Source organism: Brotaphodocola sp. (genome assembly GCF_050873365.1).
In the GTDB taxonomy this organism is placed as follows: Bacteria; Bacillota; Clostridia; order Lachnospirales; family Lachnospiraceae; genus Brotaphodocola.
The window spans coordinates 1-46,285 of record NZ_JBNMIQ010000024.1; the positions used below are offsets into that span (position 1 = coordinate 1).

At 49.2% G+C, this 46,285-nt stretch carries 37 protein-coding genes; 7 read left to right on the forward strand and 30 right to left on the reverse strand.

All coding sequences use genetic code 11. The features are described 5' to 3' along the window. Window positions 1–272 precede the first annotated feature (272 nt). From rplT to ACR0QT_RS10895, 6 genes are all read right to left on the reverse strand, one after another. Window positions 273–629 (reverse strand): 50S ribosomal protein L20, encoded by a 357-nt coding sequence (rplT, locus tag ACR0QT_RS10870; RefSeq protein WP_432630800.1) that lies wholly within the window; start codon window positions 627–629, stop codon window positions 273–275. A 33-nt stretch (window positions 630–662) separates the two neighbouring features. After that, on the reverse strand, window positions 663–860 hold the full coding sequence (gene rpmI / locus ACR0QT_RS10875) for a 50S ribosomal protein L35 (RefSeq protein WP_002603682.1): 198 nt from the start codon (window positions 858–860) through the stop codon (window positions 663–665). A 28-nt stretch (window positions 861–888) separates the two neighbouring features. Next, window positions 889–1,383: a translation initiation factor IF-3 gene (infC, locus tag ACR0QT_RS10880; protein WP_308451658.1), complete on the reverse strand. Its 495-nt coding sequence runs from the start codon at window positions 1,381–1,383 to the stop codon at window positions 889–891. 412 nt (window positions 1,384–1,795) lie between these two features. Next, the gene (locus tag ACR0QT_RS10885) at window positions 1,796–2,629 is read right to left on the reverse strand and encodes a formate/nitrite transporter family protein (RefSeq protein WP_177978652.1); all 834 of its coding nucleotides are present in this window, start codon (window positions 2,627–2,629) and stop codon (window positions 1,796–1,798) included. A gap of 181 nt (window positions 2,630–2,810) precedes the next feature. Further along, the gene (locus ACR0QT_RS10890) at window positions 2,811–4,208 is read right to left on the reverse strand and encodes an ABC transporter substrate-binding protein (protein ID WP_432630801.1); all 1,398 of its coding nucleotides are present in this window, start codon (window positions 4,206–4,208) and stop codon (window positions 2,811–2,813) included. 141 nt (window positions 4,209–4,349) lie between these two features. After that, on the reverse strand, window positions 4,350–6,629 hold the full coding sequence (locus ACR0QT_RS10895) for a hybrid sensor histidine kinase/response regulator (protein WP_432630802.1): 2,280 nt from the start codon (window positions 6,627–6,629) through the stop codon (window positions 4,350–4,352). A gap of 636 nt (window positions 6,630–7,265) precedes the next feature. Here ACR0QT_RS10895 and ACR0QT_RS10900 point away from each other — a divergent pair. The 4 genes from ACR0QT_RS10900 (at window position 7,266) to ACR0QT_RS10915 (ending at window position 9,181) form a co-directional block, all read left to right on the forward strand. Then, complete coding sequence (locus ACR0QT_RS10900) at window positions 7,266–7,685, forward strand: CBS domain-containing protein (protein ID WP_432630803.1); 420 nt, start codon at window positions 7,266–7,268, stop codon at window positions 7,683–7,685. 139 nt (window positions 7,686–7,824) lie between these two features. Further along, complete coding sequence (locus ACR0QT_RS10905; protein ID WP_432630804.1) at window positions 7,825–8,259, forward strand: spore coat associated protein CotJA; 435 nt, start codon at window positions 7,825–7,827, stop codon at window positions 8,257–8,259. Next, on the forward strand, window positions 8,259–8,561 hold the full coding sequence (locus ACR0QT_RS10910) for a spore coat protein CotJB (RefSeq protein WP_432630805.1): 303 nt from the start codon (window positions 8,259–8,261) through the stop codon (window positions 8,559–8,561). The genes ACR0QT_RS10905 and ACR0QT_RS10910 overlap by 1 nt, the downstream gene beginning before the upstream one ends. Then, complete coding sequence (locus ACR0QT_RS10915; protein ID WP_432630806.1) at window positions 8,561–9,181, forward strand: manganese catalase family protein; 621 nt, start codon at window positions 8,561–8,563, stop codon at window positions 9,179–9,181. Before ACR0QT_RS10910 ends, ACR0QT_RS10915 begins: the two co-directional genes overlap by 1 nt. 105 nt (window positions 9,182–9,286) lie before the next feature. Here the strand turns inward: ACR0QT_RS10915 and ACR0QT_RS10920 are convergent, their stop codons facing one another. The 4 genes from ACR0QT_RS10920 to ileS all read right to left on the reverse strand — a co-directional run bounded on the left by ACR0QT_RS10920 (window position 9,287) and on the right by ileS (window position 17,520). Further along, window positions 9,287–10,138: a murein hydrolase activator EnvC family protein gene (locus ACR0QT_RS10920; RefSeq protein WP_432630829.1), complete on the reverse strand. Its 852-nt coding sequence runs from the start codon at window positions 10,136–10,138 to the stop codon at window positions 9,287–9,289. Between the two features lie 122 nt (window positions 10,139–10,260). Continuing rightward, on the reverse strand, window positions 10,261–11,619 hold the full coding sequence (locus ACR0QT_RS10925) for a SpoIID/LytB domain-containing protein (protein ID WP_432630807.1): 1,359 nt from the start codon (window positions 11,617–11,619) through the stop codon (window positions 10,261–10,263). A 197-nt stretch (window positions 11,620–11,816) separates the two neighbouring features. Further along, window positions 11,817–14,270: a glycogen/starch/alpha-glucan phosphorylase gene (locus ACR0QT_RS10930; RefSeq protein ID WP_432630808.1), complete on the reverse strand. Its 2,454-nt coding sequence runs from the start codon at window positions 14,268–14,270 to the stop codon at window positions 11,817–11,819. A 31-nt stretch (window positions 14,271–14,301) separates the two neighbouring features. Continuing rightward, window positions 14,302–17,520 carry an isoleucine--tRNA ligase gene (gene ileS / locus ACR0QT_RS10935; RefSeq protein WP_432630830.1) on the reverse strand — a complete coding sequence of 1,073 codons (3,219 nt, stop codon included), beginning with the start codon at window positions 17,518–17,520 and terminating at the stop codon, window positions 14,302–14,304. A 517-nt stretch (window positions 17,521–18,037) separates the two neighbouring features. Here ileS and ACR0QT_RS10940 point away from each other — a divergent pair. Further along, window positions 18,038–19,516 (forward strand): nicotinate phosphoribosyltransferase, encoded by a 1,479-nt coding sequence (locus ACR0QT_RS10940; protein WP_432630809.1) that lies wholly within the window; start codon window positions 18,038–18,040, stop codon window positions 19,514–19,516. Window positions 19,517–19,917: 401 nt separating this feature from the next. On the opposite strand, the gene ACR0QT_RS10945 is transcribed toward ACR0QT_RS10940, so the two are convergent. The 15 genes from ACR0QT_RS10945 to ACR0QT_RS11015 form a co-directional block, all read right to left on the reverse strand. Beyond that, complete coding sequence (locus ACR0QT_RS10945) at window positions 19,918–20,082, reverse strand: hypothetical protein (protein WP_432630810.1); 165 nt, start codon at window positions 20,080–20,082, stop codon at window positions 19,918–19,920. A gap of 402 nt (window positions 20,083–20,484) precedes the next feature. Then, window positions 20,485–21,879 carry a DNA repair protein RadA gene (radA, locus tag ACR0QT_RS10950; protein ID WP_432630811.1) on the reverse strand — a complete coding sequence of 465 codons (1,395 nt, stop codon included), beginning with the start codon at window positions 21,877–21,879 and terminating at the stop codon, window positions 20,485–20,487. Between the two features lie 173 nt (window positions 21,880–22,052). Further along, complete coding sequence (locus tag ACR0QT_RS10955) at window positions 22,053–22,466, reverse strand: endosialidase (RefSeq protein WP_308451239.1); 414 nt, start codon at window positions 22,464–22,466, stop codon at window positions 22,053–22,055. A gap of 398 nt (window positions 22,467–22,864) precedes the next feature. Next, entirely contained in the window at window positions 22,865–25,360 is a 2,496-nt protein-coding gene (locus tag ACR0QT_RS10960) for an ATP-dependent Clp protease ATP-binding subunit (RefSeq protein WP_432630812.1), read from the reverse strand. 87 nt (window positions 25,361–25,447) lie between these two features. Then, complete coding sequence (locus ACR0QT_RS10965) at window positions 25,448–26,482, reverse strand: ATP--guanido phosphotransferase (protein ID WP_432630813.1); 1,035 nt, start codon at window positions 26,480–26,482, stop codon at window positions 25,448–25,450. After that, window positions 26,476–27,267, reverse strand: a complete 792-nt coding sequence (locus tag ACR0QT_RS10970) for a UvrB/UvrC motif-containing protein (protein WP_432630814.1) — start codon at window positions 27,265–27,267, stop codon at window positions 26,476–26,478. Before ACR0QT_RS10970 ends, ACR0QT_RS10965 begins: the two co-directional genes overlap by 7 nt. 38 nt (window positions 27,268–27,305) lie before the next feature. Further along, complete coding sequence (locus ACR0QT_RS10975; protein WP_432627206.1) at window positions 27,306–27,689, reverse strand: GntR family transcriptional regulator; 384 nt, start codon at window positions 27,687–27,689, stop codon at window positions 27,306–27,308. Between the two features lie 428 nt (window positions 27,690–28,117). Continuing rightward, entirely contained in the window at window positions 28,118–29,755 is a 1,638-nt protein-coding gene (locus ACR0QT_RS10980; RefSeq protein WP_432630815.1) for a cadherin-like beta sandwich domain-containing protein, read from the reverse strand. A gap of 68 nt (window positions 29,756–29,823) precedes the next feature. Next, window positions 29,824–32,325 carry an SH3 domain-containing protein gene (locus tag ACR0QT_RS10985; protein ID WP_432630816.1) on the reverse strand — a complete coding sequence of 834 codons (2,502 nt, stop codon included), beginning with the start codon at window positions 32,323–32,325 and terminating at the stop codon, window positions 29,824–29,826. Between the two features lie 262 nt (window positions 32,326–32,587). After that, window positions 32,588–34,000, reverse strand: a complete 1,413-nt coding sequence (locus tag ACR0QT_RS10990; RefSeq protein ID WP_432630817.1) for an oxaloacetate decarboxylase subunit alpha — start codon at window positions 33,998–34,000, stop codon at window positions 32,588–32,590. Window positions 34,001–34,105: 105 nt separating this feature from the next. Beyond that, window positions 34,106–35,254, reverse strand: coding sequence for a sodium ion-translocating decarboxylase subunit beta (locus tag ACR0QT_RS10995; RefSeq protein ID WP_177977449.1), 1,149 nt, complete (start codon window positions 35,252–35,254; stop codon window positions 34,106–34,108). A gap of 53 nt (window positions 35,255–35,307) precedes the next feature. Further along, window positions 35,308–35,673, reverse strand: a complete 366-nt coding sequence (locus ACR0QT_RS11000) for a biotin/lipoyl-containing protein (protein ID WP_432630818.1) — start codon at window positions 35,671–35,673, stop codon at window positions 35,308–35,310. A 71-nt stretch (window positions 35,674–35,744) separates the two neighbouring features. After that, window positions 35,745–36,539, reverse strand: coding sequence for an OadG family protein (locus ACR0QT_RS11005; protein WP_432630819.1), 795 nt, complete (start codon window positions 36,537–36,539; stop codon window positions 35,745–35,747). Between the two features lie 17 nt (window positions 36,540–36,556). Then, the gene (locus tag ACR0QT_RS11010; RefSeq protein ID WP_432630820.1) at window positions 36,557–38,011 is read right to left on the reverse strand and encodes an acyl-CoA carboxylase subunit beta; all 1,455 of its coding nucleotides are present in this window, start codon (window positions 38,009–38,011) and stop codon (window positions 36,557–36,559) included. Between the two features lie 166 nt (window positions 38,012–38,177). Further along, window positions 38,178–39,488 carry a D-alanyl-D-alanine carboxypeptidase family protein gene (locus ACR0QT_RS11015; RefSeq protein WP_432630821.1) on the reverse strand — a complete coding sequence of 437 codons (1,311 nt, stop codon included), beginning with the start codon at window positions 39,486–39,488 and terminating at the stop codon, window positions 38,178–38,180. A gap of 263 nt (window positions 39,489–39,751) precedes the next feature. Between ACR0QT_RS11015 and ACR0QT_RS11020 the strand changes: the two genes are divergently transcribed. Then, entirely contained in the window at window positions 39,752–40,843 is a 1,092-nt protein-coding gene (locus ACR0QT_RS11020) for an RluA family pseudouridine synthase (protein ID WP_432630822.1), read from the forward strand. Here the strand turns inward: ACR0QT_RS11020 and ACR0QT_RS11025 are convergent. The 4 genes from ACR0QT_RS11025 to ACR0QT_RS11040 all read right to left on the reverse strand — a co-directional run bounded on the left by ACR0QT_RS11025 (window position 40,838) and on the right by ACR0QT_RS11040 (window position 44,544). Beyond that, complete coding sequence (locus ACR0QT_RS11025; RefSeq protein WP_432630823.1) at window positions 40,838–42,454, reverse strand: RsmB/NOP family class I SAM-dependent RNA methyltransferase; 1,617 nt, start codon at window positions 42,452–42,454, stop codon at window positions 40,838–40,840. The two genes, ACR0QT_RS11020 and ACR0QT_RS11025, sit on opposite strands and share 6 nt — an antisense overlap. A gap of 108 nt (window positions 42,455–42,562) precedes the next feature. Further along, entirely contained in the window at window positions 42,563–43,252 is a 690-nt protein-coding gene (locus ACR0QT_RS11030) for a DUF6465 family protein (RefSeq protein WP_432630824.1), read from the reverse strand. Window positions 43,253–43,562: 310 nt separating this feature from the next. Continuing rightward, the gene (locus ACR0QT_RS11035) at window positions 43,563–43,868 is read right to left on the reverse strand and encodes an AzlD domain-containing protein (RefSeq protein WP_432630825.1); all 306 of its coding nucleotides are present in this window, start codon (window positions 43,866–43,868) and stop codon (window positions 43,563–43,565) included. Next, on the reverse strand, window positions 43,858–44,544 hold the full coding sequence (locus ACR0QT_RS11040) for an AzlC family ABC transporter permease (protein ID WP_432630826.1): 687 nt from the start codon (window positions 44,542–44,544) through the stop codon (window positions 43,858–43,860). Before ACR0QT_RS11040 ends, ACR0QT_RS11035 begins: the two co-directional genes overlap by 11 nt. Window positions 44,545–45,041: 497 nt before the next feature. On the opposite strand from ACR0QT_RS11040, the gene ACR0QT_RS11045 reads away from it, so the two are divergent. Next, the gene (locus ACR0QT_RS11045; protein WP_432630827.1) at window positions 45,042–45,977 is read left to right on the forward strand and encodes a LysR family transcriptional regulator; all 936 of its coding nucleotides are present in this window, start codon (window positions 45,042–45,044) and stop codon (window positions 45,975–45,977) included. Between the two features lie 75 nt (window positions 45,978–46,052). Here the strand turns inward: ACR0QT_RS11045 and ACR0QT_RS11050 are convergent. Next, window positions 46,053–46,285: hypothetical protein (locus ACR0QT_RS11050; RefSeq protein ID WP_432630828.1), on the reverse strand; the 233-nt coding region annotated here is incomplete at its 5' end.

Sequence of the window (46,285 nt, forward strand, 5' to 3'; positions counted from 1 at the left end):
ACTGCGCTTCTCCGTTCCACTGCGGTCGGTGCATAACAAGCGCCACTGGCGCTTTGCACCCTCGCGGAGCGTATAACTCAGAAGGGGATTGTCTCCCCTCCTGAGAAAGTTTGTGATACCCCCACCTATAGAGGAGGGGGGGACATCCACTCTGAGTTATACAAAAAATCTGCGGAAGAAACACATCGCTGTATTTCCCCGCAGATCAAAATCCATAAGAACGCACCAACCCAATACGAATCAATACGTCTTATCAGATAAATAAATTCTAATTAAGCCAGTTTGGACTTAGCCAGCTCAGCCAGCTTTGCAAATCCCTCAGCATCGTTGATTGCCATATCGGACAGGACCTTACGGTTCATCTCAACGTTAGCCAGCTTTAAGCCGTACATGAACTTGGAATAGGACAGACCATTGATTCTTGCTGCTGCGTTGATACGAGCGATCCACAGCTGACGGAACTGTCTCTTTCTCTGCTTACGACCTGCATAGGAGCTGGTAAGAGCTCTCATTACGGACTGCTTTGCTACTCTATACTGCTTAGAACGAGCGCCTCTGTAACCCTTTGCCATCTTCAGCACTCTGTTGTGTTTCTTCTTTGCGTTCATACTGCCTTTAATTCTTGCCATCGGTTATTCCTCCTTCTTACACGAATCAGTCTATTACAGATATGGTAAAATCTTCTTCATTACCTTTGCGTTGGTAGCATCGGTAACGATATCTTTTCTAAGATTTCTCTTTCTCTTGGTAGACTTCTTAGTTAAGATGTGAGACTTGTATGCTTTATTTCTTACCAGCTTACCGGTACCGGTCTTTTTGAAACGCTTTGCAGCTGCTCTGCTTGTTTTTAATTTAGGCATAATTTCTTCCTCCTTAATCGAACTTGCTTTACTTCTTTGCAGTCAAAAACATAACCAGGCTGCGGCCTTCTACTTTGGAAGGTTTATCAACAACCGCAATATCCTTCAGGCTCTCCGCAAAATCATCCAGAATGTATCTGGATTTGGACATGTGTGCCATCTCACGGCCACGGAAACGCAGAGTAACTTTTACTTTGTCGCCCTTCTCAAGGAACTTCCGTGCTGCGCCTGTTTTGGTGTTTAAGTCATTGGTATCAATATTCGGTGACAGCCGAACCTCTTTCACCTCGATTACTTTCTGCTTCTTTCTGGCTTCTTTCTCTTTTCTAGCCAGCTCGTAGCGGTACTTTCCGTAATCAATGATCTTGCAAACCGGTGGCTTTGCGGTCGGTGCAATCTTCACCAGATCCAGTTCTGCCTCCTGCGCAAGTTTGTATGCGTCCTTTGCGGACATGATTCCAAGCTGCTCTCCATTTTCTCCGATCAGACGAACTTCCTTATCTCTGATCTGCTCATTGATCATTAACTCGCTAATTGTCGTACACCTCCATCATGGAATTTCTTATTTTCTTCATTAAATAAGATCCATCTAGCCTGCCTGTTTCTCTGCATAAAAAAAGTAGATAGACAAACTTCTATCCACCCTCAAAAGTTACACAGGACGATTTCGCCGCTCATACGTGTCTCTTATCTATAAACCAAGGTCACTCGCTTGTGCCATGGTGAGGTGGATACCTACTTTCCTGCTGTTGTTCTCACAACTTTTGTTAGTATACTATTATCTTCCATAAAAGTCAAGCGGTTTTTTTGAAAAAAAGGAGATGCCATCTGCACCTCCTTGATTGCTTACTCGCTTGCCCCACTTGCCTCACACCGAAGCACTTCGAATTTTCACACCGGAGCACTTGAAATCTTTTCTTTTTTACTTTTCTTTTTTACTTTTCTTTCTTATAAATCAGATAGCACGGGATTCCGACGAGAAGCATTCCACCGATGATATTTCCGATCGTCACCGGAATGAAATTGTGAAGGCTCTGGATCGGAGTCAGGGACGCAAGCTGTTCTGCCGTGATCTGGTATGCCTCCTGTGCCTTTGCCACATAAGCCGGATTCTTCGCTGCCATCATTCCAACCGGAATATAAAACATGTTGGCAACGCAGTGCTCAAATCCACCCGTCACGAACGCAAGAATCGGGAAGAAAATCGCCCAGATCTTTCCGTCAATATCTGTCGCCGCACCTGCCATCAGAATTGCAATGCAAACAAGAATGTTGCAGAGAATTCCAGAAGTCACCGCTTTTACCGGAGTGATCGCCACTTTTCCAACTGCAACCTTGATCGCATACGCGCCGAGAAGTCCGCCCGAGTAATCCAGATTTCCGGAAAAATAAATCAACGTGTCAATCAAGAGCGCTCCGATCAGGTTTGAGAGATATACCACAAGAAGATTTCGCAGGCAGGCCTTCACCGTGATCTTTTTTCCGATCACATCCATCACCAGCAGACAGTTTCCGGTGAAAAGTTCTCCGCCCACAAACACAATCATCATCAGTCCTACCGGGAAAATCATACCCGCCATCGCTCTCGCCATTCCTACATTCTCGATCGCGTGCACGGCAGTACTGCTCGTTGCTCCTCCGAGAGCAATAAACGCACCTGCCACAATGCCGAGAAGGATCATCTTTCCAAGCGGAAGACTTGCCTTTCCCTCTCCGGCCTTCATGTTGGCATTGATCACCTCAAGAGGTGTGTTAAATTGTCTGTCCATCGTTTTCTTTTCTTCCTTTTTTCCTTTTTCTTTCGTTTTTTCTTTGCATTTCCTTGGTATCGCCTTATTTTTCGGCTTTTAAGTCTATCATAGGAAGAAAAAATTGACAATCCTGTTTTTGACTCTTTTTCTCAATTTGAAGGATTGAACGAAAAAGAATACAAGGGTACACAAAAATAAGCTACTGCTTGCAAGCCTGCACAAACGCCTCCGTTGCCTCCCGGGCATTTGCATAGACTCCCGCTCCCAATTCCGTCGCAACCTGCGTAAAGATCGGGCGAAGATACGGGTCCACGCTTCCATCGTTGACAAACTCTGATTCGATCTCCTGACTCTTTTCTTTTCCGAAAACTGCCGGATATCTCTCATTTTTCCCATTCTTCTGCACAGACGGCATCCCCTTGATCGAAGCCATCTGATCAAGTTCAGAGGTCTCCACGAGAAATCTCAGAAATTCCTCGGCATACTCCTTAGAATCACTGTTCTTGGAAATCGAAAATCCATACCATGGCTCGGTGTAAGCATAAGCTCCATTTTCGCCAAACGGAACATACTCAAACTCATATTCAAACGGTTCGGATTTAAAGTGCTCCGATTTTGACTCCCGCTTCTTCGCCCCGCTGAAACTTTCCGCCGTGCAGACCCAAAACGGCATCTTTCCCTCAAAAAATCCCAGAATCGAGGCATCGTAGTTGTCACTCGGGTAGGTTTTATTCTTCCCGTAATCGGTGTAGCCGTTCTCGATCATCGTCTGAATCTGCTCAAAAACCGGTTCTATCTTCTCCACTGCCGACGAATCTCCTGCCTTCAGCTTGGCAAGCAAATCTCTGTCCTCGGCCAAAAGATCCATCATCCGGTTAACTCCAAGTTCGGCATAAACATGATTCTCTGAGCCCTGAATCGGCAGATAGCCCTCCTGTTTCAAGCTCTCAAGCGTCTCAAGAAATTCCGGATAATTTTTCGGCACAGAGAGACCATTTTTCTCCAAAAGTGTCTTGTTCACTGCCATTCCACACGGATTCTGCATAATCGGCAGACGGAGAAGTTTTCCGTCAACCATACAATAAGAAAGCATTTCCGGTATGATCGAATCAAAATTGATATCCAGCTTTGAGAGATCCTCACAGTACGCTACCACATCGTTCTCCTCCGTCTCCGGATTTCTGACATTGGCATCTGCTGTCATAAAAATATCGACACTCTGGCTGTTTTTCATATAATCCGCAAGCATCTTGGAACCATTCTGCTCATAGAGCACAGTCACATTCGGATAAATCTCGTTAAATGCAACCACTGCCTGATCGAGAGCCTCAAAATTTGCCATAAATCCGGCGATCTCCAAGGTCTGAGCTTCTTTTGTGTCCAGTCTCGGCTCAAATGCTTCTGACTTATGACTCTGATCTTCCCTCTTCGCACATGCCGACAAAAGAAGGGCACATCCCACCATTGCAAGGATTCCCGCTCTTCTTCCACTCTGTCTCCACTTCCAATGTCCGCTCTGTCTCTCTTGTTTCTCTTGTCTCTCTGGTCTCTCCGGTTTCTCCGGTCTATTCGCCCTATTCTCTTCCTGCTTTCTCATCTTCTCCTCCGCAGTCTATGAAATCCACGATTTCTTTCCCAATTGATTCTGGATTGACCCTGGATTTCTTTCCTAATTAATCCTAATTAGTCCTGATTAATCCTGATTAATTCCGATCGTGAACTACCCCGACTTAAATGACTATATTTTATTTTTTATCTTTCTCAGCGCACTAAGTACTTGCTTCATGTTGATCGGTTTTGCGAGATGTCCATCCATTCCTGCCTCCCTGCACGCGCGAATATCTTCTGCGAATGCATCGGCGGTCATTGCAAGGATCGGGATTCTTCCCTCAAGCTCCCCTCGCATTTCCATATCGCGGATCACCCTCGTTGCCTCCCTGCCATTCATTTCCGGCATCTGGATATCCATCAAAATCAAATCATAAGTCCCCTTCGGAACCCGTGTCAACATCTCGACACAGATCTTTCCATTCTCTGCCCTCTCACACGAAACTCCGTACTCCTCCAAAATCGCCTGTATGATCTCCCAGTTTAAGTCATTGTCCTCTGCCACAAGAATGTGCATCGAGGAAATTCCACAGCGGTCGGCCTCCTCTCCCCAGTCAGAATCCTGACGCAGGGCATCACTCTCCTGCTCGGCCACCTCCAAATCCAGATAAACTGTAAATGTAGTTCCCTTTCCAAGTTCACTCTCACACATGATACTGCCATCCATCAGATCAACCAGCTGGTGAATGATCGCAAGTCCCAGACCCGTTCCCTGAATCTTGCTGATTCGGCTATCTTCCTCGCGCGTAAACGAGTGATACATCGTTTTCTGAAATTCCGGACTCATTCCCATTCCATTGTCGATGACTTTGCAGATTAAGCGAACCTTCTGAGAATTCTGAGCAGACTTCTGAGGAGAGTTCTGTCCGTTCTCAAGATCCGCTGAGCTCTCATCCGCCTTCGCCTTTGTTTTCTTCCCCTGCGCAATGCCCTCAATACCCGGTTCAACACTCTGCTCAATTCGCTCCTGTGAGATGTCCAGAACCACGCTTCCCCCATCTTCCGTATACTTCACCGCATTCGTCAGAAGATTCAGCAGAATCTGGTTGAGACGAAGCTGATCTGCGACCAGCACATCCCGGAAAATCTCATGCATCCGCACCTCAAAAGAGATTTTCTTTTGGTCTGCCTGCGGGCGCACCATACTTGCAATCTCCCCAACCGCTTCCTGCAAAGAAAACGGCTGAGCCTCAAGCTCCATCTTTCCACTCTCGATCTTGGAGATATCCAAAATGTCGTTGATCAAGGTGAGCAGATGATTTCCCGCCCAAGCGACCTTGCTCAAACACTCCCCCATATATTTTGGATCATTCAAATGCTTTCTCGCAAGATCCGTCATACCGATCACCGCATTCATCGGTGTCCGGATATCATGGGAAACCGTAGACAAAAAGTCCGTCTTTGCCTGATTTGCCTGTTCTGCCAAAAACAGTGCCTGCTTGAGTTTCTTGTTGATCGTGAGGATATAAATGCCATCAATCAATGTCAAAACAAGAAGGCTTCCGCAAACAATCCATACAATATTCCAGTCCACTTCAACCCGATTCATCTGATTAACCGGAATGTATCCGAGGATGTCAAGCTCCAAATCTTTTCCAAAGCTTGAATAATACCAGTAACAGTCTTCCCCGCGGAAATTCTTGTACTGCAAGAGTCCTTTGTCCGTCGTCCGAAGTCTCTCTGCAAGATTTTCCACCTGATTGTAGTCATCCTGAAAATTGTACCCACGGATATAATCCAGAAAACTTCTTGATTTCATAGATGCGGACTGCACCACATACTCGCCATCGCTCGTGATAATGCTGATCTCCGCGGACGGATACTCCGTCGGAAACACCCATGCACGCTGTAAATACTCCACCGGAATGACTCGAAGGAGAAGATACGGCTTTCGTCTTCCCTTTCCAACCTTGATCTCCACCTTCGTTCCCACACTGATTACAGACTGCTGGGTCTCTCCCACCCGATACTTTCCAAGAATCAAAACCTCATCCCCGGTGGAAGTAAACATCTTTTCCATTTTTCGGAGTGCGGTTCGGTTGGCGTTGTAAGTTCCCTCACGAAAGATCTCATAACAGCTTATCGCGTCATCTCCGTCCTTGATATACGTTGATCTCGCAGACAGATCATCCATATCCACAATGTGTGCATAGCGATCTTCCTGCGTGTTGGCTGTCCGGATATACTCAAGCGCCTCATCCATCGTCATGCTCTTGCGCGTGATGTATTGCGCCCAGTCGTCCACATATCCCTTCTCCGTATACAGATAACTCTCCGACAACTGTTTCATCGACTCGATTGCCGTACAGAAATTCTCCATCTGGAGTCGGCTGTTCTCTTTTCTGAAATTTTCAGAGTACAGGACAGCCGAAATCCCGGCGATCAGAATCATAACCAGATTGCAAATCAATAAAACAGCCCTCCTGAGACTGTCCTTTTGCATATCTTTTTTTGCTTGCTTCCGTTCTTCGTTCAACTTTTCTCCCTCAAATACACGTTCACACGCTTATCCCCATGTATGTTTCTCTCATTTTTCATCACCGTCTATGCGTCGCACAAACGGTAATGGATTTTGCCGATGTTTCGCTTTCCGCCCTCTTCTCCGTTCTATCTTTTTTCTTCTCTCAACACCATTATCTTTCATTATAAAACAAAAGTATAAAAATAGCAAACACGACTCACGACTACACTCCGCTCAGAATCAGAAAACTCTGAAGGATTGATTCAAATGACATGAAAGATCTAACTGTCTAAAGATCTAACTATTAAAAAAACATGAAGAATATGGGGAACCTAAATAACGTCAACCACAGCGCACAGCGATCCACAGATAGTGGCAAAAATACTGCGGATAAAATTTATAGGTTATTAAGAAATTATTCATTTTGTATTCTCATCTGTATGATAGAATAAAAAATAACAGAAAACAGAGCAGACGATACGCAAACTAGAACAGCAAACTAGAACAGCAAACTAGAACAAACCAGAAACACATGAAAATATGTGTAGCGAAAATCATCTGCATAAAAGGAGAAGCTATTTTATTATGAACATTTTATTTTTTCTTACGCCAAAGAGTGAAGTTGCTCATATCTATGAGGATGATTCCATCCGCCAGGCACTTGAGAAGATGGAATACCACAAGTATTCCGCAGTTCCGCTTCTGACGCGAAGTGGCAACTACGTGGGGACGATCACGGAGGGCGATCTGCTTTGGGGGATCAAGAATCAGTTCAACCTGAATCTGAAGGAAGCAGAATCCGTATCGATCACCTGCATCAAGAGACGAATGGACTACCGTCCGGTTAATGCCAAGTCCAACATGGAAGACTTGATCGACCGCGCGCTGAACCAGAATTTCGTTCCCGTTGTCGATGACCGTGGACTCTTCATCGGCATCATCACACGAAAGGACATCATCAACTACTATTACCAGAATGCTCTGAAACAGAAAAAACAAGACTGAGTTTCCTTTCACGAGCTCCATTTATTTCCTTTTCTTTTGTCGAACTGGGGACAGGGTTCATCCATATGATAGAGTATCGGAAAATCGCGAGACTCGCTCTCGTTCTCCGGTATGAAAAGCAATGGAGGCAGAACAGAACATGGACCATAACAGTCAACGATGCGCCTGTACCAGCCGACCGATGAGACCACAAAATACACAGCCTTTTGACACTTCCTGCGGGGAGTGGTGGATGGGAACTCTCTCATCTGGAGATTGTCCCACTTGTAGGAACGCTTCCTGCCGTGGAAATCAAATGAACATGAACTGGGATCAGAGCAACCGGGAGATGCCACCAGCATCAACTTCATCCTGCCAGAGAACCGATGGCACCATGGATTCCTCCATGGATTCCACAATAAATTTTCAGATGAATTCTAAAATGGATTCTTTTGGAAAATGTGGGATGATGCCCGGAATGACTTACGTTCCCTGGCAGGATTGGGGAAGAACCTATCCGCTCTCGCAGGCGTTCACTCGCGGTACGATTTTTCCGGATCTGGATTATCCGTTTGAGATGGGGAGGTGTCGCTGATGGCATGTGGATGTAATGGAAATGCGCAAAATCAACAGCCTCAACCATATCAACCTCAATCCTGCCAGCTTGCAAGACAGGTCTATGAGACGGGATTTGCAATCGATGACATCCTTCTCTATTTAGATACCCACCCGGAGGATACTCAGGCGATGGCATACTACCAGAGGCTTCGCCAGCTCTACCAGAGTGCCATTCAGATGTATGAACAGGCATACGGTCCTTTGAGTATCACTCAGGTGACCGGGGATACCTGGAACTGGATTCAGAATCCGTGGCCGTGGGAAGGGGGAGCAAACTGATGTGGAGATATGAAAAGCGTCTGCAATATCCGGTAAAAATCTCACAGACGAATCCAAAGATGGCACAGTTCATCATTAGCCAGTATGGTGGTCCCGACGGGGAGGCCGGAGCTGCGATGCGCTATTTGAGCCAGCGCTACGCGATGCCATACGAGAAGGGAAAAGCTGTACTCACAGATGTGGGAACGGAAGAACTCGGGCACTGGGAGATCATTGCCGCGATCATCCACCAGCTGACCCGCAATCTGACTCCGAGAGAAATCGAGGAATCGGGCTTTGGTCCGTACTATATCGATCACACGACAGGCATCTGGCCACAGTCCGCGGGCGGTGTCCCGTTCAATGCCTGCGAGTTTCAGTCAAAGGGCGACCCGATCACCGACCTGTGCGAGAACCTCTCCGCGGAACAGAAGGCGAGAAGCACCTACGACAACATCCTGCGTCTCGTCAAAGATCCGGAAGTCTGCGATCCGATCCGCTTCCTCAGAGAGCGCGAGATCGTCCACTTCCAAAGATTTGGAGAAGCACTTCGCGACGTTCAGGATCACTTAAACTGCCGAAACTTCTACGCGTTCAATCCAGCATTTGATCAAAACCGCGAAAATTCACTTGCAAAATAACGCGAAACGAACCCGTCCCCTCTTTTGAGGGGCGGATTCCCACTTTTGTTTATTCTGTTATCTTTATTTTATTGCTTTATTTTGTCTCTTTATTTCATTCCTTTATCATTCAAGATATCCCATCGGATCGATGGCTCTTCCATCCTGAGTCAGTTCAAAGAACACATTGCTTCCCTCAATCGTATAGTATTTCGTCGGTTCTGCGACATATCCGAGGATCTGTCCCTGCTCGAGATACTCTCCAGGAATCGCAGACACCTCACTCAGCTGTCCGCAGACTGCCTCATATCCATTTCCAAAATCCAGCGTCACATACGTTCCGATCTCCTCATTTGTCCCTGTCTCGAGAACTCTCGCATTTGCGGGCGCATAGACGGGTTCGCCGATTGAGCCCTGAATCACAATTCCGGGACTGCACCGGTACTGTTCCAGCGTCGGAAAGTAAATTGTTTTGTCCATACTGTAATCCAAGAGTACATTTCCGCGGACCGGCCAGGTAATCCGACTCGCATCATTGAAGTTGAGCATCAATGACTGAGTGGCACTTCCTCCCGCTCCCACTTCTCTTGCAAGATTTTCCTCCAGGTTTTCAGACTGTGCCATTTGCCCGATTTCTTCCGAATGTCCATCTTCCGCGTTTCCATCTTTTTTATTTGTACTCAAATTCTGTCGCTCGTTCTCTTCTGTCATCTGCTCACTCTGTCTCTGAGCTTCTGCCACAACCGTATCTGGATTTTCCTGTTTTTCTTCTGTGCCGTTTTGATTCTTTGCGTCTTTTGTATTGTCTTGAGTGTTTTCCTCCGTATCCTGAGTCAGAGAGTTGGCATTTGATCCCCCCGCAAGAAAATCCTCCTGCCCCTGCAAATCCACATATGGTTTCTGCTCGTCTCCTCTTCCTCTCTTTACGGTAGCCATGCCTGCCGCAGTTACCATCGTCAGCAGACCCATCACCAGCATCACCAGAAATACTTTATCCCGGAACGGCTGGTTTCCCTTTCCTTTCTCTTTCACCGTTTATCACCTCGGTACTATTTTTACCAAAGGCAGAAAACTTATTCAGTGATTTCAAATTTTCATGATTAACCCAAAGGCTCTCTGGTCAACTCGATTCCGGTATAATAATAACTCAGGATTTCCTCGTACCCCCATCCTTCCTTTGCCATATGTTCTGCTCCCGCCTGACTCAGACCATATCCATGACCGCTCCCATTCACGACTGCCTGAACGAACGCATTTCGCGCTCCATCATTTCCGGTTTGTCCATCCGCCTTTCCGAGTGAAAAGCAGGAAGACGGAAGATTTAACACAGCGCGAACCATCTCCCCCTCATACGTTCTGTTTCCGATCTGAATCCACTCGACATACCCACTCTGATCTCGCTTCACAATCTGAATTTTTTTTGCGAGTTCTTCCGGCGTCAAATCCCCCTCATCCCCGATCTGACGGATCTTCCCTGCAAACTCCTCTTGGCTCCACCGGTAAGTCGTCTGCCAGTTTTTCTCCTTCTTGTCCCACCTGCTCTCAACCGGTCGCAAGTACGGATATTCCTCTCCCCCATCCCTCGTCCGCCCGGCGCTTGAGGCATGAAACATCGGGAGAATATACTGGTTTTCACAGGTGAGCACAATCCCTTCCGTCTCCATGACCGCCTGTCTGCATCTCTCCATTCCTTCTGCAATCTGCTCCCTCTGCGCCTGGGTCATACTCCTATACTCCAACCGGTTTTGCTGATTTTTTTGATTTTGCTGATTTTGCTGACTCTGCTTGCCCGCCCGATACTCAAACTTTCCCATCCGGCTCTCCACATAATCGACATCTAACTGACTTTCCTCGATCTCCGTTCTCTCCCCCATCAACCGATACAGGTAGGTTCTCGCAATCACTGCCTGACATTTGAGTGTCTCGAGTTCAACAAACGGATCAATCTCACAGAGGAGCACACCCGGAAGATACGCCTCGAGTGAGAGATAGGTTCGAATCCCATCTCGGACAAGAAGAATCCGGCGCGTGCGCTTTTCATCCACAACATCGATATTTTCCCGATCTCCTGTATTGCCGGAAACGCCCATTTCCTCATTCATATTTTTACCCGTATTTCCTACACCACTCACATTACCTGTTCCACCCACATGTTCTGCTCCACTCATATTCCCCGTATCGTTCACATTTTCTGCTCCACTTGGATTTCCTGTCCCATCCATAATCCCGGTATCATCCACACTTTCGGCCTGTTCTGTCTGTTCTGTCTGTTCCGTCTCCTCTTTCTCCCCCGCTTGCTCTTCTTTTTCGAAAATATCGGCGTTGTCTGCTCGTCCGCTCACCTGAACGCAAATCAGACTCATCCCCCACGGAAGAAGAAACAAGATTCCCGCGATTGCAAGCCGAATTCGCATGCGAAGCGACCGATCCCATGAACTCCAAAACTTTTTTCCAAACAAAAAAAAGATCCCTCCACCTTCCAATCCTCTCGGATCAGTTTATGAAGGAATCTTCTTTTTATTCGCACTTAACTCGTTCGTATTTAAATGATTCGTACTTAGATCACCCGTACTTGAATCATTCGTGCTGAAATCATTTGCACTGAAATGATTTACACTTAACTTGCAAGTTGTCCGTCTCTCTTACTCAGTCTTACTTAGACCTCTACCTTTACCTTCTCGAGATGCCAGATATCTCTTACATACTCCTCGATGGTACGGTCAGAGCTGAACTTTCCACTGCTTGCGGTGTTGAGCATAGCAGTTCTTGCCCACCACTGCTCATCCTTATAAGCCTCGTTGATACGGCGCTGTGCATCTGCATACATCTTGAAATCTTTCAGGATGAAGTAGGTATCTGCGCGATCACTGCTCTGCGTATTCAGCAGAGAGTTGTAAATGTCGCGGAACAGCTCCGGATCCTGCGGAGAATAGTAACCGTTGATCAACTGCATCAGCACGCGACGGATGTCCTGATCATTGTTGAAGATCTCCATCGGATTGTAGCTGTGATCATGCTCCATGCGGATGATATCGTCGGAAGAAGTTCCGAAGATAAATGCATGATCTGCGCCGACTTCCTCAACGATCTCAACGTTTGCACCGTCCATCGTTCCGAGAGTCAGAGCACCGTTCAGCATGAACTTCATGTTACCGGTACCGGATGCCTCCTTGCTGGCGGTAGAAATCTGCTCGCTGACATCTGCTGCTGCGAAGATGATCTCTGCGTTGGATACGCGGTAATCCTCGATGAATACGACTTTGATCTTGCCGTTGATCGTCGGATCGTTGTTGATCACATCTGCTACGGAGTTGATCAGCTTGATTGTCAGTTTTGCACGCTTGTAGCCTGCTGCTGCCTTTGCACCAAAGATGAAGGTGCGCGGAACCATATCCATCTCCGGGTTATCCTTGAGCTGGTTATACAGATACATCACATGCAGAATGTTCATCAGCTGACGCTTGTACTCATGCAGACGCTTTACCTGTACATCAAAGATCGAGCGCGGATCTACATCGATGCCGTTGTGCTCCTTGATGTATTTTGCCAGACGGATCTTGTTCTGATACTTGATGTTCATGAACTCGTGCTGGCACTTCTCGTCATCCACATACAGTTTTAACTTGCTGATTGCAGACAGATCGGTGATCCACTCGTCGCCGATCTTGGAGGTTACCCAGTCTGCTAACAGCGGGTTGCCGTGAAGCAGGAATCTTCTCTGGGTGATACCGTTCGTCTTGTTGTTAAACTTCTCCGGCATCATCTCATAGAAATCTTTCAGCTCCTGCTTCTTTAAGATCTCGGTGTGAAGCTGTGCAACACCGTTTACAGAGAAGCTACCTGCGATTGCCATGTGAGCCATCTTAACCTGTCCGTCGTAGATGATTGCCATCTTTGCAATCTTCTGCTGATCACCCGGGTACTTCTGCTGAATCTGCATGATGAAACGGCGGTTGATCTCCTCAACGATCTGATAGATACGCGGAAGCAGACGGGAGAACAGCTCGATCGGCCATTTCTCAAGTGCCTCTGCCATGATCGTGTGGTTCGTGTAAGCACAGGTCTTTGTCGTAACCTCCCATGCCTCATCCCAGGTCAGACCGTAGTCATCCAGAAGGATTCTCATCAGCTCTGCAACAGCTACTGTCGGATGGGTATCGTTTAACTGGAATACGTTCTTCTCATAGAACTTGCGAACATCGTCGTGCTTCTCCATGTACTTGAGGACAGCACGCTGTACGCTTGCAGAGATGAAGAAATACTGCTGTCTCAGACGCAGTTCCTTACCTGCATAGTGGTTGTCGTTCGGGTAAAGGACCTCACAGATGTTCTTTGCCAGATTCTCCTGCTCAACTGCCTTCTGGTAGTCTCCGCGATCGAATGCATCAAGGCTGAACGTGTCGATCGGCTGTGCATCCCAGATTCTCAGGGTGTTAACTACGTTGTTGCCATAGCCGACAACCGGAAGATCATACGGAACTGCCATAACAGACTGATAGCCTTCCTGAACGAACTTCTCACGGCCGTTCTCCCATACGGTGCGAACGTAACCGCCGAATTTTACCTCGGTAGCGTACTCAGAACGGCGAACCTCAAACGGATTGCCATTCTTGAGCCACTCATCCGGAACCTCTACCTGATAACCATCTACAATTTTCTGCTTGAACATGCCATACCGATAACGGATTCCACATCCATATGCCGGATAGCCCAGCGTAGCCAGGGAATCAAGGAAGCAGGCAGCAAGACGGCCCAGACCTCCGTTTCCAAGAGCCGCATCCGGCTCCTGGTCCTCAATCAGGTTAAGATCAAATCCCATCTCGTCAAGAGCTTCTTTGATCTCATCTCTTGCCATGATATTGATGATGTTGTTACCCAGAGCACGTCCCATCAGGAACTCCATGGACAGATAATACAGAGTCTTGGAATCCTGCTTCTCATACTCCTTATGGGTTGCGATCCACTCGTCGATGATGACGTCCTTTACTGCGTAGCAGACTGCCTGATAAACCTGCTCAGGCGTTGCTTCCTCAAGAGTCTTACGGAACTGACTCTTCACGTTGTAGATCACGCTTTTCTTGAACACTTCCTTGTCAAATCCAGTTTTCATGTTGGCTTTTTCCTCCTCACCTGCTGTGCTCTCAGTCACAGTCAGTATTCGTTTTTTCCACTCCCAGATTTACGGTCTCTCCGTTGATGTTCCATTCCTTGGTGTAAGTTCCGCCAGTCTTGTCCGTCAGAACTTCGTCTGCGAACACATCATGGCAGATTGTGTCAGTATATTTATTTAAAAGTCCGGCGATCTTTTCATTGCCATTCTCATAAATACGGATGTGATCGGTTACCTCGAATCCGGCTTCCTTACGCATCGTCTGAATCTTGCTGACGATCTCACGGACGAAACCTTCCTCGATGAGTTCCGGTGTCAGGTTCGTGTCGAGTGCGACGGTTACTCCGCCATCTGCCTCAGATACATAACCCTCGGTCTGTGCCATATCGATCAGCAGATCTTCCTCTGTCAGAACGACCTGCTCTCCGTCAAAGTCGAACTTTAAGGAACCGTCTGCCTTCAGCTCATCCATTGCCTTGTTTCCGTCTACCTCAGACAGAGCGGTGCGGATCTTTCCGAGCAGTTTGCCGTACTTCGGTCCGACGGTCTTTAACTGCGGTTTGAAGCTGTAAGTGGTGAAACTGCGTACATCATCCACAAACTCTGCGGACTTCACATTCAGCTCATCCTCAATGATCTCGACATAGTACTCTGCAAGCACATGGTCTGCCTTGACATACATCTTGCCGATCGGCTGACGGTTCTTGATGTTTGCCGTATTTCTTGCAGCACGTCCGAGAACAACGATCTTCATAACCTCATCCATGTCTGCCTCAAGCTGTGCATCGATCTGCTCCTCGTATACAGCCGGGAAGTCGCACAGATGAATGCTCTCCGGAGCGGTCTTGTCGACACTGCGAACAAGGTTCTGGTAAATATCCTCGGTCATGAATGGGATCATCGGAGCTGCTGCCTTGGAAACCGTCACAAGAGCGGTGTACAGAGTCATGTAAGCATTGATCTTATCCTGCTCCATTCCCTTTGCCCAGAAACGCTCACGGCTACGGCGAACGTACCAGTTACTCATATCGTCGACGAACTCCTGAAGAACTCTTGCAGCCTCCGGAATCCGGTAATTGCCAAGGTGATCATCCACAGCCTTCACCATCGAATTCATCTTGGAGAGGAGCCACTTATCCATAACCGGAAGTTTCTCGTAGTCCAGCTTGTAATCCATCGGGTTGAAGTTGTCAATGTTCGCATACAGAACGTAGAATGCGTAGGTATTCCACAGCGTTCCCATGAACTTACGCTGTCCTTCCTGTACTGCCTTTCCGTGGAAACGGTTCGGAAGCCACGGTGCACTGTTGATGTAGAAGTACCAGCGGATTGCGTCTGCACCGTAAGTCTCCAGAGCATCAAACGGATCAACCGCATTGCCCTTTGACTTACTCATCTTCTGTCCATTCTCATCCTGAACATGACCCAGAACGATAACGTTCTTGTACGGAGCCTTGTTGAAGATCAGAGTGGAGATTGCGAGCAGGGAGTAGAACCATCCACGGGTCTGATCCACTGCCTCGGAAATAAAGTCTGCCGGGAACTGCTTCTCGAACAGCTCTTTGTTCTCAAACGGATAGTGGTGCTGTGCAAACGGCATCGAACCGGAATCGAACCAGCAGTCGATTACCTCCGGAACACGGTGCATCTGCTTGCCACACTTCGGGCAGGTGATCGTCACATCGTCGATGAATGGGCGGTGAAGCTCAACCTCGCCATTCTTCTCCTTGTCCATCTCCTTCGCATACTTCTTCACAACGTCTGCGTAGTTCGGGCTCATGGACTTCAACTCTTCCTGACTTCCGATCGAATGCTGGCATCCGCACTCACACTCCCAGATATTCAGAGGAGTTCCCCAGTAACGGTTACGGCTTACGCCCCAATCCTGAACGTTCTCCAGCCAGTCACCGAAACGTCCCTTACCGATGCTCTCCGGAATCCAGTTGATCGTGTTGTTGTTGCGGATCAGGTCATCCTTGACTGCGGTCATCTTGATGAACCAGGACTCACGCGCATAGTAGATCAGAGGAGTGTCACATCTCCAGCAGTGCGGGTAGCTGTGCTCAAATACCGGTGCAGCAAACAGCAGTCCTCTCTCGTTGAGGTCTTTGAGAACCATCGGATCTGCTTTCTTTACAAATACGCCCGGCCACAGAGTGTTCTCGGTCATCTCACCCTTTGCGTTTACAAGCTGTACAAACGGAAGCTCATACTTTCTGCCGACACGGGAATCGTCCTCACCGAATGCCGGTGCAATGTGTACCACGCCGGTACCATCGGTCAGAGTAACATAAGTATCGCAGACAACGTAATGTGCCTTCTTGTGCTGTTTCTCAGCCAGATCGGAAGCTGCCTGGTACAACGGCTCGTACTCCTTGCCCTCAAGATCGGTTCCCTTGTAGGTCTCCAGTACCTCGTAAGCCGGCTTTCCTTCCTTCTCATCGCCGAGTTTTCCAAGAACGGTGTCAAGAAGAGCCTCTGCCATGTAGTAGGTGTAGCCGTCGCCAGCCTTTACCTTCACATAGTTCTCTTCCGGATTTACGCAGAGTGCAACGTTGGACGGAAGGGTCCACGGAGTCGTCGTCCATGCCAGGATGTAAGCATCCTCACCCTTTACCTTGAAGCGAACGATTGCGGAACGCTCCTTGACGTCCTTATATCCCTGTGCAACCTCGTGGCTGGACAGCGGAGTTCCACAACGCGGGCAGTACGGAACGATCTTGAATCCCTTGTAGAGGAGTCCCTTCTCCCAGATCTGCTTGAGTGCCCACCACTCAGACTCGATGAAGCTGTTGTCGTAAGTGACATACGGATGCTCCATATCAGCCCAGAAACCAACGGTGCCGGAGAAATTCTCCCACATTCCCTTGTATTTCCATACGCTCTCTTTGCAGTGCTCAATAAACGGCTCAAGACCATACTGCTCGATCTGCTCTTTTCCGTCAAGTCCGAGCATCTTCTCTACTTCCAGCTCAACCGGAAGTCCGTGGGTATCCCAACCAGCTTTTCTCGGAACCATGTAGCCCTTCATCGTGCGGTAACGCGGAATCATATCCTTGATAACACGGGTCAGAACGTGGCCGATGTGCGGTTTTCCGTTTGCGGTAGGCGGTCCATCATAAAAGGTATAGGACGGGCCTTCTTTTCTTGAGTCCATGCTCTTCTGGAAGATCTTCTCGTCATCCCAGAACTTCTCTACTTTCTTCTCACGGTCCACAAAATTCATGTCTGTGGAAACTTTCTCGTAAATCACTTTTTGCCTCCTTCTGTTCGGATGGTTTCACAAATACGTCACTGGCGCACTCCCAATTGACAGAGCAATAAAAAACCCTCTTCCGCGAAAGGAAGAGGGTACAAATCACCTTCTGAAACCACCTGTCACTACATACAGTCATATGAGTTCCTGCTAACGGGGGGAATACCGGCACAGCCTACTATCACTCTACTGTCATCTGTTCAGCCTGCAACTCAGGAGTGATCTTCGGCATCTGTGGTACTGATCCCGGGCTTCCACCTCTCCCCGGTTCGCTGAAATGTTCCCGACAGTCCTACTGTCTCCGTCAAAGTCTTTCTCTATGCATCTCATTCTTTATTATATGGATTCGTGGAAAAAATGTCAAGGTCTGAGGCCTTTTGTTTGCGATTGTTATTTATTTGTCAATGAGATTGTATTTTCCAGCAAACAATGATATACTAAAACCCAATGTTTTACAGAAATTTAACCAGGATTTCCATTAATATCACAATACAAGACAAGGAGATTTCTTATGAGTGAACGCAACCTGACCCTGCTGACAGATCTTTATGAGCTGACGATGATGCAGGGCTATTTCAAAGAGAAAGATGCAAATGAGACCGTTATCTTCGACGCATTTTACCGCAACAACCCGGTAAACAGCGGTTATTCGATCTGCGCCGGACTTGAGCAGGTCATCGACTATGTGAAAAACCTTCATTTCGACGAGAGCGACATCGACTACCTGCGCTCTGTCGGACTGTTTGAGGAGGATTTTCTGGAGTACCTGCGCGGATTCCATTTTTCCGGCGATATTTACGCAATTCCGGAAGGCACTGTCATCTTCCCGCGTGAGCCTCTCGTCAAGGTCATCGCACCGATCATGGAGGCACAGCTTGTTGAGACGGCTCTCTTAAACATCATCAATCATCAGTCTCTGATTGCGACAAAGGCAGCACGCGTTGTCTACGCTGCTCAGGGCGATGGCGTGATGGAGTTCGGTCTGCGCCGTGCTCAGGGTCCGGATGCCGGCATTTACGGTGCCCGCGCTGCCATGATCGCTGGCTGTATCGGAACTTCCAATGTGCTCTGCGGAAAAATGTTCGATGTTCCGGTAAAGGGCACGCACGCTCACAGCTGGATCATGAGCTTCCCGGATGAGCTGACCGCCTTCCGTACCTACGCAAAACTCTACCCGGATGCCTGCATTCTGCTCGTCGACACTTACGACACGCTGAATTCCGGTATTCCGAATGCCATCAAGGTATTCAAGGAGATGCGCGAGGCAGGTATTCCGCTGACATTCTACGGAATCCGGCTTGACAGTGGAGATCTCGCTTACCTCTCCAAGAAAGCAAAGAAGATGCTCGATGAGGCAGGATTCCCGGATGCTGTGATCTCTGCTTCTAACGACCTCGATGAGACGCTGATCGCTTCCCTGAAGATGCAGGGTGCTACGATCAACTCCTGGGGTGTCGGCACAAACCTGATCACCTCCAAGGACTGCCCGTCCTTCGGCGGTGTCTACAAGCTGGCTGCTGTCCTCGATAAGAACTCCGGCGAGTTCATCCCGAAGATCAAGCTCTCTGAGAATGCGGAGAAGATCACGAACCCGGGTAATAAGACGATCCAGAGAATCTATGATAAGAAGAACGGAAAGATCATTGCGGATCTGATCTGCTTCGTGGACGAGACCTTTGATACAAATGAACCGCTTCTGCTCTTCGATCCGATCTCCACATGGAAGAAGACCCTGCTCCAGCCGGGAACTTACACGATGCGTGAACTGATGATTCCGGTATTCAAGGATGGCGTTTGCGTTTACGATTCCCCGAAGGTTATGGACATCCAGAAGTACTGCAAACAGGAAATGAATACGCTGTGGGAGGAGTCCCTGCGTCTCGAGTACCCGCACCGGGTTCATGTCGATCTCTCTGACAAGCTGTGGAAGGTGAAGAACGAACTGCTCGACAGCTATCATCACAATATGGATGGAAGCAAGCAGGAGTAGGTCTCTTAGCCTAGTGACTATCGATATAGATAAATTAAATTATCTATAGCTATAATATCTATAAGTACGGCTCCGATGGCGAGTAAAGTCCTGCAAACTCGTTCGCACTCCGGGTTCGACGTAGTGGTGCATAAGGCTGTAAAATACACAGCCTAAGCACCAACGTCTCACACGGGTTTGCAGGACTTTCTCGCCACGTCGCCGTTCAAGTCGATGCTTTCGGAGACTTGAAATGTGATTTTGATCAGCTCTGCTGACATCTTCCCATCAAAATCACTACATAATCTGCTTTTCCAAATCAAAAATAGGCATTATCAAAATCTGTTGTATGCTTAATCTCATACATTGATCTGATAATACCTATGGTTTCCTTCATTATTCAATTTTTCCTATACTTTGATTTAGTTTTTCATTGTCTTGTATTCCATTCCAAGAGAATTTTTTCTCTTCTCACGAATCTGGCGCATATGCTCACGAGCTTTTTCGCGATTTCCATAAATATCTGCCTGATCGGAACACACATCCATATTATAGCGTCCTCTATGAACGATCTCTCTATTTTCCATATTTTTTCCCTCTTACTTATTCTACTTAATTCTTTGAGTTAATGTATCTCCCAGCACTTCAAGAAACCGATTTTTCGCGTTTAAATTATCATTTCTGAAAAACAACGATAAATACTTTATATCTATATCTTATTATTTTCTAAGATTATAAGAACAAATATTCTATCTCCTCGATAAGGGCGACGTGGCGAGAAAGTCACTGCAAACCCGTGTGAAACGCCGGTGTTTAGGTCGCGTACTTTGCGACCTTATGCACCGCTGCGTTGAACCCGGAGCGAGAGCGAGTTTGCAGGACTTTACTCGCCATCGGAGCCATACTCACCGTACTCACCTCACCCTATCAATCATCTTTTTTATTTTTGCGTCTTAGACCCCCGCGTAAAACAGCCCTTTACCTTTAGTTTAGATCAGCGCAATCGCCTCTCTCACATTGCTGACCCCATAAAGCGTAATCTCCGAATACTTCTTGAGCTTATCGAGATTCACCTTCGGCAGGATGCAACTCTCAAACCCGAGCTTGATCGCCTCATTGACTCTCTGCTCCGCCATCGAAACCGCACGCACCTCACCGGAAAGTCCGACCTCACCGAAAATAATCGTCTTCGGATTCACTGCCCGGTCTTTCATGCTTGAGACGAGCGCAAGCACAATCGCGAGATCAAGCGCCGGCTCATTCATCTTGACTCCGCCCGCAATGTTGATATACGCATCATAGCGCGACATCTCATAGCGACAGCGTTTCTCGAGCACCGCCATCAGCAGGTTTACACGATTGTAATCCGTACCCGCTGCCGTCCGCCTCGGCATTCCAAAATTCGTCTGCGTCACAAGCGCCTGCACCTCAAGAAGAATCGGTCTCGTTCCCTCAATCGAACATGCGACAACCGCTCCCGACGCCTCCTCCGGTCGCCCACTGAGCAGATACTCCGACGGATTCGGCACTTCGGCAAGTCCATGTTCCGCCATCTCAAACACACCGATCTCATTCGTGGAACCAAAACGGTTCTTGACTCCTCGCAAGATTCGATAGGATGCATTTCTCTCGCCCTCAAAGTAGAGCACCGTATCCACCATATGCTCGAGCATTCGCGGTCCTGCAACCACGCCCTCTTTCGTCACATGACCCACGATAAAAATCGCGATTCCCATGCCCTTCGCAATCTGCATCAGCACGTTCGTCGACTCCCGCACCTGACTCATGCTTCCCGGAGCAGAATTTCCGCTCTCACAGAACATCGTCTGAATCGAGTCAATGATCACGACCTCCGGCTTATTCTCTCGAATACACTCCCCGATCGTCTCAAGGTTCGTCTCACACAGGAAATAAAGCTCTCCTGTAATCTCCCCGATTCGCGATGCCCTCATCTTGATCTGCTTGAGCGATTCCTCTCCCGAGATATAGAGCACCCGATGCCCATCTCTTGCAAGATTTCGACAGACCTGCAAAAGCAGAGTCGACTTTCCGATTCCGGGGTCACCTCCGACCAGTACAAGCGAACCTGCCACAATTCCACTTCCAAGCACACGGTCAAGCTCCTTATATCCCGTCGAAATCCGATCCTGATCGTTGAGCGAAACCTCCTCAAGTTTTACCGGGCGCGCCATTCTTAAAGTTCCGGAAACTCCAGAAATTCCGGAAATACCGGAAAGAGCCGTCCGTCCGGACGACTCTTTCTTTGCAAGCGGTGCCTCAACCATTGTGTTCCATTCCTTGCAGGCTGGACACTGACCGAGCCACTTGCTTGATTCATACCCGCACTCTTTGCAGAAGAACGCGGTACTTTTTGATTTTGCCATAGCTAGTTTTCTTTCCCTGTCGCCCTGCAAACTTCTGACCTTCTGATCTTCCATCCACAGGGCTCATTCATTTCCTTCTTTGCTAAGCTGATAAAAACGGCTACACGAATAACGAAAGCGAAAGCCGATTTCAGACAAAATATTACATCTACATTAAGGCATTACTGTCTTAACTACTGTCTTACGATCTTTACCTGGCTCACTGCACCATCGTTGAGAGAAACGCTGAATGCCAGCTTTCCGCTCATGTTTGTCTTGATGTGACCGATGGAAGAACCATCTACAAATACCTCATACTCGGTATCTGCCTCCATCTGAACAGTAATCTGAGAATCACGATATCCACCTACGGTAAATGCAACCTCATCACTGCCCTCTGCAAAATGCTGAACAGCCGTTCCCGGAACAGACTCGTAAACGAAAGAACCGTTGCGCTCTAACTTCGTAATCTCATAAAAGGTCTTAATCTTATATAAATCTCCTGCATGCTCAAAATCCTGCAGTTTGGACTTTGTATTTAAGCTGTAATCTCCAAAGCTGATGGTTCCGTCTGCTTCAGAACGGATTAATGATTCGATTCCTGGCATCTGTTTGCCCTCCTGGTATTTTGTTGAATATCTTTTGCACGCAGAATCTAAAATGACTCTGCCTGTCCGAATAGCCGTCTCCTTTAGAAAGTTTTTTGAACACATCCTATCCACTTTCTGTGAAAACCGCTACAAATATTATACACTACCCTCGTGAAATTGACCAGTATGTCTTTTCTTATTTTTTACATACAGAAACCACTGTTACTGTTCATGCGCACGTGCCCAGTAACGGAATTTGCCGTGGCTTCGCATTTAAATACGGCAAATTCCCGCTACCACTACGTTATCTTACGGCACTTTCGGTTCCAAAAGTGCCTACCTCTGAACAGTAACAAACCACTTCGTTTATTTTAAGTTTATTTCAAATTAATTTCAAATTATCTTCCCGGTAAAATTTACTTTTCTTTTACCTTTTCGGTCTCCGGCACTGCCGTTTCCACTGCACTCTCCTTTGCAGTGCAGAAACTCAATTTCTCGCCCTCGCGTCCGATCGTGACCTGATCTCCCGCTTTAACTTTTCCGTCGAGAACTGCCTCCGCAAGTCCATCCTCAAGATAATTCTGGATTGCACGGCGCAGAGGACGGGCTCCATATTTCTCATCATAGCCCTTCTCGACAAGAAAAGCTTTCGCCTCGTCGGTGACTTCAAGCGTCAGATTCATCTGGCGTTTCGTGCGCTTTGCAATGCTTCCGAGCATGATCTCCACAATCTTTCCCATATCGTCGCGGGTCAGCGGATGGAAGACGAGAATCTCATCGATTCGGTTCAAGAACTCCGGCTTAAACAGACGTTTTACCTCGTCCATCACGCGTCCCTTCATGAACTTGTACCGCTCAGACGCATCGTCATTTGCCGAGAAACCCAAATGCTTCGGGGAAATGATATTCTCTGCTCCGGCATTCGACGTCATGATCAGGATCGTGTTCTTAAAGTCAATCTTTCGTCCCTGTGCATCGGTGATGTGACCATCGTCAAGCACCTGAAGCAAAATGTTAAAGACATCCGGATGTGCTTTCTCGATCTCATCAAACAGAATGACCGAGTACGGATTCCGGCGGACTTTCTCGCTGAGCTGACCGCCCTCCTCGTAGCCGACATATCCTGGCGGGGAACCGATCATCTTGGAGACGCTGTGCTTCTCCATGTACTCCGACATATCAACGCGGATCAGCGCATTCTCTGTGCCAAACATCGCCTCCGCAAGTGCCTTACAAAGCTCCGTCTTTCCAACACCAGTCGGTCCGAGGAAGAGGAAGGAACCGATCGGGCGCTTCGGATCTTTGAGTCCGACACGTCCACGGCGGATCGCGCGGGATACCGCACTGACTGCCTCCTCCTGACCGACTACGCGCTCATGAAGGATGCCCTCGAGCTTTTTGAGTCGCTCAGACTCTTCCTCCTCAAGTTTTCTGACCGGAATCTTCGTCCATCCGGAAACGACATCGGCAATCTCGCCCTCTGAGACGACAAGTTTTCTCGATGCCTTTTCCTTCTGCCACTTTGCACGGATCTTTTCGATCTTCTCGCGCTTCTTCTCCTGACGCTTCTTGATATCTCCTGCCTTCTCGTAAGCCTCGGACTTGATCGCATTTTCTTTCTGCTGTTCAAGCGTCTCGATCTCTTTCTCGATCTCCTTGATCTCAGCCGGCTCGACATAGGTCGTCAGACGCACTTTCGAGGATGCCTCATCAATCAGATCAATCGCCTTGTCCGGAAGGAAACGGTCATTGATGTAGCGCGCAGACAGGCGCACTGCCGATACGAGTGCCTCATCGGTGATCGTCACATGATGATGCTCCTCATACTTCGGGCGCAGACCTTTGAGGATCTGAATCGACTGCTCCTCGCTCGGCTCCTCCACCATAACCGGCTGGAAACGACGCTCAAGTGCCGCATCCTTCTCAATATACTTGCGGTACTCCTCAACCGTCGTCGCACCGATCAACTGGATCTCTCCGCGCGCAAGTGACGGCTTCAGGATATTGGATGCATCGATTGCGCCCTCGGCTCCACCGGCTCCGATGATCGTGTGGATCTCATCGATGAAGAGCAGAACCTCTCCATCCTCCCGAACCTCGGCGAGCACTTTCTTGATGCGCTCCTCAAACTCTCCACGGTACTTCGAGCCTGCAACCATTCCGGAAAGATCCAGTGTCATCACACGCTTTCCGGCAATAACCTCCGGAACCTCGCCGGAAGCGATCAGCTGTGCCAGCCCCTCAACAACCGCAGTCTTGCCGACACCCGGCTCTCCGATCAGACACGGATTATTCTTCGTTCTACGGCTCAAGATCTGAATCACTCTCTGAATCTCATGCTCTCTTCCGATGACCGGGTCAAGTCTTCCGTCTCTCGCAAGCTCCGTTAAATCTCTGCTGTAACTGTTGAGTGTCGGGGTGGAATCCTTACTCTTTCCCGTCTTCGAAGAAAATTCTTCCTTGTCAGCCGGGGCATCTGATCCCATCGCTGCCCGAAGTTCCATGTAGAGCTTCTGGAGATTGACTCCCATCGTATTCAATAATTTTGATGCCACACAGTCCCCATCGCGGATCAGCGCAATCAGGATGTGCTCGGTTCCGATTAGCGGTGCCTTAAAACGAACCGCCTCGCGGTAGCTGTTCTCAAGAACACGGGATGCGCTCGGCGTGTATGTTCCTCTCTCGAGCATTCCGACGTTCTGGTTTGGAGAGATCAGCTGGCTGACCAGCTCCGTCACCTTGTCCGCCTGCACTCCATTCGCCTCGAGAACACGGGATGCCACACCCGTGCCCTCCTCAAGAAGGCCGATCAGAAGATGCTCGGTTCCCACATAATTGTGACCAAGCTCCTCCGCCGCGCCAATGGCAAGTCCAATCGCATTCCTCGCCTGTTCTGTCAGTTTATCTGTCATATAAAAAACTTCCTCCTAAATTCATAGCCATCCATTTAAACCGATGCTTGCAAAGCATGTAACCCCAAAGGGAACATTCCCTTTGAGTTACACAAGCTCCGGCAATTGGGATCTCAAATATGCAGCTCTCGCGACATCGAGTTCCTCTTTCTCAAGCGGTTTTCTCACAAGTCCCTGAAGCGTCGCCGGCTGAATGCCAAGCATCAGACGGTAAACCGGACACGGCTCCTGCATGTTCAAGGTTCCGTCCCTCATTCCCGTCATCAGCTGGGATAACAGAGTCATCGCATCCTTCGCCGAGAGACGTCTCGCATATTTCAGGACTCCGTAAGCGCGGTAGGCCTCATCCTCCCACTCGAGTCTGTGCTTGTCAAGCGCCATATGGCGAACCTGAATCTCCTGACTCTCAAGCTGAAGTGCCACCCGGCGCACCATATTTAAGATATCCTGTTCGGAAAGCCCAAGCGTCTTCTGATTGTAGACCTCGTAGAGTGCGCCGTCATTCTCCTCGCCCTCTCCGTAGACGCCCTTGACTGCGACACCGAATCTTCCCATCTCCGCGACAAGCCCGTTAAACCGCTTTCCGCGAGAGAGCGTCGGGAGGTGAAGGACAACCGAGGCGCGCATTCCGGTTCCGACATTTGTCGGATATGCCGTCAGATACCCGTATTTCTCATCAAACGCATACTCAAACCGCTCGCTGATGTAATCGTCGATCTTATCCGCATGTTTCCACAATTCCTCAAGATGAAAGCCCCCGGCAAGCACTTGCAGACGGATATGATCCGTTCCGTTGAGCAGGATGCCCGTGTCTTCCTCCTCTGAGAGAATGATTCCGGTCGGCGTTCTCTTTCCAGCGATTGCAGAATTGAAAAGTCTGTGCTCCCGCATCGCCTTCCGGTCGATCTCGCTGATCTCCCCGAGATCCACATAATGATACGTCTTTCCGTCCAGACTTCCGAGATCTCGAAGACCGCTCTCCAAGCGCCGGATCATCTCCGCGCCCTCCTTCGGAGAGAGTTTTGACGGAAATACATACTGATTCCAGTTGCGCGCCAAACGCACGCGACTGCTGACGATGCCCGGATGTGATCCGTCCATCTCCTCATACCATTTTAACATTTTCCGATTTCCTCTTTCAGTTTTCTGATCTGGTCACGGCATAACACCGCACTCTCATAGTCCTCTTCCTTCAATGCCTCTCTCAACCGACGCTCAAGCTGGCTGATCTTTGCCTGAAGTCTCACATTCTGCGCTTCCTGCATCATGCGGGTCTCCGCCTCGGCTCTGCGGACATCTTTCTGATTTTCCGCATCCGGAACCGTCCCCGGAGAAATCCCCTGCATCTGGCTTCCCGCGTAGACATCCCTCTCGCCGTCATCCTCCCGAATTCGGCTTCCATCCGGCATCGGCATTCCATCATCCTCATCCATCACTTCCGGATTTGGACGATGCTTCTGCTCTGGCTTGGTCACAGGTTTCGTCATGCCCGGGATCTCGCCAAACGGGAACGCCCCATGAGCACTCGCCTGAATCTTCTTCGGGCGTTTGCCCTTGTGTGCGTCATTTCCCTGAAGCTGGCGAATCTTCTCCCCGATCAACAAGTCAAACACACCATAGCAGTCCGGACACCCGAACTGGCTGTTCTTCACAAATTCTCCATAGCTCGTCTTGCAGGTCGGACAAACCACATGGGTCGCCATCTCCTCTTCCTGCGTCTGACCGACTCCCAAAAGTCCCGACAGCAACTTTCCAAGCGGAAACTCGCTGTCAAAAATCGCGGAATAAGGTCCAAAATCCAGCTCCTTCGCACACTGAGCGCAGAAATGATGTTCTGTCTTCACTCCGCCCACGATCTCTGTATACTGAATATTGGCTTCTCGCACTTTACAGCGTTCACACAACATAGATGATCCATCCTCCATATTTTCCGAAGCGTCTCAATTTACAGTTCATTTTTCTTTGTGCAGGTATCGTAAATCTCATCCACAAGCGCATGCACCTCATCCCGGCTCACATTCTTGCAGATTCCGCGAGCCAGAATCAGAGAGAGCTCCCGTCTGAGATTCGTGACCGCCTCAATCTTATCTACATCGAGAGAAATCACTGCCCCGCGCCGGCGATCGAGCTTGATAAACCCTTCCTGTTTCAACACCGTATACGCCTTATTTACTGTATGCATATTGATTCCAATGTTGTCTGCCAGTTGGCGCACCGACGGAAGAGAGTCCCCTTCCCGAATCGCATCCGTCGCAATCCCCATAATAATCTGATTTCTCAGCTGAATATAGATCGCTTCCTCGCTCTCAAAATCAATCTTCAGCATCATATCTCATCCACCGTCTTTCGTTTTTCTGATCATATAACCACCCATTTCTTTCCATGTGCTTACTATCAAGCATATTTTTTCTCGTTTTTCGCTCCTGTTATATAATCCGTGTAACAATCATATCTCATTTTCTCACACTTGTCAAGAAAGCGGATGTTGCCGAAGTTCCTATAAATCCTATAAAATAAATCCTGTAAATAAAAAGGAAATGCCACCCGGAAAGCGCTCTGCTTCTGCCGGATGGCATTTTCTCTCGTCACGGCTTCTCACAGTTTCTCTTCTGTGACCCCCGCAATCTTGTATCAAAGGAATCTGAATTCCTCGTCTTCGTTCAACCCATGAAGTTCATTTGTAAATTTTATTCACGAATTTCATTTACAAATTTCGTTTATAAATTTAATTCACAAATGAATCTTTTTCTTTATTTTTTATCTCTTATTGTCATCATCAAGATCAAAGAGTTCAAAATCATCCTCGTCCTCGGTCTTGAGCGGAGCCTCGGTCGGAGCGGACTCTCTCAAAGCCTCTCTCGTCGCCTTCTCTGCCTCGCGTGCAAGCTGTGCCTTCAAGGAACGCTCTACATCCTCAACCGGCTCGCTCTTCACGCTTAAATCCTCCTCCGGAAGATAATCGTTGCTGTCATCCGGGTCCTGATCATCCTGATCCATCGGCTCCGGAAGATCATCCTCGTAATCTCTGTCTCTGCGATCATCGATCACGTAGTTGATCGTCTTGTTCTCTCTTCTCTCAGGTGCCTTCTGTGCGCTCTTTGGCGTCTGTCCGCCCTGACTGCGACCACTGTTCGGATTGCCTGAATTCGACTTCTTCTTTCCACTCTTCTTGGAAGAACGGTATCTCGAAATCGAAGCGTATGCACCGAAGAGCATAATCAGAAGAACGACACAACCTGCGCCGGTTCCGATTGCAAAGTATCTTGCAATGTTGAACTCCCGCTTGATCTTGTTGAGTTCCTCCACAATACCCTGGTAGCGCGGGTCTTTCTCGATTGCAGAACTGTCATTGCCCTCAAAGTAGCGCTGAATTGTCTTTTCGCTCAGATCGTAGCGGTAGAAGCCCTGCTCATTCGTGTCACTGTTGACTGCGTAGAAGACACAGTACTCCGGATTTCCGTCCGTCTGCGGAATCCATCCCTTAACCTTCGTATCTCCGATCGTGACATTGCTCTCCTTGAGTCCTGCCGGTGCATTCATGCCTGCCGGAAGATCGGTGATTCCAATCTTGATTGCATTTCTCGAAGACTCAAGCTCTGCAAGAACATCCAGATCCTCTGCCGGAACGGTTGTTGCGTTCGGCTCGCTCTGACCGCCCTCCTCACGGGTTACGGTGATCGTGTAACTGCGAACGGTCGTTCCATCCTCTGCGGTTACCTTACATACCACAGTATTCTCGCCATCTTTGAGTTCCTCTCCACCCTCGACGCTCACAACTGCATTGTCGTTTGCCGGCTGTGCGCTGACGGTGAGTTTGTCAATGTCAAGACCAACAGAAGCTGTGTAATTCTCCACATCCGGGCTGAATGCCGGGTCAAGCGTTCCAGGAGAAATCTGAAGAGATTTCAGGGAAGCATCATCTGACTGCGCTGCGGTAGAAGTTGCCGGTCCGATCGTAACCTTTGAGCTTCCGATCTTGTCCATCGTCAGCATCTGTCCATCGCTGTCATACGCCTCGGAATTGTCCGTCACAACCTTGATCGTCGCAACACCCTCTTTGAGTGCCTTAAACTTTAACGGGGTTGAAACCTCCGTCTTTCCATCCATCGTACTGCTGACGATCAGGGTTCCCTCCCCACCGCTCGCCTGTGCGGAAGAACCCTGCACATACTCGATCATGGAACTGTCATAAGTCAAATAAACTCTTGTGTCTCCGAGAACGTCTCCGCTCGTGGAGGTAAATTTCATTGTAACAGTAAACTCACTGCCCACTTCGGTGGACGGGTCGGTAAATGCAATCTTCGCATTCGCCGCAAAACTCTGAAACGGAATCGCGACAGCCAACATCATCACTGCCAGAATCCGAAGCACTGCGTGCTTTACTTTCCTACTCATATAGAGATCTCCTGTCTTTCTTTTATCGGGCGAAGCGCAAGCGCGCTCCGCCTAAAAGCATACCACTTTTATTGTCCCGGCGCAACACCGATTACCGGTACCACCTGCGTGGAACTGCCAAAACCTGTACTTCCCGATGTAGAGCTTCCGCCCGGACCACCACTCGCACCACTTCCAGAATTACCAGAGGTGCTCGAGGAACTGCTTCCACCCGGCGTGATGCTCACAACCGGACTATTGCTCGTTCCATTTCCGGTACTGCTTCCACCCGGAGTCTGACTCGGCGTCTGGTTTGTATTGTTCTGTCCGCCATTCGTGCTTCCGCCGTATGTCGGTCCGTTCGCCTTTCTCACAACATGAATCGTGTAAGTCCGCTGTGTGCCATTCTGTGCGGTGACAATGATCTTGATATCCGTTGAGGTGCCGGACAGGGAAACATTTCCAATTCCACTTGTCGATGCACTCGAATCAATCGCCGTCGCACTCACGTTGATGCTCGTCACAGACTGATCCACAATCAGATCATAAGACATCGTATCGCGGTTGAATGTCGGTGTCAGGGAGAATCCATCCACACCAAGGCTTCTGAGCTTGTTGTTCGGGCTTCCCGTTCCGGTCGGCTTTGCACACGGAGAAGACGGCATATTGTTGTAAACCGGAATCTTGAACGTCAATGCCGAGTTCTTCAGCACATTTCCATAACCCTGTGCAAAAAGAGCGCCCTCGGAGGCAGCCGCCTCCACATTCGTCATATACTGGTGCTTATAAATGTTGCTTCCCTGAACGTTGAACTTCTTTAAGTAGAGCGTATTCTGCCCTGCTTTCACATAGTTCGTCGCATAGTACTGCGCTCCACCTGTGATCGACTTCTCCGGGGTATTCCACGGTCTGCCGTAAGTACCGGACTGGGACGCATACCAGAGTCCGCGTCCAACTGCATCCATTCCGCCGGAAGCGTAAGCTCCGATATTAAAGTAGTTGTAATATCCCGCATATCCGGAATAGGTTCCGGAAATCGATTTTCCTCGTCCATCACTTCCCTGCTCCTGAAGAATCGTGGAGGCAATGATGTAAGGGTTCAGTCCGGTCGACCCTGCCACACTCATGATCAAGTCCGCATACGTCGTCGCCGATGTCGTTGTATTTCCGGTCGTCCCCGTGGTTGTTCCCGATGTCGTTGAACCACCCGGTCCCGCACTTCCCGGCGCGGTAAATGTCGCTGCACCTGCCGAGGTTCCAGGTCCTGCGGTGAGCACATCCGGTGCACTCACAAGGCTCGTCTCATGACGGCTGATCGAAGCGGAAGGTCCCTGAAAACGGACATTTCCGTCCGATCCTCTCGTCGGTGCCTGACTGTTGGAACTTCCTGAAGACGAAGTCCCTGAGGTTCCTGAAGTGCTCGAGCCTCCCGGACCTGAGCTTGTCCCTGCGGACGGAGACAAAGAAGTTCCGGTTGAACCGGAAGTCGTCGTGCCCGTTCCCGGAGTGCTTGAGGTCGTCCCGGATGTCGTGCCAGACGTGGACGGAGACGAGGAAGTCGTACTTCCCGAAGAAGTCGAGGAATTATTTTTCTTGCTCGGTGCCGTGATTACCGCACTCTGTCCGCCCGGAGCAGAGGAACTAGAACCGCTACTGCTTCCAGAAACACCCGGACCGTAAGAAGTACCACCCGAACTGCCGGAATTACTGCTTCCATCCGATGTATTTCCGGAACTTGTGTCCACTCCGGTCGCACCGGAGGCACTTCCACTCGAAACGATTCCTCCCTGCATGAACGTTCCGTTCAGCATGCTCTGAAGTCCCTCTTTTGTCTGAAGCGAAGCATCATACTCCTGAGAGAGGAACTGGAAAATATACGTCCCGTCGAGGAAATTTCTCGGGTCCATATAGTAGCGGATCACATCCTCTGAGGCTGCCACCCAACTGCTTCCGTCAAAGCCGTTCCAAGTGCTCGAATCCCAGTTGTACGCGCCGTCTGCTGTGGACTTAAAAGAAGAAATGCTGTTCGTATGTACCAGATTTCGTCCGAGAAGGCTCTCATTCTCAATCACCGTATTCCAGTCAAGTCCGGTCTTGTGCGCCTCAAACCTCCAGTTCGGATACTGGGAATGAAGCTGTCTGAGTGCCGACTTGTAGGACTCCGGAAACTCGCTCAGCTGTGACTCAAAGCTCCGATTTGTCTGGCTCGATGACGACGTCGTCGACGATGAGGTCGACGATGAGGTCGATGACGACGTCGAGGTCGAAAGGCTTAAGTAAGAGCCAAGCACATATCCCGTCACCGCCGATCCGCCCGTTCCTGTGAACTGAATCTGATACCACAGTTTTCCGTCCGTTCCCGTCTTCTCTCCCGTCACGGTAACGACCGCCCCTCTTGAGAGCTTTCCCACCGCGCTGTAAGACGTTCCCGCATCACTTCGCACATTCAGCGACGTCGCATTCACCGACGCTGAGCGCTCCGTGTACGCGTAAACCGAATACCTGCCCTGCAAGGCAGTCACCGGCGCATATATGCCAAGGGTCAGACCGAGAAAAACAGCCATCCCCCGTTTCCATCTTCGTTTTTTCATTTTGTCTCCTCATACGATTTTCCTCCGCCACAATGGCAGAGTTCATCCATTTTCTGCATTTGTTTATTATAATGACAAAAAATGGGATCGTCAACCGCCGAGACTCAAAGTTCACAGAAATGCCAGAAATTGTAAGAAAAGATTAAAAGAATTCGGGACAAAAAACAGAAGGGAGGAGTCGGACAGCCCGTTCGAACTGTCCGACTCCTCCCCCAAAAATTTGAGACAGGATTCTCTTCCCTATCAATGATCAAATTTTTCTTTATACCGGATAAGCCTTGCTCTTGGTGTCAGCAACAGTCTGATCAACCTTGGTCTGCTGAGCCTCTCTGTACTTGAAGAACTCCTCAGCTACCTTCGGGAACAGAGCGTAGGACAGAACATCCTCATCCTGCTGTTTCCAGCGAGCGCACTCCTTCTCGAACTGCGGGAGCTGCGGCTTGATCAGATCTGCCGGACGGCAGGTGATCGGGGTCTCATCTCCGATGATCTTCTTCTGTACTTCCTTGTTAAACGGCTTTACCGTCTGACCGAACTCGCCAAGCATAATCTTCTTGGACTCCTTCGGAACGAGCTTGTAACGCTCGCCAGCGATGACGTTCATAACTGCCTGAGTTCCGACGATCTGAGAAGACGGGGTAACTAACGGCGGCTCACCGAAGTCTTTTCTTACTCTCGGGATCTCCTCAAGTACTTCCTGGTACTTGTCCTCCTTACCAGCTTCCTTCAGCTGACTTACAAGGTTGGACAGCATACCGCCCGGTACCTGATAACGCAGGGTCTTGATGTTTACACCAAGAACCTTCGGGTTCAGAAGACCACTCTTCAGCGCATCCTCACGGATCGGCTGGAAGTAGTCTGCGATCTCTGCGAGCTTCTCAAGATCAAGACCGGTGTCATACGGGGTTCCCTTGAGGGTCTCTACGAGAACCTCAGTTGCCGGCTGGCTGGTACCCATGGAAAGCGGAGACATAGCGGTATCGATGATGTCGCATCCTGCCTCTACTGCCTTTAAGTAGGTCATGGAAGCTACGCCAGAGGTGTAGTGGGTGTGCAGGTCGATCGGCAGGGTGGTGGATTCCTTGAGTGCGGAAACCAGCTCCTGTGCTGCGAACGGAGTCAGCAGACCAGCCATATCCTTGATACAGATGGAATCTGCGCCCATATCCTCAATTCTCTTAGCGATGTCTTTCCAGTAATCCAGGGTGTAAGCATCTCCCAGAGTATAGCAAAGTGCGATCTGAGCGTGTGCCTTCTCCTTGTTTGCTGCCTTTACAGCGGTCTGCAGGTTGCGCAGGTCGTTTAAGCAGTCGAAAATACGGATGATATCAATACCGTTTGCAACGGATTTCTGTACGAAGTACTCTACTACGTCATCTGCGTAGTGGTTGTATCCCAGAATGTTCTGTCCACGGAACAGCATCTGCAATTTCGTGTTCTTGAAGCCTGCTCTCAGCTTTCTCAGTCTCTCCCACGGATCTTCCTTCAGGAAACGCAGGGAGGCATCGAAGGTAGCTCCGCCCCAGCACTCTACTGCATGATAACCAACCTGATCCATCTTATCAATGATAGGAAGCATCTGCTCAGTCGTCATTCTGGTCGCAATTAAGGACTGGTGAGCGTCACGGAGAACGGTTTCCACAATCTTAACCGGCTTTTTCTGAATCTCTGCCATGATTTTTATTACCTCCAATTATAGTGGAAATTCCCCCGCCCCGAATGAGACGGGAAAATTCCCGGCAATTTTAGTTCAAGTCGACGCGAAGCGTCTCACTCAGATTTAAACTCCAAAGATAGCCATGAACGTACCTGCTGCTACGGCAGTACCGATAACACCTGCTACGTTCGGGCCCATCGCATGCATCAGAAGGAAGTTTGTCGGATCTGCCTCCGCACCAACTTTCTGAGATACACGGGCTGCCATCGGAACTGCGGATACACCTGCGGAACCGATCAGCGGATTTACCTTACCGCCGGTTACCTTGCACATGATCTTTCCGAATACAACACCTGCTGCGGTACCGAATGCGAATGCAATCAGTCCCAGAGCAACGATCTTTAAGGTATCAACCTTCAGGAATGCCTCTGCACTGGTGGTTGCACCAACAGAAGTTCCCAGAAGAATAACGACAATGTACATCAGTGCATTGCTTGCGGTCTCGGTCAGCTGTTTTACAACGCCGGACTCCTTGAACAGGTTACCTAACATCAGCATACCTACAAGCGGAGCCGTGGTCGGCAGAATCATACATACAACCGTCGTTACCACGATCGGGAACAGGATCTTCTCCAGCTTGGATACCGGACGAAGCTGTTCCATCTTGATTTTGCGCTCTTCCTCAGTCGTCAGCAGTTTCATGATCGGCGGCTGAATGATCGGAACGAGTGCCATGTAAGAGTATGCAGCTACTGCGATCGGTCCCATGTACTCAGTCTGTCCGAGCTTACCAGCAAGGAAGATAGAGGTCGGGCCGTCTGCACCACCGATGATGGAGATGGCAGCTGCTGCCTTGTCGTTGAATCCCATGAAAATGGCCATAAAGTATGCGCCATAAATACCGAACTGTGCTGCTGCACCCAGAAGGAAACTCTTCGGGTTTGCGATCAGCGGTCCGAAATCGGTCATGGCACCGACACCCATGAAGATCAGGGACGGAAGAATACTCCACTCATCCAGAATGTAGAAGTAGTGAAGCAGACCACCCACGCCATTGGATGTCTCGCTAGGATCTGCCATGATATCCGGGTAAATGTTTACCAGAAGCATACCGAAAGCAATCGGCACAAGAAGCAGAGGCTCAAATCCCCACTTGATTGCAAGATAGAGGAAGAAGAACGCAACTGCGATCATGATAAAGTTGCCGTATGTCAGGTTAAAAAACGCTGTCTGGTGAACAAGGTTTCCCATTGTTGTTGCTATATAATCCATGTTTATCCCTCCATATGCAACTTGCTCTTCAACAGAACCAAATTATAAAATAATTAGTTCAGAGTAGCAAGGGTTGCACCGGACTCGATTGCATCACCAGCAGATACATTGATGGTGGCAACGGTACCGTCCTGCGGAGCTACGATGTCGTTCTCCATCTTCATTGCTTCTACAACGAGGAGCACATCGCCCTTCTTTACTGCCTGACCAGCGCTTGCCTTTACAGACAGAACCTTGCCCGGCATCGGAGCGGTTACTTTTACAGAGCCCTCAGCGCCAGCCGGTGCTGCTGCCGGAGCCGGTGCTGCTGCTGGAGCGGAAGCTACCGGAGCTGCGGTCTGAGCTACGGAAACTGCTGCGCCATTCTCTACACTTACGGAATAAGTCTTTCCGTTTACGGTAATTGTATAGTTTCTCATATCAATTTTCCTCCTGTTTGTGCTGAAAACCCGCGCGGACATTTCTCTGTCCAAATGCGGAAATTAGGAAATTACCATCTGCGTTTGCTTCTGTTTGCATGACGGATGGAACGTGCTACGAGCTTGTCGTTGCTTACAACGGTCTCTGCCAGCTCGTCTTCCTCTGCTGCTGCAATCGCTGCTGCGATGACAACTGCAATCTCGTCCTCATCTGTGGTATCAGCTACCTGTACCGGTGCCTTTGCTACCGGAGCCGGTGCTGCCTCAGCCTGAGCGTCTTTCTTCTTTGCCATGTTGTTCTGAACAACATTGATGTACTTGAAGCAACCGATCAGCAGGCTGATGAAGATCAGAACGATGAATACGGTTCCCATACCCATCAGGGTGTTCATAGCAGCCTTCTGCATCTTCTCACCGGTCGTGTACTCCGGAGAGATCGAAATAGAGGTTACTTCCATCTGCTGTCCGTCCTCTGTGTAGAAGAACTTGAACTGTGCATTTCTCTTCTCGAAAGAAGCATTTACGATTCCGACATAAGAACCATCGGAAGACTCCTGAGCGTCAGAATCAAGGATCTCCACCAGACTTCCGGTGTCGTTCATGCTGTTAAGCCAGGAAGCAACTCCACCTGCGAGTCCCTCTTCCTTCTGCTTAATCAGATACTCCTGACTCTGTGCTCCGCTCTCCTTGTCCAGGCTGGTAATGCTCTGAACCAGCTGTTCTGAGGTCTGAGTGATATACGAAGCCATCTGCGGGTCAAGTGAGCTCTCATCCGCCTCGGTAGATGCGGAAGAACAAGCGGACAGGACAAAGAAGCAGGCCACCAGACACATTGCCAGTACCATTCGTTTTAAATATTGTTTCATATACCTGTCACCTCATTCTAAACCGTTCCATGCTTTCTGTCCGGACGATCCTCTCTCTTGGTAAACAACATCTCGAAAGCTGCGATCACGCGTTTTCTGGTGTCGCATGCCTCAATAATATCATCAACATAGCCTCTCTTAGCAGCAGAAACTGCGCTAGACTGAAGCTCGCGATACTCGTTTGCCTTCTCAGCGATCAGCTTTAAGCTGTCATCTGCCTTGGCAATCTCATCAGCATACATGATCTTAACTGCCTGCTCCGGATCCATCGTACCGATGACTGCGGTCGGCCATGCGTATACCATATCTGCGCCGATGGACTTGCTGTTCATCGTCAGATAAGCGGTACCAAATGCCTCGCCAGTTACAACGGTTACCTTCGGAACGCTTGCATTTGCAAATGCGTAGGTCAGACGACCTGCTGCCTTTGCGATCTTCTTCTCGGTGCACTTGCTTGCCTTGTAGCCCTTTACGTTTACAAGGGTCAGTACCGGGATGTTGAATGCATCACAGAAGGAGACAAACTTCTCAGCCTTCTCACATCCGCGTGCGCTGAGAACTGCATCGTACTCTGCCTCAACCTCGCCGTTCTCGCCGTATACAGCGGTACGGTTTGCTACACAACCTACGGTTGCGCCGTTTAAGCGGATGAATGCAGTTACCATGGACGGATCATATGCCTTCTTCACTTCCAGATAGAATCCGTTATCGGAAATCTTCTGAAGTGCCAGATCGGATGCGCCGACACAGTTTGCAAGATCTGCGCTGGTACGGTTTAAATCATCCTCGCAATCGGTGTAAGCCGTATTCTCCTCGTTGCTTGCCGGAAGAATCGAAACCAAAGTGCGGATCTGAGAAAGGATGGAATCCTCATCGCCGGTGAAGTCAACCAGTCCGGTATCCTCGCTCTGGAATGCTGCGCAGGAAGTATCGCACTTCTCTACACGGTTTCCGTCAAGAGCGTTCGGAGCGTTGACAAACAGCTTTGCCTTCTTGTCTTCCATGAAGATGAAGTCTGCCATTGCAGAAGAAACTGCCATACCGCCACCGCAGGTACCAAATACTGCGGAAATCTGCGGAACAACGCCGGAAGCCATTGCCTGGCTCAAATACATCTGGCCAAAACCGTCAAGTGCGTCAGTCGCTTCCTGAAGGCGAAGACCTGCACAGTCGATCAGACCGATTACCGGAGCTGCCATTTTCACTGCCATGGAATAGATTCTGGAAATTTTCTTTGCGTGCATCTCGCCGATGGAACCGCCCAGTACAGACGCATCCTGGCTGTACACATACACAAGGTTTCCATCGATGGTACCGTAACCGGTGATTACACCATCTTCAGGAGTTTCCCTGTCAGTCAGGTTAAAATCCGTGCTTCTTGCCGTTACGTAAGCACCGATCTCAACAAAACTGTTTTCATCAAGCAGGGCATTGATGCGCTTGCTTGCTGAAGTTTGTGCTGAATTACTCATTTTGCAATCCTCCATTTTAAATATTGTCACGATATGCTGTACCGCACGACCTTTCCTGGCAAAGCCCACAGCATATCGCTCTGTAAATCCAATTTCTGCCGATTTTAATTGTATAATGAGGAAGCGCAAAATTCAAGTTATTTTTTTCACTTTTTCGCTTTTCTTATCATTTTTTAAGATACATTCGCATATATTGATCGATTATGCTCCGAATGCAACGAAGAAGATTCCATTTTAATGCCTCCTCCTTCGCGCAGACCGCCTCGGTGCGGATCACTCTGCCGTCGAGAACATAGCGAACTTCCCCGACTTTATCCCCGATTTTGACCGGAGCATCAAGAACCTCCGGGATCTTGACCTCGCGGATCACGCGCTCGCCCTCCTGAAGCAAGAGATAAAGTGTCTGATCCTCTTTCGCGGTATCCGCATCCACCACCACGGTTTTTCCCTTCTCGGAACCATTTACCGGAATCCGGCACGGCTGAAATGGCTGATAACAGTCCTGATACGAAAAATTCTGTTTCCCGTATGAAAAAAGCATCCTCGCGTCCTCCCATTTCCAAGTGCGGTGCGGAGGCCATCCGCAACCGAGCAGAGCGATAAGAAAGGTTCTTCCCTCGCTCTCAAGCGCCGAGACGTAACAATACCCCGCTCCCCCGGTAAATCCGGTCTTTCCGGTCATCACGCCCTCCATCATCTGAAGAAATGCATTGTGATTCGCGCAGTAATAGGAATTCTCGCCTGACTGATCCGAAAACGTCCGGCTCGCACTTCTCGTGATCTTCAAAAATTCTTCTCTTTTCGGGGATTCCATAATGCAATAGCGCAAAATCCGTGCAAGATCGGTCGCCGTCGTGCTGTGCACATGCACCTCTCCACTCTCGTCCGTGTCCGTCGCATCAAGCCCATTTGGCGTCACAAAATGTGTATTCTCACACCCGATCGAGAGCGCCTTCCGGTTCATCTTCTCTGCAAACTCCTCGACGCTTCCGGCGATATGCTCCGCAATCGCGACTGCCGAATCATTGTGGGACTCAAGCATCAGCGAATACAGCAGATCTTCGAGTAGAAACTGCTGACCTGCGTGAACGCCGAGATGAACTTTCGGCTGGGATGCGGCATTCGCGGAGATCGTGCAGATATCCGAGAGTGCTCCCTGCTCGAGTGCGAGAATACAGGTCATGATCTTTGTCGTGCTCGCCATCGGGCGTGGGGTATCTGCGTCCTTCCCGTAGAGAACCCGCCCGCTGTCCCCGTCTAGGAGAACCGCGGAGAGGGAATGAAGGGAGAAGGAATCTGGCGAATCTGAGTGGTTGGGGGAATTCTGGGGCGTTTGTGCCACTGTCCTCGGCGTCGTTAAAAGCACCGGCGTGTAACGCGCGACCGGACACCACGCTTCGATCTCCTGCGCGCCCCAGATCGCAAACCCGATCGTCACGCCTGCCATCAGCGCATAAAGACTCGTCTGAATTTTCATCGTCTTCGACTCCTTTCTGAGATTCTGCACCCATCCGAAAAACATCTTCCAATCAGAATCTCAGCGTTATCACAACGTATTCTGGCTATTCTGCGGTTATTCTGCTATGATAAGAGAAAAACCAGAATAAAAAATGGGTAAGTGTGAAAGCACGAAACCGTTATACGTTATAAAACTGAACAGTTAAAAGATTACTGAACATTTGAAAGATGAAAGATTAATAAAAAGATCGATAAAAAGATTGATGAAAGGACTTTCCTGATATGAATAGACGAAGATTTCTTTTTTCCTGTACAAAGGCGGGACAGAGCGTCGAGGATCTCCTGCTTGAGAAGGGATTTTCCCGGCGACTTATCATCCGCGTAAAACTGCTCCCGGATGGTCTGTGCATCAACGGTGAAAAGGTTTATATCACTCACCGCCTGACCGAAGATGAGGTTCTGACGGTGACTCTGCCGGAAGAGACCGCTGACAGCAGTGTCGTCCCCGTTCCGATGGATCTTGAGATTCTGTTTGAGGATGAAGACCTGATGGTCATCAACAAAGCTCCCGGAGTCTCGATTCATCCGTCTCAGGGACATTTCTCAGACTCCCTCGCAAACGGCGTTGCCGGATACTTTGCACAGAAAGGAGAACCGTTCACCTGCCGGATTGTCAACCGTCTCGATCGCGACACGAGCGGACTTCTGATCTTTGCAAAAAATTCTCTCAGCAGTTGCATTCTCTCCGAGATGATCCGAAACCGGGAGATTCACCGGACTTATCTGGCGGGATGTTGTGGCAACCTCGCAGATCTTGCGACTTGCGCGCCGGAAGGGGTGACTGTCTCACCGCTTCCACCAACCTCACAGATAGGTCCCGATTCTGCGAAACCGGATTTTTTTGAGTCTTGCGAATATTGTGCGCCTTCCCAGTCTCACAATTTTTGCGGAGATTTTGCCAACGCGATGGTCTCCGGCACCATCGATGCTCCGATTGCGCGCGTCTGCGATTCGGTGATTGAGCGCGAGGTCAACGTGGAGCGCGGAGAGTCCGCCATCACCCACTTTGAACAGCTCGCCTATCTGGCAGAATTCGATCTCTCCGTCGTCAAACTCACGCTGGAGACCGGGCGGACGCACCAGATCCGTGTTCACATGAAATATGCCGGTCATCCCCTGCCCGGAGATTTTCTCTACAACCCGGATTTCCGGCTAATTGGCAGGCAGTGTCTTCACTCATGGAAGCTCTCGTTTGACCATCCGATCACAAAAAAACCGCTGTCATTTGCGACAGCGGTTCCAGCGGATATGCAGTTTATGAAAATTTGTGATACCCTACCGATAAAAGAGGGAGACACCCTCTCTGAGTTATAAGATGCGAAGTCCCTTCGGGTAATGATTTTTCAGGCTACCGCCGGTTGCCTTCGCCCAGCCGAGCGAGAACCCGTCTACACACACAAGCACCCATCCCTTCTCGGACGGATCGCACGGAAGCGTTCCACCTCCTAAATAGGTGCGGATCTCCTGACTGTCCGCCGGATAATCCACACTTCGGCGAACCTGATCCGGGCGGAGCGCAAGTGCCAGCGCATGAGCCGGTTCTAAGCGGTTCTTCTTGATTGTTCCAAGGTGAAGTCCCGGGCGAAGCACACGCAGTCCGGAAAGATCCGGCATTCCATCCGGAAGCTGGTAGAGCTGTTCTCCAAACAGAATTCGCGAAGAAGGATTCGCGCACGGGATCGGCTCTACAAGCGTCTCTTTTTCAAATTCCTGCCACAACGCAAGCTGTTCTCTGTCAATTCCTGCAGAGGAGGCATCGCGTTTTCTTCCCTTCTCTTTTTTCTTGTCCTTCTTTTGGCTCTTCTTTCCAATCTCTACGGCAAAATCGTTCTGAATCTGTGCGCCGATCCAATCGCCGGTTCGCTCTGCACTCTGATCGAATTCATCCAGATCCCCCTGCTGTCCCGACCCACCGGCTTTCTCAAGCAGTGCGAGGTAATGTCCCTCTCCCTCTGCCTTGTGAGGCCAAATTCGGAATGTATGCACAAGCTCCGGACATTCGATCTCGCTCCAGTCCGGGCGGGCACAGGAGATTCCCTCCGGAATCTCATTCTCCGAAAGTGCCACAATCGAGAACTCCGGATGACGGGAGAGGAAGTCTGCGATTCCCTGCTCATCCTCCTCCGGCGCAAACGTGCAGGTCGAATAAACCAACCGTCCACCCGGACGCAACATCGATCCCGCCTGATCAAGAATTCCCTGCTGACGCTCTGCACACATCTTGACATGAGCCGGACTCCACTGATTTCGCGCTTCCTCATCCTTTCGGAACATTCCCTCTCCGGAACATGGTGCGTCCACGACAATCCGGTCAAAAAATTCCGGGAAACGAAAAGCCAGATTCTCCGGCGGTTCATTCGTCACAACTGCATGGGCGATTCCCATGCGCTCGATATTCTGAGCCAGAATCTTCGCACGCGCCGAATGGATCTCATTGGAGACGAGAAGTCCTCTTCCCTGCATGCGATCCGCAAGATGCGTCGACTTTCCCCCCGGTGCTGCGCACAGATCAAGCACGCGCTCACCGGGTTTCGGATCTAAAACGGAGACCACCGCCATCGCACTCGGCTCCTGGATGTAATATGCTCCCGCCTCGTGGAGCGCAGATCTTCCCGGTCTTGACTCTGCCTCGTAATAAAAGCCCTCCCGACACCACGGAACCGGTTTAAGTCCAAATTTCTCCCGGTAACGCATCTGGTCTTCTTCCAGACTGCCTTTTCTCGTGTTAAAACGAAGTCCCTGCGAGCGCTCCTTCTCATAGCTTGCCTCGAATGCCTCCATCTCCGATCCAAGAAGACCTCTCATTCTCTCAAGAAAGGCTTCCGGAAGCTGAACCGTTGTTTTTTTTGTTGTAATCTTTGACGATGCTGTTTTCTCTATTATCTCTGTCTTCTCTGTCTTCTCTGTATTCTCTGTATTTTCCATTTTTCCACCTTTCAAAAAAGACCATAAACCTGATCGCTCAGATTCATGGTCTTCTCATTCCCGTTTATGCGTTGCACAAACCTGTCAAACCCGTCTTACTGACTTGCTTTACAGCTCTACACAGCAATCCGGAAGATCCTGTCCGTTTACTACATAGTAAGCAACCTGATTCTCCGGCTGTACATAGATCTCGATCGTCTTGATCTCATCACCCGGATGACCTGCCTTGTAATGAGCCTCAGCTCTTGCAAGGATATCTTTTGCCAAAACCTGCTTACCACTAAACTCGATGACAACCTTTGCCTCCGGAGCAGTTGCTTTCTTTGCTCTCGTGGTGGTCTTCTTCTCAGCAGTCTTTGCTGTGGTCTTCGTCGTCTTGGTTGCAGTCTTTGCCGTCGTCTTGGTGGTCTTCGTTGCCGGCTTCTTCTCAGCAGTCTTCTTCTCTGCTGCCGGTTTTCTGCCTCTCTTCGTTGCCGGCTTCTCTGCCTTCACTTCAACTTCCTTCTTTGCTTCTTCTGCTTTCTTTGCCTCTTCGAGTGCTTTTGCTGCCAGTTTCTCTACCATTTTTACCGCCTCATCCTTCTTATCTGTCAGAGCTTTCGTCTGATCTTTTGTTGTTGCAAGTTTTTTCGGATCTTCTTTCTTTGTGTCCAGTTTCTTCAGATCCTCTTTTTTCGTAGCGAGTTTCTTCGGGTCTTCCTTCTTTGTATCCAGCTTTTTCGGCGTCTCTTTCACGGTCTCAATCTTTAACGTCTCTGCCTTCTCTGCTGTCTTGGCATTTTTCATTTCTGCTGCCATACAAATCCTCCTCACCTGAAATCGGTATCATTTCCAAATTCTATGGCGTCGATCCTCTATCCATTCATTTGAATTTATTGAATCTATGATGTTCTAAACGAATCAATAGGGAATGACAAAATTTTATCCCGCCATATTTGAGGGAATTATAAATCCTTTTCCTTATTTTGTCAACTCTGCTGACATCTTCCACTCTGGATTCCTGTTTACGCGTTACTGTTCACGCGCACGTGCCCAGTAACGGATTTGGGGGGCAAAAAATCCCCAGACTCCTACCCGTGTACCGCAATCATCTGCGATCTGCTCCGCGTTACAGAATCATCTCTACAAGATAAACGACCAGACAGGCCCCGATCGATACGCGGAAGAGATTTCCATCCACCCACGCAAGGATCACCGCGGAAATCAGACCTGCGATGCCCGAGCGCACATCCCCGGTTGCTCTGAGGATTGCCGGAAATGTCATCACCGACAGACTCACATACGGAACATAGTACAGAAACGAGCGGATAAACTTGTTCTTAATCTCTTTTCTCAAAAGTGTCAGCGGAAGCGCACGCACCGCATAGATTGTTGCAAACATGACAAGAAGGCTCAGATAAATATTATGCTTCATGTTCGTCCTCCTCCTTTACCGGGAACAGAATTGCCGAGATTCCTGCAAGCAGAACCGTCAGAATAATCATCTGGAAACCGGACGAGATCTCTCTCAGCCCCGGTATCACAGAAAACAACGCGCTGGTGACCATCGATGCAATCACAACGCCTGCGACAATTTTACTCTTTTTCGATGCCGGAATCACAACGGCGAGGAACATTCCGTACAGAGCCACATTTAACGCATTCATCACCCGAAGCGGGAGAATCATGCCAATCACGGCTCCGAGAAAAGTTCCAAGCACCCATCCCGGTGCTGCAACGGATGCCGCACCGTACAAGTAGCACGGATTGAGCCGTCCCTCCACGGAAATCGAAATTCCAAATAATTCATCCGTCACTGCATACGCCATCAGCAGGCGATGATAGAAAGGTTTTCCACGCTCAATTTTCTGTGAGAGCGCACTCGACATCAGCAAATATCGCAGGTTGACAATCATTGTCGTCATTGCCATCTCCAGATAACCCGCTCCTCCCGCGATCATCTCAATCCCGGCAAACTGACCCGCAGATGCCAGCATCATCGCAGACATCAGCGAGGCCTGAATCGCAGAAAGTCCCGCTTTCTTCGATGCGATTCCCAGCGTAAATGCCACGGCAAAATAACCCATTGCAATCGGAAATCCATCTTTCATTCCCTTAAAAAACCAGGAACGACTATTCGATTGTACAGCTGTTGATTGTTTTTCTTTTTTTGAAGTTGCTTCTGAAATTGTTTCTGAAGTTTTCTTTGAAATGATTCCTGAATTTTCTGAATCGTTCATGATTCCCCCGCTTCCCCTCTTATCTAAATGTAAATGCATATTCGATCGATCATCCGATCTCAGACATTCAAAAATGCTGTGCCCTGACACAGGACAAACGTTTTGATCATACTATTTTCTCTTACAAAAGTCAACCTCACGGCTGTTTCTGAGTTGTTTCTGGGCTGTTTCTGAGTTGTTTCTGTCACTATTCACGTATTGCATAAATTGTAACTTTCTGCGGACGTTTCTGCGCCATTTTCATGACATTTTTCTCAAAATGCATTATACTTATACTCATACTGATACACATCAAGTCTTTGTAAGCGTCGACTTGAATAAACCAATTACAAACCATTACGAAAAAATAAAAGGAGATCTTTTCCGATATGACAAGCAAAGAACTTCTCTATGTAAAAACCGTCGCCGACGAGAAAAATATTTCTCGCGCGGCAAAAAAACTTTTTATGGCACAGCCTTCCTTAAGCCAGTCGATCCAGCGCATTGAGGAATCTGTCGGCACGCCTCTTTTCAACCGGACAAACAGTGGACTGACGCTGACATTTGCGGGCGAACGTTACTATCACATGGCAACTCAGGTACTCAAAATGTTTGAGGACTTTGAGCTTGAAATCAGCGACATCAACAACCTCAAGACCGGACGCATTCATCTCGGAATCACAAACCATCTCGGCACACTGATTCTCGCCCGCGTTCTCCCGCGTTTCCGCGAAATCTGTTCCCATGTGGAGCTCGATATCTGCGAGGAGAACTCTGTGCGCCTTGAAAAAATGCTTCTCTCCGGAGAACTTGATTTTGCGATCATGCACACCCCGCCTCAGCAACACGCACAGCCCCAGCTCCATTATGATATCATGAGCCGGGACCCGTTTGTGATTGCGCTCGCCCCCGACCATCCTCTCATAAAAGAAGCCTTTGAAAAGCCCGGCTATCCCTACCCGGTACTCGACCCGAAACTCTTGAAGGACGAACCATTTCTGATGCTCCACCGGGAACAGCGCATCCGTCAGATCACCGATGCCGTTCTTCTTAAGGCAGGAATTCCTCAGCCTCACTGCGTACTGACACTGAGAAATTTTGAGACTGCTCAGCTTTTGGCCGCTCAGGGCATGGGCGTCACCCTCGTCCCGCTTCAATACTCCCGCATTGCCTCCGCCGAGTACCGCCCTGCCTTTCTCTCGATCAATGAGCTTTACGGCGCTTACTGGGATCTGTGCATCGCCTCGCTCAACAATGGGTTTCTCTCAAAGGCAGATCAGCTCTTTATACGAATCGTGAAAGAGACCTGCGGAAACCTCAGTTAAAAACCAGGCTAACAGGGACATTTCCTGCTGATTTTTGCTTCGCCTCATTTTAGTTTTTGGTATCCAACTTGCATTTCATTTCAAGTCGACGCTCGCGGAGACTTGGCGCGTGATTTTGGTCAGCTCTGCTGACATCTTCCCATCAAAATCACTGCGCTTCTCCGTTCTACTGCGGTCGGTGCATAACAAGCGCCACTGGCGCTTTGCACCCTCGCGGAGCGTATAACTCAGAAGGGGATTGTCTCCCCTCCTGAGAAAGTTTGTGATACCCCCACCTATAGAGGAGGGGGACATCCACTCTGAGTTAT

Coding starts and splice junctions, on each gene's coding strand:
- ACR0QT_RS11020 (WP_432630822.1), top strand. CDS start 39,752: ATGAATAGACGAAGATTTCTTTTTTCCTGTACAAAGGCGGGACAGAGC.
- ACR0QT_RS11025 (WP_432630823.1), bottom strand. CDS start 42,454: ATGGAAAATACAGAGAATACAGAGAAGACAGAGAAGACAGAGATAATA.
- ACR0QT_RS10990 (WP_432630817.1), bottom strand. CDS start 34,000: ATGGCAGAGATTCAGAAAAAGCCGGTTAAGATTGTGGAAACCGTTCTC.
- ACR0QT_RS10915 (WP_432630806.1), top strand. CDS start 8,561: ATGTGGAGATATGAAAAGCGTCTGCAATATCCGGTAAAAATCTCACAG.
- ACR0QT_RS11010 (WP_432630820.1), bottom strand. CDS start 38,011: ATGAGTAATTCAGCACAAACTTCAGCAAGCAAGCGCATCAATGCCCTG.
- ACR0QT_RS10900 (WP_432630803.1), top strand. CDS start 7,266: ATGAACATTTTATTTTTTCTTACGCCAAAGAGTGAAGTTGCTCATATC.
- ACR0QT_RS10905 (WP_432630804.1), top strand. CDS start 7,825: ATGGACCATAACAGTCAACGATGCGCCTGTACCAGCCGACCGATGAGA.
- ACR0QT_RS11015 (WP_432630821.1), bottom strand. CDS start 39,488: ATGAAAATTCAGACGAGTCTTTATGCGCTGATGGCAGGCGTGACGATC.
- radA (WP_432630811.1), bottom strand. CDS start 21,879: ATGGCAAAATCAAAAAGTACCGCGTTCTTCTGCAAAGAGTGCGGGTAT.
- ACR0QT_RS11030 (WP_432630824.1), bottom strand. CDS start 43,252: ATGGCAGCAGAAATGAAAAATGCCAAGACAGCAGAGAAGGCAGAGACG.
- ACR0QT_RS11000 (WP_432630818.1), bottom strand. CDS start 35,673: ATGAGAAACTATACAATTACCGTAAACGGAAAGACTTATTCCGTAAGT.
- ACR0QT_RS10885 (WP_177978652.1), bottom strand. CDS start 2,629: ATGGACAGACAATTTAACACACCTCTTGAGGTGATCAATGCCAACATG.
- ACR0QT_RS10975 (WP_432627206.1), bottom strand. CDS start 27,689: ATGATGCTGAAGATTGATTTTGAGAGCGAGGAAGCGATCTATATTCAG.
- ACR0QT_RS10985 (WP_432630816.1), bottom strand. CDS start 32,325: ATGAAAAAACGAAGATGGAAACGGGGGATGGCTGTTTTTCTCGGTCTG.
- ACR0QT_RS10995 (WP_177977449.1), bottom strand. CDS start 35,254: ATGGATTATATAGCAACAACAATGGGAAACCTTGTTCACCAGACAGCG.
- ACR0QT_RS10960 (WP_432630812.1), bottom strand. CDS start 25,360: ATGACAGATAAACTGACAGAACAGGCGAGGAATGCGATTGGACTTGCC.
- ACR0QT_RS10930 (WP_432630808.1), bottom strand. CDS start 14,270: ATGAAAACTGGATTTGACAAGGAAGTGTTCAAGAAAAGCGTGATCTAC.
- ACR0QT_RS10910 (WP_432630805.1), top strand. CDS start 8,259: ATGGCATGTGGATGTAATGGAAATGCGCAAAATCAACAGCCTCAACCA.
- ACR0QT_RS11045 (WP_432630827.1), top strand. CDS start 45,042: ATGACAAGCAAAGAACTTCTCTATGTAAAAACCGTCGCCGACGAGAAA.
- ACR0QT_RS10980 (WP_432630815.1), bottom strand. CDS start 29,755: ATGAGTAGGAAAGTAAAGCACGCAGTGCTTCGGATTCTGGCAGTGATG.
- rpmI (WP_002603682.1), bottom strand. CDS start 860: ATGCCTAAATTAAAAACAAGCAGAGCAGCTGCAAAGCGTTTCAAAAAG.
- ACR0QT_RS10965 (WP_432630813.1), bottom strand. CDS start 26,482: ATGTTAAAATGGTATGAGGAGATGGACGGATCACATCCGGGCATCGTC.
- ACR0QT_RS11035 (WP_432630825.1), bottom strand. CDS start 43,868: ATGAAGCATAATATTTATCTGAGCCTTCTTGTCATGTTTGCAACAATC.
- ACR0QT_RS11040 (WP_432630826.1), bottom strand. CDS start 44,544: ATGAAAGATGGATTTCCGATTGCAATGGGTTATTTTGCCGTGGCATTT.
- ACR0QT_RS10945 (WP_432630810.1), bottom strand. CDS start 20,082: ATGGAAAATAGAGAGATCGTTCATAGAGGACGCTATAATATGGATGTG.
- ACR0QT_RS10920 (WP_432630829.1), bottom strand. CDS start 10,138: ATGCTGGTGATGGGTCTGCTGACGATGGTAACTGCGGCAGGCATGGCT.
- ACR0QT_RS10940 (WP_432630809.1), top strand. CDS start 18,038: ATGAGTGAACGCAACCTGACCCTGCTGACAGATCTTTATGAGCTGACG.
- ACR0QT_RS10970 (WP_432630814.1), bottom strand. CDS start 27,267: ATGTTGTGTGAACGCTGTAAAGTGCGAGAAGCCAATATTCAGTATACA.
- ACR0QT_RS10955 (WP_308451239.1), bottom strand. CDS start 22,466: ATGCCAGGAATCGAATCATTAATCCGTTCTGAAGCAGACGGAACCATC.
- rplT (WP_432630800.1), bottom strand. CDS start 629: ATGGCAAGAATTAAAGGCAGTATGAACGCAAAGAAGAAACACAACAGA.
- ACR0QT_RS10890 (WP_432630801.1), bottom strand. CDS start 4,208: ATGAGAAAGCAGGAAGAGAATAGGGCGAATAGACCGGAGAAACCGGAG.
- infC (WP_308451658.1), bottom strand. CDS start 1,383: ATGATCAATGAGCAGATCAGAGATAAGGAAGTTCGTCTGATCGGAGAA.
- ACR0QT_RS11005 (WP_432630819.1), bottom strand. CDS start 36,539: ATGAAACAATATTTAAAACGAATGGTACTGGCAATGTGTCTGGTGGCC.